The organism is Stenotrophomonas terrae, from assembly GCF_039674165.1.
Taxonomy (GTDB): Bacteria; Pseudomonadota; Gammaproteobacteria; order Xanthomonadales; family Xanthomonadaceae; genus Stenotrophomonas; species Stenotrophomonas terrae_A.
The window spans coordinates 1-57,671 of the sequence record NZ_JBDJMY010000013.1 but is presented as its reverse complement, the minus strand read 5'-3'; the positions used below and the strand labels follow the sequence as shown (position 1 = coordinate 57,671).

The following is a 57,671-nucleotide window of genomic DNA, read 5'->3' as shown; positions in this document are numbered from 1 at the left end:
CAACTCTCACTCCCCCGCTTTGTTAGTCCGCATGGAAATCCACGAAAGTCTCAGATCCTGTCATTACTGACAGAAAGTAACTCGAAGCAGCTTTCCGCGGCTGCAAAATCTGGAAAGATTGCCTATAGAGAGACTTTATTGGGAGGCTGCACGAATCCAAACCCATGCGCTTACGGTGGAATCGACAACATAACCCGATGCGGGGGAGGAGATGGCTCTCCACCATGCGCTGATGCCATCTTCGACAAAGAAAAGATTCCTACCATCGGCAGTCTCGGCAAGGTTATAGAGTCGCGACTCGCTGTCGCACCAGAGAACTCCCCACTTCAAGAATCGCTGCAAGCTCAGAAGCGAGCCATCGAGAACGCGCTTTATGCCCTCAAGTCCATATAGCAACCATAAGATTGGTCGCGCCGAAAGATCGTTTCGAGATGCTTTCACGAGACTCAAACTAAACGAAACCAGGATCTTGCCGAAGGGAAGTCACGTTACGCAGAACAACGTCGCCCGAGAGGCCGGCTGTGATCCTTCTGCGCTTAGGAAATCAAGATTCCCGAACCTGGTAGAAGAGATACAGTACTGGGTTGCTGAGAACAGCAAAGAAGTGCCACCATCAAAACTGCACACTAGTCGTGTTCAACGCACCCGCAATCGTGACCTGCGGGACCGGATTAAGGCGCTTGAATTGCAACGCGACAAAGCGCTTGGCCTCCTAGCGGAGGCCGATGCTCTCATTTTAGCGCTTACTAATGAAAACTCTCGCTTACGTGCACTCACTCCGTCCAACGTCACTCATATCGGATGCGGTCGATGAATATATTGTAATAAAGCACCGATTACTGCTCAGGTCATGCGGTTAATGTAGCGACATCGTCCGCATCCGGGGGCATCGCGTCCATCAGGATCCCCAACGTTCCTGCCAGCCAAGTCGTCGATCGTACAGGTCCGTAACTTGGTTATGGCTGGAGCGTCTGCGCTCCGGCTTTTTACCCAATATTACTCAACTCTACGATCAGGAAGACCACATCCACCTGCCGATGATCATACTCGTAGGTGGCAATCAACCCAGCCACCTCATGATCCTTATAGTCTAACGGGGTGTGCCTTCGATAGGAAAGACACGCTGGCACTTCGGTTGTGATCATCCCATCGATATAGCTAAGCAATGCACCGAGCGGCTTGTAGGCGTAGATAATGTGAAAGTAGATTCCGCATTGCCCATAAGCGATAAGTTTGTGAAAGTGAGCCTTGATATTCTCCTTGTCAACAGACTTGCAAACCAATGCCTCTAGAACCGCTACTTCCTGACCTGAAGCCCGTATTACAAGATCTCGCTCTCCAAGATTCCCCTTCTCCGTAGATCCACCGAGAGATTGATCCGCAACGTCCCAACGGATGAAAGCGAGCCGCGCATTTAGAATCTCTCTTAGCGCCGTGTTCAGATCGTTCTCGTACTTCGCGCTTTTTCTCGGATCTTGACGCGAGTTCAAATCCCCCACACATTTCGCATGCCCACGATCGCGAAGAATCGCCCCCATGTGCTGAAGCCCTGCGACGGATCTCGAAACAATCCGAACCAGAAAGCCTCTAAGCCCACCGCCAGATGGTTCGAACAGCTGAGCTATCTCCGTCGGCTGAAGCTCACGCATCTTCTGTAAAGAAGATTGTATCGAGGACAATGCGTCTATTTTAGTCGCCACCACCACAGGAGCGTTGAGTGTAATCCCGTCCGACAATGAAGCCCGAAGCTCAACAAGGTCACTTACACGCCCGAACTCGCCAATGGCAGCGTCAAGAACAGTCCGTGCCTCTTCATTTCGTCCCAGCTTCGACATCGCCAGCGCCGCAACATGCTCAAGCCCAAGCGCCTTTTTCTTGGCTCGAATCGGCGCCAAACTTTCCAATGCTTCCTCGGACCTATCTAATGCAACGAGAAGCACCCCACGGTTGGTGAGAAGGCTGCTACTCACCTCGCTTCCATGCTTCTGAATAAATTCATTCATTCCAACCAGCAGCTTCTCCCCTTCCAATCTCATTTCCGTGCCCAAGGGATGAGGGCCGGTGTCAAGCAGCAAACGCAAAGCCGCAGCATAGGCGTTCTCTCTGTAGGCGATGGCGCTCCCGTGCCGAGCAGCAAGCCGATCAAACACCAACTTGGCCTTGGTCAAATCGCCCCCAGATCGAACCAATTGTGATGTCGCACGCCAAAATAGCAGTGAATCCTCTGCTTGCCTGGCGAACTTTGGGTCGAGACTTTCAGGGAGACTCAGTTTATCGAGCTTGGGCCAGTCCCTCTCCTTGAAAAGCAATCGAAGCCGCAGGTCGAAAATATTGCGTTTTACTTCGATCGGCGCTTTCAAAGACAGTGATTCAATAGCATTCAGGTGTTGACGAGCCACGTCCCTCTCATCGGCATCCAGCAACAAGCTGATTCGCCGCTCCATTTCCGACCATGTCCACACTGAAGCAGCAGTGGTCGGCCCCATGCTTCGCAACTTTGTTCGGACAGGCCCTCTCTTCTTGTTTGGAAGCATCACGCAGATTTCAGCGAGAAAGGCAGGATCATCGGATTCTGCAATGGCCCGCAGCATAGCTTGCTGTTGACGAGGTCTTAGTGCTCGCCATGCCTGGGTAAGGTCCTGTGCTGGTGACGTCTGCTCCTTACGGAAGATCCTATCTGGCGCGTACCTATCGGTAAGCGCCGGCACACAACCCTTCTCACCGTGTTGAATGACACTAGTGGAGATCAGTTCCAGCAGCGCATCAACAACTACTTTAGGCACCGATGAACTGGGCCAGCCACTGATAGCACGTGCAAGAAGCTGCACGTGAGTTCTAAGTGTCTTAGCCAATGAGTACTGCACAGCATGGTCATGTTTTGAATACGCCCTATGCGCAATGCCCCTTGCGTCAACGGGTCGCAAGAGCGATTCGCCGGAAGACGAGCTCGACAGGCCAATTTCCACGAGGCTTGCACAGAACGTCGCTGGTAACCAAGACGCATCCGTACGATCCAACTTCAGGTCACGGCAAATGCGTACATAGAGACTGACCACGGGCGACAGATCAAGATGACTGGAAACTGGGAGGATACGCGCCGCATCAAGCAAGACCTTGAAGCATGCCTTTGATGGGTTCCAGTCACCCCTAGCCTGGCCCATGAGATGCTGCAGAACCAGCGACTGATCATTTTCAGCTCCACTTGCCATCATGCCAAGCAGTTCTCTTCCAATGAGTTCTATTCGCTCAGAATCTTCCTGCGAGACCTGACTGCAAGCGGAGTAGCACCAAGTGATTAGTGACGCCAACTCTAGAAGATCGGCCCGTCCGGACTGAAACTGATGAGCTAATATGGATAGCGAATCACGGATTGCGAAGGACTTCATTTGGGTGTCACTGACCGCCCTGTACTCCGCCAGCCTTCCCCCGAAATTAGGGTATTGCATTATGACCCTCACGGCCCAGGCGGCCGTGCGCTCAGACAGAAGCATGTCAACTAGGAGCACTGGAGCGTTGTGCACCTTGAAAATCAGGTGTTGCATGGCTATTGGATGGTCAGCCACTAGATCCATTACAGCCTTGATACTCGCCTCGATGCGGGTCCCGCCGGAGGTATGCTCAATCTCGGAACATAGCAGACCGAAAGCAAAACCTATCGAACTTGACTGCAGCAGTTGATCCATCACCAGTCTCTGGACATCCTGCCTATTTAGGTAATCAAAGCGATTGAACACGGAGCATTCATTGCTCGCCGCCTCCTTCTGGGAACCCGACCTAATCTCGGCAATCTCGCCCTCTCTGTTCGCCGCGGAGACCTGTGCAACCACGGTCTCCCAGTCGCGCCAGATTTGCTGCCTATTGAGAACACGAATGGCTGCCTCGTGGCAGAATCTTCTTTCAAGCGCGCTCCAGCGGTAGTCCCACTGCGCCGGACAGTGAAGCAATTCGCACCAAGCCTGCCACTGCAAGAATGTTCTATCAATCAAGCCGTCAAAAGACGATTGAGAACTGCAGACGTGTTTCCCATCGGTTGAGGCTGCATACTCAACCGACTCGTCATCCGCAGTTAAATCAACGACGTCAGCCAGTTCTGCCCGGCAAAGTTCGGTCCACAACCGCCTTGCTAGCCACGACGCATCTCTGACCGGTAGCTCCTCATCAAGCCGGTTCTCCACCCACCTCTTAACCTCAAGCGCAGGAGCACTCAGGTCACCGGGATTTCCCCTCTCTACGAGATCAATTCTGGCGAGCCCATCGAGAAAACGCTCCGTTCTCGAATTCAGCGGAGGCGCTTTAGCCCCATTCTCTGGCTCATCACTAGAGCGAGCCCATCGGCCACCGTCAAATACCAGCCACCCCATCTGACGCAGCTCTGCAGACGTGGGACATTTGTCATTGATTCGTCCCGGGCAAGCATCCCAGGCCATGAGTATTTCATCGGAAGCGCCACCGAACTCCAAACGATACCGGCGGCACAGCGCGATCAGGGCCTCCTCGTCATAGGTCGGACTTTTGTACCTTGCCTTGCCACCGTCATGTTTAGGCAACCATCGTTCGAACTCACGCCTGATCTGATAGCGATCCTGAAGCGGTGACCAAGAGGTTGTCCACGGAGAAGTCATCTTAAATTCCAACACGCCCCTGGCTCCTTGCCTTTTGGTTACATAGTAGCTTTGTTGGGCGAGTTGCAGCTTGCCTGGCATAGGCAAATGAGATTGGACGCCGCATGATCAGCGAACACGATTCGCAGGAAGATCGGAAAGCTGGCTCCGCCGAGCAACATGGGCACTAGGTACAGCTCGACCTCGGAAAGCACCTAATTTCCGACAGCCTTGACGCGAGCACATGCTTACATTGCAGCAACGGGAGCAAGACAGCCCCCAAGATGAAGGGTGAGAGTCGCCCGGATCCAGCTGCCAGACCCATTAGATTCAGCGCTGCAGTGCCTGGTTTCGGATAAGAACGGACATGCCAAAGCCTGCGAGGCTCCTACAAAAGCTGCGCGATGCAGAGGCGTATAGAGTTCTTACCGACACGCTACCCACGGCGAAGTAAAGAGCGCCTTCCGCTAAGCCGTTTGAGGGTATCCGTGCTTTCGCGCTATCCTTGTGCGAGGTTTCCTTCTCAACTCTGTCATGAACAAGCTTGCGGACAAGCGGATTCGATTTGCATTGAAATCGCATCTGGCCAGATCAGCACCTGTGGCAATCCTTGATGAGGTTCGGGTCCATAACGGTAACGCGATTGCTGACGTTGTGACCGTAGATGAAGTTGCAGCGCATTGCTACGAGATCAAGGGCGAAGGCGACGAGATTCGGCGAATCGTGCGTCAAGGTTCATTCTATGACCTTGCCTTCATCAGAACGACTCTGGTCACTACTCACAACCATCTTTCGACCGCAACCTCACTCGCTCCAGAACACTGGGGTATTCTCTTAGCGTCGGAGGGCAAGACCGATGTGGTATTTCGTCGAATTCGCGCAGCAAAGCGTAGCCCACATTTCAACAAGGAAGTCGCCCTACTAACTCTATGGAGAAGCGAACTTATTAGCCTATGCAATCCTTCTGATGATCAGCTAAAGAAAATGAGCCGAGAGAAACTGGCCGCTAAAATTGCGATAGAGCGGCCTCTGAAAGAGATCACCTATCACATAGGTAATTTATTAGTAAAGCGTCAGACAAACAAGCGATGGGCTCTAACCATGTAAGTCATGTGTGCACAAATTGTTGGCTTCAGAATCGAAGAAGGCATCACAAGTTTACCTTGCCCCTGCGCCTTCTCCACCAAAAAATCTTCGCCAAACGAGTATCCAGGCTTCCGGAAGAATGGCTCCAAGATCAACTTAGCCGCCATGCTATTGTATTGCCGGTTTCCAAGCTTATGCGTTTTCAGCGCCCCACCTCGATCTATGTAGTGAACATCATCGTATGAATAGCATAGCTTTGGCGCAGTGATGTTGCGAAGGAACTCTTTCGGAACATCTAATTCGCTGTAGTCGGGACTTACAATTGTGTAGTCACCAAATCCAACCAGATTATTCGGCAGCGAACTAATCAGATTAAACGTCTGGATTTCGACTCGCTCGACCGTTTGGGTTGTTTCGGTGGGCACGAGCTGGACAATCATGGCTGTGATCGATGAGCCCGTAATGATGACTTGGCTGAAAATCGACGTTTGCGTCACTGACCCAATGAATTTCAACAGTGCAGAGGCAAGATCGTTCGGCGACTTGCTCACGCAAACTCGCATATCCAGAACCAGGATGAAATCCTCAAATCCCGCCGACTTCGCACTGGCCACTAAAACAGTAAGGTCGCTTTTGCAGGCTGAGTACGATTGGAAGTCATCTTCGACGAGTCGAATCGCTAGCGTCTTTGATGTCAGAAGACCGCTAGCCTGTGCTGCAAGTATCGACGAAATGTATGTCGGGGAGCGATCAAGCCCTGCCACTGGTATGAAATTTTGACCTTGGAACGCAAGCGCAACCGCATTGAATACACCAATTCCTTGGCTGGCTAGGCTGTCGGGAATGTCGTACATATCGAGGAAAAATTGCGGAATGCGACTCTCCAATCTCCTCATTTTCCTGGACGAGTCTGCAATTAGCTTGTCCAAACCTGCGAGGTCTCGCTCCTTCTTATGCGGCAAGTCGAAGAAAGGAACAATTCGCGGATAGATGTCGGCCGGCAGCTCTTTAAGGGCGCCATACTCATTCGCCTTCATCTTCAAGAAGGGCGTGTACCTACGCATCACTCAAGACCTCCCTAATATTAATCTCATGAACCAGGTTTCCGAAAAGATCATGCCGCCTCTGTTCGTTCCGGATGCGGCCGGCGACAATCTGGGGCGCGACTCCGATCTTTCGGGCGAAAGCCGTCACATCGTCTTTTCTCAGTGACCTTCGAGCCTCTGCGGTTCTCCATTCATTTCTGGGAATCAGCGCGTCCCTGGCGAATCGATTCGCCTCGATCTCAATTTCGCTTTCATGATCTTCTGCCTCATCTAGATCATCAACGATAGGGACATTGAGTTGATTGGCATGAAGCGCGATATGTCCCAATTCGTGCATGAGGGTGAAGTAATAGTAATCGAGCCGCGAATAGCGAAGCGACATTCCTATCATCATGTGCCCTGTATCCAACTTCATCACGCATCCGTCCACCTTTGAACCGGGCGCTGCTGCATGGTGTATTAAAATAATTCCCTGCGCGAGGAGCTGGCGTTCTAGGCTTCGAATTCCATCTACAGATTTGCTTGTGAGTGGAATGCTCTGAATGAACTCAGTGTCTACCCCACAAAATGGCTTAGGTAGTCCACTGATCACAGCCCAATGAGCGATGGTCAACAATTTCGACAGCCAAGCTGAAACAGCTTCCGAAGTTGCACTACTGTGAGCTCTTAGAAGTGTGGTGCCGCTTTGGCTTTTAGCATAGATCTGATTCGTGAGGGCCAACAGGTCCCGCGAGCGCCCCCAATCCTTGTACTTAGGACTCGCCCTCAGAGTTCTCTGAGCTTCAAGATAGGCATCCAGATAGCTTTTAGCTCTCACTGATCGGTTTGGGCTAAGAGGGAAGTCATCAAAGTCCATTAGCGACTCCATGTGCCGGAGCTAGCGGTGGGGGAGCCAATGGCGGCATCTCAAAATAGGGAAGGTCGTCCTTATCGCGATCAGGGAACGCCAACATCCCCAAGGATTCATAGAACGGCACCGCCCTGGGAAGCGCGTGCAAGCAGTATCCAAGCCGTAGGCCTAGCTGACGCACGCCATAGTCTTTTGCAAGATCGACTAGGATAGTACCAACGCCCCTGAACCTCCTCGTGGACATTGGATTATGGCGATTCCAAGGTGCGGTGGCGATGTACTCAATGTAGAAAATATTCTGACCGTCAATGGCACTTTCTTTCGGGAAGTAGATCAGGCACGCGCCCTGTGGAGCGTCATCCGCTATCAGGAAAAACCACCGGTATTCATCTGACATATAATGAACAGATTTAGCAAGCCAGTGCCAGTGGGCGTCATCCATCTGGACTTCTTCCATTATTTGGGTAATGTCGACACCAGCTTCGCGCTGGGCGGCAAGGTACTCTAGGAGCTGGACGTTAAATCCCCCCCAAAGGTCGTCACAAGCATTCGCCAACTGGATGTTCCAACCACAGTGGATGCTGTATGTAGAAAGCACTCCATCGAAACGTAAAAACTGACCTTGCACCAACGGCGGTCCGTTAACTAGCGGCCCTGGTGCTGCAGCAACCATGGCCTTGATGTCTGCGATTGTAACCATCCGCGCCCCCCCCTTCCCTGTCGCCATTACAATAGCGAAACTGTGATGTTCGTCGAATCGCAACGAGGTTGCAAGTGAGATCGATAGAGGGCAATGCAGGTATGTCAGTTTGGATATGTTCAATCACGTATTTGTTCCTAGATACCGAATGGGCAGACGAGGAAGGACGCGAGCTTGTGAGCATCGCGCTAATCAGCGAGGACGGGACGAGCACGTTTTACGCCGAGCGCGATCCTCTACCTTCAGCGCCCACGCAGTTCGTGGCGACAACGGTCTATCCACTGCTGCAGCGAGGCTCTTACGCTTTGACTGACGATGCCCTTTCGGGAGCGCTTCTCGCCTTCCTGAAAGATCAAAGCTCGCCCCATGTCATAGCGGACTATCCGAACGATCTGCAGTTGTTCCGGCAGATACTATCTTGGGGTTACGACGAGGCAGCAAGCCAACTCGAACCACAGCCAACCTTCCCGTGCACTCTGATGAGCAGAGATGCCATTACGACTGGCCATCTTGAGAGGTGGTTTTCGAAGCATCCGGAACTAAAATTGTGTCGCCATCACGCACTGGTCGATGCAAATGCTCTTCGAATGGCATGGAAGGTCGCGACGGGTCGCCTGAATGACGACTTTGGTGATCTTATGTAGGTAAGCAGGCTATCGATTGACGGCCCTATATCATTAACAGTTACGTGGACAATCATAATCCACAGCAACCCATGGATTTAAACTACTCATCTGCTGAGTGCGTTAGAAAGCGGCAGGGTATCCCATACGACTCTGCCGTCATACCAATCAGCAGCTCTCCCATCGACAGCGCATCACTTGATAGATGTGGTTCTGGCAGCTTTCCAAGCAACTGAAATTAACTCGGAGACCTCAGTCATCGAGTATCCAAGAGCCGATGCTACGCGGCAAAACTCTAGTAGATCTAAACGTCGCGAACCGGCCTCTATCATCGAGACCCTCTGCTGAGGCCAACCCAGATGGGCCGCTAGTTTGGTCTGACTAATGCTCATCGACTCGCGACGGGCACGAAGAGTTCCAACCAAGTGGAGATAGGCATTCTGATAGATCGTCTTCGTAGCCATGCCATTGCCCCATTGAGCGGCTAAAGCCTAGGCGGGGGGAGGCACTTACACGAAAATCATGTAGACTAGCTGCTTGCTGCACCATTTCTGGAAGAGCTTGCCGGGCATCGAGTGATCTATGGCCATGACAAATCGACCCTCATTCCATACTGGCCCGAACTTGGCCGCATAGCCGTATCTCTGGGCCCGCTATACACATGTGCTTGGTATGCGCTTGAGCGATCAACTTGGCTGAATGCTCCGGTGTGTTCGGATCCCGCAGTCGCTCGACGCCTCATAGCACTTCTAGGAGACATCGGCGTCATTGCGACCAGAACCTCCCCATCAGGTGCCGTTCGACGCTCACTCTACGATCCACTCAGTTGGACCTATCGCAACGACTGGCCGATGTGCGGCGACCTAGCGACTGCGCTATCAGACATCTTGGAAAATTGGAGCTGCACTCTCGATAGTCGAGCAAAGCGCTGGCTTTGGCTACAGCTCGCTGACGGAGAAGTGTTGGGATACCTAAACAACCTGCTGCGCCGGCACTGCATAGATCCTCGCCTTGCCGAGCACATCCTGGACAGCCAAGGGTACGAATGGGGGCGCCTCAGTTTGGGTAGAAAGCGTTATGTGCTCTGGTCTTCTTCTCGCGGAGCTGCAAGCGAACTACTGCGAACCGACGGAAACGAAGCCACCTCCGTCGCCACAATGGTGCGAGAAATGCACTCGAAGGCGAAATGGCTTGTAGCAAGGGAATCCTCAGGCAGGCTTCACCGAACTGACTTCTGTTTTCTTCCAGGATCGCAGTGGCGACTGCCAATCACTACTGACGCAGCGTTGGAGAAAATCCTGAAGATTGGATCCAGCTATTGGTTAGATTTCCCTTCCAGTTCTCTGTAATGGAAAACTGGCAAAGGCTTCTCGCACATATCTCTTGGAGTACAGAGAAGCAGCCCCCTAGAAGAGCTCCGAATACTATTCATCTAATACCACCAATCAATCCTCAAGCATTAATCTCAACCAACAGGAGGAAAAATGACGGTTACGCGAGTAATGCGACATTTAGCAAGAAAGCAGCTTGACCATCGGTTCGCAGCCCTAAGATCCATACCTAAATCTATACTTCTTGCCCCAAAAAAGGGCTGGATTCGTGCCATCCGCGAGGCACTTGGCATGCCGCGCCGCGCATTCGCAAAGAGGCTTGGCGTGAGCGTACAGCGAGTGGCACGAATCGAACTAGGAGAAGAAAATGGCACTATCAGCATGACTTCGCTTTCGAACGCAGCTGAGGCACTTGATTGTGAACTTTTAGTAATTCTCTTGCCACGCCGCTCACTGGAAGAGGAAGTCAGTTATCGTCGCGCGCAACTTGTTGCATCATGGCTACAAAGCAGGGTGATAGGTACCTTTAATCTGTCCGGGCTGACTGTGGCACAGGAGAGTCTGCCTTTATTAGCGATACACGAGATTAACAAGCTATTTCCGGACGAACGCCTATGGGAAGAGCACCCGTAGGCTACATATGATCGGCTATAGATACAGAACCCTAAGGATTTGCCAGCGCTCTGAAACTTATGACCGAGTTAACGTCCAGCCGCGAACTATCTAGCAATCGACCAGAGAATACCCCCGCGACTGCATCAATGCGTGCCTAGTAAAGATCTCACGATGAGACTTTAAATAGAGAGATTGTCGGGCGGGATAGCAGTCTGCGCCCGGCATACGCACTCGACCTCATCCGATGAGAAATATTCCCGATCCTTCTGACTACCACCAAAAAAGCTTGGCAAACAGTAGATAGATCATCTCAATACTTGCTGCTTGCCCCCCTCTACTCCCTGACCTGATATTTTGTCCATGGTCTCTAGAGGTCTGCCATGGACATCGCCTCGCAGCCAGTGAAGCTCTGATGTAAGGCATGTTCGCGCTGTCCATGACCGCGAACGTAACGTGTACAGGTGCGGCTGGGCCGGTGACAGCAGCGGGCGCTGCCGCTGTTCGGCGGAAAGCATCCGCCGTTATCGCGCGCGCATTTCCGGGCCGCTGCTGGACCGCATCGATCTGCATCTGCAGGTGCCGCGACTGGCGCCGAGTGAACTACGTGGCGATGCCAGCGCCGGCGAGAGCAGCACGCAGGTACGCGAACGGGTGATGCAGGCACGTGCACGTCAACTGCAACGTGCCGGCAAGGCCAATGCGTATCTGACGCAGGCGGAAACCCTGCGCGATTGCCGCCTGTCCACTGCCGATGAAGACCTGCTCGAGCAGGCGATGGAACGCCTGCAGCTCTCGGCGCGGTCGATGCATCGCATCCTGCGGGTAGCGCGGACGATTGCCGATCTTGCCGCCGAAACCGCGATCCAACGGGCGCATCTGACCGAAGCGATAGGCTACCGCCAACTGGATCGCAATGACGCCAGGGAGTCGTGATTGTTCTTGCCCATGGAAGCAGCGACAACGCCTGCCACGCACAGGCCTGCGCCACACGGACCACTGCGCTCCACGCTGGAAAGCCATCGCAGCACCCACACGCCACTCCGCGCCGTTTCGCCCACCGCCTGCCCGCCATCCGCCATAAACGCAAAGGCCCGCAGCGGAATGACTGCGGGCCCTGGTTTTTACTGCGTAGCCTGCCTACGTGCGAGCTACGCGCTTGCGTTTACCACTGCAGCTTGGCACCCACCGAGGCCTGCACCCCGCTCTCGACACGACTGTCACCGCCATTGGCCCAGAGCTTGCCCAGTTCGGCGAAGATCGCGCTGCGCGGATTGAGCTGCAGGCTGGCACCGAGCGCCATCTCGGTCGACGTATAGCCGCCCTTGGCCTTGATCGCGGTGACGCCGGCCGGCGCGGCAAAGCTGGCGACATCATCGCTGCCACTGGCCTTGTAGACGTTGATGCGTGCATAGGGCTGCATCACGCCCGCCGTGGTGGCGAAGCTGCCCTTCAAGCGTGCGCCAAGGCGCAGTGTCAGGTCATCGTCGGCCTCGTTGCTCACCGTCGCCAGGCTCAGCCTGGTGTCGTCCAGATCAAGCTTGCGGTAGATCAACTGCGCCTGCGGTTCGATCTGCCAGTTGCTGGTCAACGCAAAGGACTGGCCCACTTCCAGCGAGGCCAGCACGCCATTGCCCTTGCTGCGGGCCTGCGTCGCCTGTTCGGCCATACGCAGGTCGCTGCGATGGTCAGCGCCTTGCAGCACCGCGTCGAGATAGCGGCCGGCACTGTCCTGCCAGCTGCCATACACGCCCAGGTAGCGGCTGGACAGGTCGTTGTAGCCTACGTACTTGCCCTGCACGCCACCGGCAAAACCGTGCACGCGCATGTCGCCTTCCAGCTGGCCGACGTAGATGCCGGCGTTGAGCGCATCGTTGGCATACAGATCAATACCCGCCTGGAAGCCGCTCAGATCACCGCTGCTTTCCGGGCTGACCGTGCCTTGCTGGCGGATCTTCGGGTCAGTGCGCAGCAAGCGCCCCCAGACCCGGCGATTGGCGCCCGCATCGGCGCTGACCGTCGTCGCTGCAGCGGCGTCATCGCCCATGCGCTTGCGCAGATCACCGAGCATGCTGATGTCGGCCTGCCGCAACTGTGCGGGCAAGGCCGACAGCAGCGGCACTTCCGAACGGTAGGTTGTTGTTGGCGTGCCCGGGTCGACCTGGGTCGTGGTCGAATGCAGCGAGGCTCCCTGCGCGGTCTGGGTGAGGCGGTACTCGAAGGCACCGGCATCGATATGGCCGCCGGCCAGGCTGAAACTGCCCGCCTGCAGGCTGGCGCCGTTTTCCGTGCCGATGATCTGGATGCCGTTGCCCGTGGTCTGGGCGCCGAGACCGCCTGCATTGGTGATGTAGACGGTGGTGTTGCCGCTGGCCACCGCCGCGCTGCCGCTGAGCAGCAGCCTGTCGGTGCTGCTGCCATCGGCGCCCAGCACGCTGGACAGGCCCAGGTTGCCATTGTTGCCGACGTAGGCACCGGTGATTTTTAGTACGGTCCCCGGCGCGGTGCCGTTGTTGCTGTTGAGCTTTACGGTACCGCTGTTGCTCAGGCTGGACAGGGTCTGGCTGTAGCCGGCCAGATCCAGCACCGCACCACGTGCCACCGCATGTGCCGAGGTGGCGCTGAAGCTGTTGCTGGCACCTGCCTGCAACGTGCCCTGGGCGATCTCGGTCGCACCGGTATAGGTGTTGCCGGTACTGCTCAAGGTCAAGGTTCCGGCGCCCTGCTTGCTCAGGAAGCCTGCACCGCTGATGGCACCGGCGTAGGTCGCGTTGTTGCCACCGGTATCGATGATGGGATCGTTCTGCCCGGTCATGTGCAGGGCGTTGGCAATGGTCATGCCATTGGCCGTCAATGCGATCGTGGTGCCATCGTCCATGAACAATGTGCCGCTGCCCAGGCCCTGCGCATTGCCGAGATTGATGCGGCCTTGCTTGAGCTGCACGTCCCCGCTCAAGGTACTCGCGCCCTCAAGTGCCAGCGTGCCCTCACCGCTTTTGATCAGGTCACCCATGCCGTCCAGCCGGCCTGCAAAGCTTGAGACCACACCCGTAGCGGTAGTGACGGTCAAATCCCCCGTACCCAGGGTGACAACGCCTGCTCCGCTCAGGCTGCTGGCCTGCAAGGCGTGGCCGTTCAGATCCAACGTGGCACCTGACTGCACCTGGTAGCCACCGCCCTGCACCAGAGCGCCCGCCGAACCCGCCTGCAAGGTGCCGGCTGCCACCTGCGTCAAACCGGTATAGGTGTTGGTGCCGGTAAGCGTTGCGATACCGCCGCCTTGTTTGACGAGGCCGCCGCTACCGCTCACCACCCCATCGAACACGCCATCCTGGGCGCCGCCGAAGGCAAGCGTATTGGTGCCCAGCTCGACCTTGCCGCTACCCACCAACGTACCGAAGCTCTGCGCACCGTTGCCGGCAGACAGATCAAAGGTGGCGCCACTGGCCAGATTGACCACGCCATTGGCCGCCAGGCTTGCACCCGCACCCAGCGCAAGCGTGCCTGCGTTGACATGGGTGCCGCCGGTGTATGAGGACACGCCGTTCAATGTCAGCGTGCTGTTGCCATTCTTGCTCAAGCTGCCAGTGCCGGAGATGTTTCCATCCAGCGTCAGCGCGTCGTTGCCTGCTACGACGAGCTCGGCGTTGAGCACCACCTGGTTTGCCAACGTGACCGATTTGTTTGTGTCCAGTGTGGCCGCGCCGGCAACCGTCAACGCGCCCGATCCGAATGCAGCGTTGTTGCCCACTATCGTGCGGCCAGCTTCGAGTACCGTTCCGCCGGCGTAGGTGTTGGCGGCGTTGAGCGTCATGCTGGATGCCCCAGCCTTGATCAGGCCGCCGTTGCCACTGATCGTGCCGTCCAGGCTCAAGGCGTTGGAGCCGGCAATCGTCAAGCCACCATTGAGGACCAGGTTGTTGGCAAGACTTACTGCTGTATTGGCATCCAGCGCGGTGCCGTCGGCAGCGGTCAGTGCGCCCGTACCGAGCGCAGCGTTGTTGCCCACCACGATCGTGCCACCATTGAGCGCGGTGCCCCCGCTGTAACCGTTGGCAGCATTGAGCACCAGCGTGCCGGTGTCGTATTTGCCGAGCAGGCCGCCACCGTTGAGCGCTACGCCAACGGTGGCGGTGGAATTTGCATCGACCCGGACCGTGGCATTGCCCATCGCACTGTTGACCAGGTTCAACGTCCCCGCCGTGCCGTTCACCAGGCTGTAGCCATCGGTGACGAACTGCAGGCCGGTGATGGTTTGCGCGCCGTTGACGGTCACGGTGCCCGCCGTGCCCTGGAACACCGCGAAGCTGTTGGTCCAGGCCTGATTGGTCGTGCCGTTGACGTCGGTCCAGTTGGTGGTGCCGGTGCCCCAGGTGCCGCTGCGGCCATCCACCGAACCGTTGGCGACGAGTTGGTTGCCGTCCCAGAACTGCACGGTGACGCCCGGGGCTGTGACCAACAGATTGATCTGGTTGGCCAGTGCGGTTTGCAGGGTCAGGTCGCCCGGCGTGACGCTGCCGGGCACATTGCCGATCAACATGCCGTTGTCGGTCAGGCCACCGGTGTAGTTGATCAACCGGTACACGCCGCTGCCGAAACCGCCGATGTCGCTGACGTTGAGGGTGCCGTCGAGGGTCAGGTTGCCACCAACGTTGACCAGCGCGTTGCCGCCACCGGAAACCGGTGTGCCGAGGCCGACATCGAAGTTGGAGTTGGCGTTGAACACCAGCGAGTTCACCGACAGGGTACTGCCAGTGGCGCCGGCCAGATGACCACCGTCCGCCACGGTCACGGCCCCGCCGAGCGAGCCGCCGCCGGTGAGTGTGCTACCGCTGTTGACCAGCACACTGGCGCTGTCCAGCGAGCCACTGACGTTCAAGGTGCCGGCGTTGACCGTGGTGTTACCGGTCAGGCTGTTGAGGCCGCTCAGGGTCAGCGTACCGGTGCCGAGTTTGCGCAGTTCGCCGGAGCCGGTGAGCACACCGGCGAAAATGCTGCTGGCGTTGTTGCCGCCGATGCTCAGGGTGTTACCGCCGCCGATCAGTGCGGTGCCGCTGCCGGTCAGACCGGCGAGACTGCCGGAACCGCCGAGATTGAGGGTCGCCGCAGCGCCGAGATTGACCCCGGCGTTGCTGCCCAGTGCCGAGTTGCCCAGCGTGGTCAGGCTGCCGGACTGCACGTCGAACGTGCCGCTGAAGGTGTTGTTGCCGGACAGCGTCAGGTCGGCCAGACCGTTCTTGGTCAGGGTGCCCGCCCCGCCAATCACGCCGCCGAGGGTCAGGTTGTTGTTGCCGGCCACGCTCAGGTTGGCATTGACGTTGACGTTGTTGGCCAGCACCAGCGGCGCCGTGGTGTCGAGGGTCGAAGCGCCCGCCACGGTCACTGCGCCGGAGCCCAGGCCCGCCGAGGTGCCGAGGGTCACGGTGCCAGCGTTCAGCGTGGTGCCGCCGCTGTAGGTGTTGATGCCGTTGAGGGTCAGGATCGACCCGCCACTCTTGCTCAGTCCACCCGTGCCGCTGACCGAGCCCGCGAGGGTCAGGTCGCTGTTGCCGGCATTGGTCAGGTTGGCGTTGAGCACCACGTTGTTGCCAACGCTTTGTGCGCCTTGGCTGTCCAGCACCGAGGCACCGTTGACGGTGAGATTGCCCAGACCGAGGGCGCTGTTGTTGCCGGCGGTCAGGGTGCCTGCATTGAGGGTGATGCCGCCGAGGAAGTTGTTGCTGCCGCCCAGGGTCAGATTGGCCGCGCCACTCTTGCTCAGGCTGCCGCCGCCATTGACCCTGCCACCGAGGCTCAACGCATTGCTACCGACGATGTCGAGGTTGCCCGCCAGGTCGATTGCATTACCGACGGTCAACGCGGTGCTGGTATCCAGCGTGGTGCCGCCGCTGGCGGTGAGTGTTGCCGCGCCTAGCGCCGTGTCCGACACCAGCATCAGTGCGCCGGCATTCAACTTCACAGGGCCGAAGAACGTATTGTTGCCGCCCAGCGTCAGGCTGGCCGCGCCGTTCTTGATCAGACCGCCGGCGCCGCCAATCACGCCGTTGAGGGTCAGCGCATTGCTGCCGCGCACGGTGAGGTTACCGTTGAGCGTGGTCGCGTTGGCCAGGGTCACGGCGGTGTTGCTGTCCAGCTCGGTGCCGGCATTGGCGATCAACGCGCCAGTGCCCAGTGCGGTATTGCTGCCGACCACCAGGGTGCCGCCGTCCAGTTGCGTGCCACCGGTGTAGCTGTTGGCGCCATTGAGCACCAGGGTGCCTGCGTCGAGTTTGTTGAGAATGCCGCTGCCGTCGATGTTCACACCGACCACGGCGGTCACGAGCGGATCGACCCGCATCGCCGTGGTGCCACCGCTACCGTTGACGGCGGTCAGCAGACCCGACGTACCGTCCACCACGTTGTAGCCATCGGTGAGGAACTGCATGCCGGTGAACAGTTGCGTGCCATCTACCGTCACCGTACCGGCCAAGCCCTGGAACACCGCAAAGTCATCGGCCCAGGTCTGGTTTACCGTGCCGCTGGAATTGCTCCAGTTGGTGCCGCCGGCACTCCACGTGCCCGTACCGCCATCCACGTTGCCGTTGGAGATTGTCTGGCTGCCGTCCCAGAAACGCATGTTGGTGCTCGGCGCCGACACCACCAGGTTGATCTGATTGCCCAGGGTCTGCACGAGGATGTCGCCGAGGCCATAACCGACCGGCACACCCGCCACAGTCAGGCCGTTGTCGGTCAGCGCGCCGATGTAGTTGAACAGGCGATAGACACCGACACCAAAGCCGCCGGCATCGGTGACGTTGAGATTGCCGTCGAGGGTCAGGTTGCCGCCGATGTTCATCAGCGAGGAAGTCGATGGCGTGGCGAGGCTCGCGTCGAGATTGCTGTTGGCGGTGAGAATCAGTGACGAGGTGGACAAGGTATTGCCCGAGGACAACCCCAGATGACCGCCGCTGTTGACGGTGATGAAACCAAGCGCCGAACCGGTACCCGTGAGGGTCGCACCGTTGTTGACATTGAGCTGGGAGCTGGCCAGGGAACCTGTGAGGTTCAGCGTGCCGCCGTTGACGTTGGTGTTGCCGGTGATGCCGTTGATGCCGGTGAGGTTCAGTGTCCCGGTACCGACTTTGGTCAGCGCACCGCTACCACCAAAGTCACCGTCGAAGGTGCTGGTGTTGCTCACGCCGCCCAACGTCAGGATGTTGCCACCGGCAATCTGCACGCTGCCGCTGCCGCTCAGCCCGCTGAGGCTGGCGCTGCTGTTGAGATAGAGATTGGCACCGGCGCTGATGTTGGCGCCGGAGGTGTTGCCGAGCGCCCCGCTGCTGACGGTGGTAAGGCTGCCGGAGGTGATGTTCAGCGCACCGGTGAAGGTGTTGTTGCCGCTGAGCGTCAGGTCGCCAAAGCCGTCCTTGGTCAGGCTGCCGGCACCATCGATCACGCCGCTGAGGTTCAGGGTGTTGCTGCCGGCCAGGGTCAGGCCGGCGTTGAGGGTGATGTTGTTGCCCACGCTCATGCCGGTGCTGGTATCCAGCGTAGACGCACTTCCAACGATCAATGCGCCGCTGCCCAGACCATTGGCATTGCCAAGGGTCAGCGTACCTGCATTGAGCCGGGTACCGCCGCCAAAGGTGTTGTTGCCATTGAGAGACAGATTGGCCGCGCCTTTCTTGATCAAATAGCCAGTGCCGCTGGTGACGCCGCCGAGGATGAGGTTCTGCGTGCCGCCAACGGTCAAACCGTCATTCAACACAACAGCGTTGCCCAGGTTGACCAGCGGCGAATTGCTGTCCAGCGTCGCGACACCATTGACAGTCAGCGCGCCGGAACCCAGCGCCGAGCTGTTGCCGACAGTGATCGTACCGGCGTTCAGCGCAGTGCCGCCGGCGTAACCGTTGGCCGCGTTGAGACTCAGATTGGCTAAACCGTTTTTCTCCAGGCTGCCGGCGCCGCTGACTACCCCGCCCAGGGTCAGATTGGCGGTGCCACCGACGGTCACCGCGCCACCGACGGTCACCGCGTTGCCAAGGCTGACGGCAGTGCTGGTATCCAGTGTCGTACCGGCCGCGGCGTTGAGGGCGCCCGTGCCGAGCGCCGTGTTGCTGCCGACGATCAGGCGGCCGGCGGTGAGCGCGGTAACGCCGCTGTTGGTGTTGTTGCCCGTCAGGGTCAGGCTGGCCGTGCCGGACTTGGTGATCGCGCCAGTGCCGGAGAGCACGCCAGCCAGCGTCAGCGCGTTGCTGCCGAGCACATTGAGGGTGCCGGCCATGCCGATGTTGTTGGCCAGGGTGACGTTGGTGGTGCTGTCCAGGCTGGTGCCGGCAGCGGTGTTGAGCGCGCCGCTCCCCAGCGAATCCTTGTTGGTCACCAGCAAGGTACCCGCATTCAGTGACGTGGTGCCGGTGTAGCCGCTGTTGGCGCCACTGAGGGTCAGGCCGCCGCTGCCGGACTTGCTCAGGCTGCCGCTGCCGAAAATGCTCCCGCTCAAGGTGGTTGAATTGGCACCTTGCACCGTAACGCCACCGCTGCCGAGCAAGAGCTGGTTGCTGATCTTCAAACCGGCGCTGCTGGCCTCGAGGCTGCCACCGTTGGCGGTGATCGTCCCGCTGCCGAAGGTGGCGTTGTCGTCGAACCTGGCGACGCCGCCATTGAGGGTGGTGAAGCCGCTGACCAATGGCCCCTGCAAGGTCCAGGTGCCACTGTTGATCATCAGGTTGTTGAAGTTGACGTAGGTGGAACTGGACGCCGTGCCGGTTCCCCCAGTACCGCCGCCTGCGCCGATCGTGTTCTGCAGGACCAGGCTGTTGTTACCGCCGAGACCGCCATCGACCTTGCCGGTGGCGGCAAAGCTCAGGTTGACGTCGGCCGGCCCGCCGAGCTCGCCACCCATTCCGCCGCCGTCGCTGATGCTCGATCCAGTCACCGCGGTGAAGGTATTTTCGCTGCCGGCGCCCAGCGACACGCTGCCGTTGATGGAGCCGATGTTGGTGAAGCTGTTGCCCGACGCCGAGGCCTCGAACGCGACTCGGCCGGTAATCGTCCCTGCATTGGTCATGTTGACCTGCGAGCCACCCCAGACGCCGACCACGGCCGTGTCGGCATTCATCACGCTAAGGCCCAACAGCGGTTTTGAGGTGATGGTGCCGTCATTGGTGATGATGGTGGTGCCGGTCACGCCGTTGTTCACGCCAAGCGCCAAGCCATTGATGCTGCCCAGGCTGGGCCCAAACATCATGCCGGTCCCCCCCAGGGTGCCACCGACGTTGTTTGACACACTGACCGCACCGCTCGGCCCCGCGCCGATGAAGGCACCACCGCTCAACGAGAAGACAGGTCCCTGCAATCCCGGATCAACCGTGCCGAAGTTGTTGAAGATGATGTTGGGCCCGGTCAGCTCCACCACCTTGCCACCGAGCGCGGCGTTCATTTCCGCCCCGGCAGTCACGTTGACCGTCAGATTGTCCGCTGCGCTGGCAAAGTTGTTGGGAACCGATGACGGCACACCCGAGCAAGTCACGATTGAGTCGGTGGTGGAACAACCAGCCCATGCCGCAGGGCTGATACCCGCCAGGCAGAACAACGCGGTAGCTGCTGACAGCCGCCGTATCCGCCCGAGCCTGTTGTCCAGATCTACCGCCAGCGCGTCGGCGGAAAGGGCCAGCTTTCTTTTCTTTGCCGAGCTCTTGCCGGTCCGGGCAATCTCCGGTGCCGCCACAAAGGTGCCCAACGCAGGATTCCAGATGGATCGATAGATATGGTTCACGACAAGCCCCTGTGGCGGTGATTGAAACTCGACTGATGTTTAACTAAAAATTTACATTTATTGCCCGAGCTGATCCGTCAGCAGGCCGCCACGGAATCTCCCGCGTTGGATAGCGGCAGCACCCAGCAAAAAATTTAGAGAAATCGCGCTTCCCGGCCCGCTGGGAGCTCGGGGCACGTCCTCGAGAGCCGCCGATGATGTGCTCTGAACGTAAGAGCGCTGCGGTCGTAAGAAATGCGGAGCAGCTGGCGGTGAACAGCACCGTAAAACCAGAGTCCGTGGCTGGCTGATGCGGCAACGGCCGCTGCATGAAACGGGTGCACCTAGCCGGGCAGGTTTCGGCAAGCTCTGGCCTCGCCAGGCAATCACCGTCCCGCTTCGCCGTAGCGTCAGCCTGAGGACCGAGATCCGTGGCGAACGTCGCGCGAGCCAAGTGCAGCTGCGGGCAGACAACCCTCGTCCCGCCGGCTTTTGTGGGAGCGGCATAAGCCGCGAAGCCCAAGACAGCAGAACAATGGCACGGCAGGATTACCGCTGCTGCCATTCGGCCAGCTTCGCGGCTTACACCGCTCCCACAACCATCCAGACCGGCTTTTGTAGGAGCGGCATGAGCCGCGAAGCTGGCGGCGGTGAACTGTGGTGATACATGCCGCGCGGCGGCTGCCAGTTCACCGGCTTCGCGGCTGACGCCGCTCCTACAAATCCCAAGCGATGCGCGCCTTTGCCCCCTTCCCTTTGCCATCGGCAAGGCGCTGCATGGTGGCTCCAACGCGGGGCACACCCGCCCTGCCTGCACAGCGCCGCAGAAAGGCCAACCGGCTGCAAATTCAGGACAAATCCCAAAAATCCGTTCACCATCGCCTGCAGCCCCCGCAGAGACCGGCCATGGAACGTATTGAACGCCCCTACTTCCCGATCATCTATGTGCGCGGCTATGCAATGACCCGCGATGAGATCGTGGAAACCACCTCTACCCCGTTCATGGGCCTGGAGGCCGGCTCCACCAAGATGCGTCAGGCGCAGGACGGCAGCATCGTCAAGTTCGTGTTCGAGTCGCCGCTGGTGCGGCTGATGAAGGATTACGACTACCGCGATGTCTACGAATTCGGTGCCGAGCGCCGCGACCGCATCTCGCCGCGCTGCATCGTCATCCACCGCTACTACGATCCGGCCGACCCGGCCTTTGGGGATGGCAGGACGCCATCGATCATTGATGCCGCCACCGCCCTGGGCAAGCGCATCGAGCAGCTGCGCGACAGCATCTGCGGCAACAACGCGGCCATGCGCAAGGATTTCCGGGTTTATCTGGTGGCGCACTCGATGGGGGGGCTGATCTGCCGCTGCCTGCTGCAGAACCCGGATGTAGCCAGCGCGGAGGTGCGGGCGATGGTCGACAAGGCCTTTACCTATGCCACGCCGCACAATGGCATCGAGGTGGGCGGCATCAACCTGCCCAATCTGCTGTCGATCAACGACCTGAACAATTTCAACCGGACCAATATGGGCAAGTACCTGAAGGTGCCCAAGGACAAGGTCAACACGTTGGGTACGTCCGGGTTTCCGCCGGAGCGGCTGTTCTGCCTGATCGGCACCAACAGCCGCGACTATGCCGCCGCGCATGGGCTGTCCTCGTTCGCGGTGGGCGCGCTGAGCGATGGCCTGGTGCGCATCGCCAATGCCTATGTGGAAGGCTCACCGCGTGCCTTCGTCAACCGCAGTCACAGCGGCTATTTCGGCATCGTCAATTCCGAAGAGGGTTACCAGAACCTGGTGCGCTTTCTGTTTGGTGATACCTGCGCCACCGCGCAACTGGACATCAGCGCGCTGCCCTTTCCGCCGGAGATCGAGGCCGCCCGCAAGCGCGGCAAGAAGATCGAGTCCTCGTATTACATCGAGGCCACAGTGGCACCGCGTGGCGCCTATACCTATGAACTCACCGCGCGCACGCAGGCCAACCAATGCGCCATCCGCCGCGAATACGGCGACATCTTCGATGCACAGGGCAACCTGCTGAAGGACAAGCGCTCGACCGTACTGTTTTCGGTATTCCTGGACAGCAGCAAGATACTGGCCGGCAGCGAGATTGCGTTCTCCATCGATCTGGCGGTGAGCAATGCCGGTTATCAAGTCGATGGCGCGCTGTTCCTGAAGAACCACATTCCCGGTGAGTACCTGTTCCGCAACACCTTGGTGGTGTTCGCCAAACCCGACGACGCCGGTGGTTGGCGGCTGCGCTATGTGTGGAGCGATGACCAATGGGCAGGCGGGCCGAAGAACGAAGCCGAGCTGGCGGGCGCACGCAGCAAGGCCATCGGCATCAACCAGCAGGCGCCGAATGTGTTCGGTATTCCGCTGCAGTCGGCCAAGGGCTTCAGCGCCGAACTGAAACTGTCACTTTCCGCCTGGCGCTGAACCGGCCACACAGGCGGAGTTCGTCCCCGCAGCGCTGACCCGCACATCAACCCGCGCGTTGGCACGGCGCGGGGCGGCAGCTGCTTTGCAACAGCGACGCACCCGCACAGCTCAATCAATCACGCAGCTCATGCTCATCCTGACCGCGCTATGCGGCGGAAACACCGGTATCGGCACGCCGGCTTCCGACTGCAACTGCGCCACCGTGAACGGCGCTGCGCACTGCGCGCCGCGTCTGGGTGACAACAATATTGGCCGGCGCACGTGCATGCAGATTGCGGACCTCGTGGATGACGCGTGTCAGCGCGCCCGCATCCCCATCAGTAGCTGCCCACCACGTTCAGGAACCAGCCGCGGTGGTCGTAGTCGAAATCGGTGAGCTTGTCGCTGAAGTCGGTGAAGTTGTAGCCCACACCAACGCGGAAGTTCTTGCCGATATCGCGATCGATACCCACCAGCGCACCTTGCCTGCGGCCGCCGTCCTTGACAGTCAAACTGCGATACTCGGCCAAGCCATGCCAATCGGTGGTGATGCCGTAACGCACCTGGCCCGCCAGCAAGGTTGCCGCCGAATCGGCCCAGGCGCCGGTCATGCGGCCCATCCGCACCTCACCCTCGCGACGCGCAGCCTTGAGTGCGAACTCCCAGTTGCTGCGCGGCCGGTATACGCCTTCGAACGACAACACCTGGCTGCGCTGGTCGTAATACGCGCTGCTGGTGTCCTGGGCCAGGGTGGAAACGTCGTACAGATAGGTATAGCGGCCCAACAGGCCCCAACGCGTGCTGTTGAACGGACGGTAGGCAAAGCCGACATTGCCTTCGATGAAGCGCGCGCCGGCCAGCGGATCGAGTTCGTCGTCGGTATCGGAGTAGTTGAAACGCGCCGCGATACGCAGACTGTCGTTGAACTTGTGGGTCAGGTTGTTGGTGGTCACCCACTGCTCGCGACGCTCGGCACCGCTGTCCTGGCGCCATTCAACCTTGCTGCTCCATTGCGTATCGGCCGAAGTGCGACTACCGCTCACGCTCACCGCGCGACGGTTGATGTTGCCGGTGCCACGGTCAAGCTCCGCGTCCTGCAGCTGGAAGCCCAGGTTCCAACCCACGCCCGGATAGAAATCCATGCCGAAGGTATGCGCCAGGCCGGTCTCGTTGCGCGCCTTCAGGTATTGGCTCTCATTGAACACATTGACCTGGTTGGACAGGCGCCAACGTTGGCCCAGCGTCCAGCCATCGCGCTGCAGCGGATTGAACAGCGAGTCGTAATCACTGCTGGTGGCATTGGTGAAGGTGTAGTTGCCATAGAGGGAATGATCCGGCGCCAGCCGGTATTCGGCGTTGAGCTGCGCGGCATCGCCGCGATCGCCCTTGGTGACTTCCGCACCGATGCTGGACAGATTGCCGAACTGATAATTGCCACCCACGGTGACCGCATCGTTGTCGCGGTACTTGCCACCGTCGTCGTCCAGCGTCGCCTGCGCGGTGCCGTACATGTCAAAACTCGTGCCGAAGCGGTGCTTGTACTGCAACGCGCCCAGCGTGCCGATGCCCTGACCGCTGAGGCTGCTTTCATCAACACGGCGCAGCTCGGCGCTGAGCGTATTGTCCTGGTTGATGCGCCACTCGCCGGTCAGCTGGCTTTGTTCCAGGTACTCGGCACCCCGCTCGGCGCGACTGTAGCGGCCGTAGATATCGAAATCCGGCGTCAGCTGGCCACGGAACTCGGCACCATGCTCACGAACTTCCTCGCCGGTGTCGTAGCGGGCGATGGAGTAACCCGAATCCACCCGCCGCATCCATGCCCCGGCCGACCAATCCAGCGCGGTCCAGCCCAGTTCCTTGAAGTTGGCGCGTGCTTCGACCGAAGTTGCATCGCCCTCGCGGCGCGCCCCCAGGCCGGAGTTGAGCTGATCGAAACTGAGGCCGCCGTTCTCCGAGTAGAACACCGGTGCGCTGGTGCTCTCGGTACGCGCCTGCTCCACCTTCAGGTAGGTGCCTCGGCCGGCCTGCAGGGTGAGATCGGCCGCTGCCAGGGTGTAGTCGTCGCCGGCGCGGTTCTCGTCCACATAGGTGACGCCGACGCCAACGTGGTCACCAAACCAGTGCTTGCCGCGCACACCGGCCGTGATTTCGTCGGGATTGAAGCCGGTGGGCAGGTATTCGTAATCGACCAGCAGCACCTGGGTATAGCCATCGAGCGGGGTGTCACGCGACAGCCGTGGCAGGCCATCACGGGTAACGATGGACAGCGCATCGGACAGGATCAAACGGCCCTGGAAATCGTCGATCTGGTAGTCAGCGCCCGCCTGCAGGTCGATGCGCTTTTCAACCCTGCCGGTGGTGGCATCACGGATTTCGATGGCCACCTTTTCCGACCCCGGCAGGATGTCGTTGTGGCGCAGGTAATACAGACTGCCGCCGGTGCCGAGGAACTCGCTGTGGCCGGGTGCGGTCTGCGCCTCGGAGCCGAATGCACGCAGCGTGCTGCTGGCATCGCCCCACGCATTGGTCGCACGGCTGCGCCAGTTCAGCGCACCACCGTACAGCGAGCGCGAATACTGCCCGTACTCGGTGCCGGTAATGCCGGTGCTGAAATTGCCCCACAGCGCCTGGCTCTTGTCCCAATCCACGCGCACATACAGCCGGCCCTGCGTATCCACATCACGGTAGGTGGTGGAGTCGTCGCCATACACCGGGTAGTACTGGTCCGGATCCAGGCGCCGGAATACATCCTGCGGGTCCGCGTTCCAGAAACCCTTGAACAGCTCGTTGACTTCATGCTCCTGGGTATCGGCCTGGGCGGTGACCAGGTATTTGCCCTTGACCTTGCCCTTCAGATAGAACGCAAGGCGGCCGTCGACCACCAGATTCCTGTCGTAGCGGTCGTCATTGCCCAGCGGTTCCAGCGAGCCGGAAACATTGCCACCGGACAAGGTGAAATCGGCCAGCGCCACGGCAAACATGTAGCGGCCGGTGACATCCACGTCCAGCTGGTCATGGATGGCCTGCCCCTGCGTGCCCGCAGCAATATCGATGTCGAACCTGTGCTCGCCCACCGGCACCAGGTATTCGGCAACCAGCCTGCTTTCCATGTCCACCGGCTGCATCTGGCCGTTGATTTTGACGCTGGCGCTTTCGGGCAGGTTGCGGCCCTGGATGCGGATGCGCGAGCCGTAGATGGCGATGTTCTGCTGGCGCAGACTGTCGCGGCCAAAGCTCTGGTCTACCAGGCTCTGCAACTGCGCATCATCGGTATTGAAAGCAGTGCCCTTGCCCTTCTCGACCGCATTGCGCAGCAGCTGCGCGCCACGCTCGGCTTCTTCGGGGCGCACCAACTGCAGGCGGCTGGGATAGGTTTCGTCAAACGCGCCATCGGCGCCGTAGGCACGCGCGATGTAGACCAGCTCGTCCCCCACCTTCGGCCTGTAGCCGGACGGCAGGCGGCCATCCCATTCCAGCGTGGTCGAGGCGGCCACCGGCAATGGAATCACCGCTACCGGATCCACCAGATCGGTATCACTGGCGCGGTACACCAGCACCTCGGCGCGCTGCATGAATGCCGAATAGTTGTTGTAGGCGTAGAACTGCACTGGCCGGGTGATGCGGCTGCCATCGAACGGCAGCAGCGACGGCGCCGACAGACTGAACGACGGCTGCCCCAGGTTGGGGTCTTCCGTTGCCCAGATCACGCCACCATTGGGCAGCTGCAACGACCACTTGCCGATCGCCACCGCCTGCCCCGGCTGCAGGGCGCGGTTCCATTCCTGCTCGCGCTTTTCCGCAGCTACCGACACCTGGCGGTCCGCTGCCAGTTGCGTGGATGCGAGCGGCGCGCGCTCGGCATCCTTGCTGCCACGGCTGATCAGTTTGAACAGCATGCCGTCCTCACTGCTACAGCCGCTGGAATCGCAGGAAGCTGCCCCGGTCTTATCGCTATCGCTGGCTGCCGATGGCGACTTCGCATCCTGCGCGGACACGGACGAAGCCATGCCTGCCAGCACGCACAGCAGGGTGTAATCCAGTAGTTTCATCTTCATGGCGTGGCCTCCGCACTTGCTTGCCCGGATGAGGCGTCGGGCTCGCCAGGGAGGATCTCGACCTTGATGCGGCCGCGCTGCGCGGCCGGCATCTGCGCGCTCAGCGCATCGAACACCGCTTTGGCACGACGCATCCCCAGGGCGTCGTTATAGGCGGCCGAACCCCGCCGGTCGGCATGGCCAACCACCTTGATGGTTGGCACATCCATTTCCAGCAGATAGCTGGCGATATGCGCCAGCAGCGCGTCGTACTCCGGCTTGATGCTGGCCTTGTCGGTATCGAAGAACGCCGTGCCCAGCAACGGCCACGCCCCCAGCTCCAGCACGCTGCGGCTGGCCTCACCGCTATCGGTACGCAGGCTTACCCGGGTACGCGCGGACACATCCGCCGGCAGCGCCGCCACCAAAGCCTTGCGCAAGGCCACGGCCCGGTCGAATGCCAGCAACTCGCTTTCGCCCTGTGCGCCGATCACCACCTCGCCACCGCCATGGCTGCGCACCTGCGCCGCCATGCTTTCCACAACCGGCAGGTACTCGCTGCGCAGCTGGGCACTGCCCGCTGCAAACATCACCGCCCCCAGCTCCATCAGCACCGGCTGGGTGCGCTCACCCTGCAACAGTGCGGGCGGCAGCTTGACGCCGAAATCGAAGCGCACCGGCAGGCCCGGGGTCACCCTGCGCAGCAGCGGATTGCGGGTAGTGAAGACGCTGCCCGGTGGCAACGTGGCCGGGTCTACCTTCAGGATGAAGTTGCGGCCACGATCATCGCGCCCGGCATCGACACCGATCAGGTTGTAGCGACCGTACTGGTCGGTTTCAACCAGCAGGCCTTCCACCGACGCGATCCGCACCCCCGGCACACCGCGCTCGTCCACACCTTCGTTGCGGATGGTGTAGTCAACGCGGTAACCCTGCTCGGCCGGGCTGACCGTGCGCTGCACGCTTGGCGTGGCGGCGCTCAGGCCCCGCGCAGCATCGCCGCTTTCAGCGCTGAGCGTGGTGTTGCCGGCGGCATCCATGCGCAGCGTGGCGCCCTGCGCGGTGGTCAGGACGAAATCATTGCTGAAGTCCAGCGAACGCAGCCGCTGGCTGACCACCACCTGGCGCGCCTGTGCCGGATCGGCATCGGACTGGCGGCCACCAATGCGACCAAGCGCGATTCCATGCAGCAGCGGCGCACTGGCATCGGCTTGCGGCTGCGGACCGTCGCCGCGATCAACCGTGGTCGAGCCGGCAATATAGGCACCCGCTGCAAAGCCGCCCTGCACGCGGATGTCACTCATCTGCGCGCTGTCCTGCCAGCCGTCGCTGTCGCGGTCATCAAACACCGTGCCCAGCAGCGTGGTTTCATCGGTCATCGGGTCGGACACCATCTGCACGGTGGCCGTGGCCACATTGGAAATGCGGCGCCCGTTGTCATGCACTTCGGCCGAGTTGACGTGCAGCCCACCGCGCACACCGGCACCTACCCGCAACAGGTAGCTGATGGTCGCGCGCCCGCCCTTGTCGATATCTATCTGGTCGACACGGATTGGATAGCTGCCGGCCAAGCGACCGGCGCCATCGCGGTCGGCCACCTGCAGCGACCCCACCACCAGGGTGAAGCCCGGCGGCGGCGTGTCGACCAGGCTTGCGTCGACTACTTCCAACTCACCGACGTTTTCCATGGTCACGGTGTAACGCACCAGGTCGCCGACCTTTACATCGCGCGGGCTGACCTGCTTGCTGAGCCGCACCTGGGTGTTGCCTTCGATGGTGATGGTGGCTGTTGCGGTGTCACAGACCGGGATGGGCAGCGACACGTCGCAGACCCGGTAGACAAAACTGTCCTCGCCCACGAAGCCGGGGTTCGGCGTGTACAGGCAGCTGCCGGCACTGCAGCTGACAACACCGTGGCCAGGCGGCGTCAGCACGGTTACCGATGCCGGATCCAATGGCAGTCCGCTGGTGGTGTCATTGCCGATCACAGCAATGTTGACCGGGGTGTCCAACGGCGTCCTGGCGTTGTCATCCACCGCATCGATGCGGTTGGGCGGAATGGTGATGGTGACGGTGGCCGATTTGCAGGCCGGGGTTGGGCTGGCGGTATTACAGATCTGGTAGACGAAGGTATCCACGCCCGAGAAATTGTTATTGGGTGTGTAGACGACCGTGCCATCCGGATTCAGGCTGAACGTGCCAAGGGACGGGTTGCTCAGGATCGTCACCGACAGCGGATTCAAGCGCGCGCCGACGACGGTATCGTTGGCCTGCACGTCCACCGTCACCGACGTGTTCTGCGCGGTGGTGCGCGCGTCATCCACCGGGTTCAAGCTGTTGACCAGCGGCGTGGTTACCGTGTCGGTCGCGGTGACCGGGGTGCCACCGCCAGGCGGCGTGGCAGTGACCGTGGCGGTATTGATCACGCTGCCACTCACATAGTCCGTCACCGTGGTTGCATGACTGTTGTCGGTGCACGCCAGCGTCTGCGCAGCCCCAACCAGCAGCGTGATTGCCGGGCAGTTGAGTGCGGCCAGCATCGGATCGGCCAATGTGACGTTGCTCAGATCCACGTTGCCGGTATTGGTCACGGTGAAGCTGTAGCTGATGCTTGCCTGGTCCGCCGACAACGTGCCGGTCTTGCTCAACGTCAGCGCGGGCGCGGCCTGCAGCGCCACCGTTGCGGTGTCGTTGGCACTGACCGCAGGGCCGGTCGGCGGCGTACCGCTGGCAGTGGCGGTGTTGTCGACCTTGCCTGCGGCATTGTCGAGCGAGCCCACGGTGTAGACGTTGCCGGTGCAGACCAACGCCTGCGAAGCGCCGACGGCCAGCGTGATCGACGGGCAGCTCAGCGCAGGCAGCTTCGGGTCGGTGACCGTTACCGCGCTCAGATCCACGTTGCCGGTATTGGTCACGCTGAAGCTGTAGCTGATGGTGTTCTTGTCGGTCGACAGCGTGCCGGTCTTGGTCAGCGTCAACGCAGGTGCGGCCTGCAGTGCCACCGTTGCAATGTCGGTAGCGCTGACCGCAGGTCCGTTCGGCGGCGTGCCGCTGGCAGTGGCGGTGTTGTCGACCTTGCCTGCCGCATTGTCGAGCGAGCCCACGGTGTAGACGTTGCCGGTGCAGACCAGCGTCTGCGAAGTGCCAACAGCCAGCGTGATCGGCGGGCAGCTCAGCGCAGGCAGCTTCGGGTCGGTGACGGTTACCGCACTCAGATCCACATTGCCGGTATTGGTCACGCTGAAGCTGTAGCTGATGGTGTTCTTGTCGGTCGACAGCGTGCCGGCCTTGCTCAGCGTCAGCGTGGGCGCGGCCTGCAGTGCAACCGTTGCAGTGTCGGTAGCGCTGACCGCAGGTCCGTTCGGCGGCGTGCCGCTGGCAGTAGCGGTGTTGTCGACCTTGCCTGCGGCATTGTCGAGCGAGCCCACGGTGTAGACGTTGCCGGTGCAGACCAGCGTCTGCGAAGCGCCAACGGCCAGCGTGATCGGCGGGCAGCTCAGCGCCGGCAACTTCGGGTCGGTGACCGTTACCGCGCTCAGATCCACATTGCCGGTATTGGTCACGCTGAAGCTGTAGCTGATGGTGTTCTTGTCGGTCGACAGCGTGCCGGCCTTGCTCAGCGTCAACGCGGGCGCGGCCTGCAGTGCAACCGTTGCATCGTCGCTGTCGCTGACTGCTGGGCCGTTCGGCGGCGTGCCGCTGGCAGTGGCGGTGTTGTCGACCTTGCCCGCCGCGTTGTCCAGCGAGCGCAGGCTGTAGACGTTGCCGGTGCAGACCAGCGTCTGAGAGGCGCCAACGGCCAGCGCGATCGGCGGGCAGCTCAGCGTCGGCAATTTCGGATCGGTGACGGTTACCGCGCTCAGATCCACGTTGCCGGTGTTTTCGACCACGAAGCTGTAGCTGACCGTCTTCTTGTCGGCCGACAGCGTGCCGCTCTTGCTCAATTTCAACGCGGGCGCGGTGATGATGGTCTGCACCGAACTGCTGGCGCCGTTGGGATCATCGGTTCCTTCCGGCGGCGTAGCCTTTGCGGTATTGGTCACCCCGGGTGCCGCGGCAGCGATGCTGGCGGTGCCGCGAATGATGACGCTGCAACTGCTGCCCATCGGCCCCGAGAACACGCCACTGAGCGTATTGCCCGCAATATTTGCCGCGCACCCGCTTGCCGCGATTGCCGGCGCAGCGCTGGCGGCAACGCTGACAACGCTCAACGCGCTGAAGTTGGCGGGCACCACGTCGCTGAACACCGCGCCGGTGAGCGCGCTTGGCCCGCCATTGCCCACCGCGATCTGAAATTCGACCGTAGCGCCGATGCCTACCGTCAGCGGCCCTGCGATGAAGTTCGCAGTGCCCGCTTCACGCTCGGTCTTGACGATGGTCAGATCGGAAGTGCGGGTGACCGGGTCCTCGTCGGTTGAAGCGCACACGCCAGTGGCTGCGGTGAACACGGCCGGCGCGACGCACTGCGTGCCTGGATTGGTGACGCCGCTTGGCGGCGTGACGGTGGCGGTATTGCGCGCATTCTGCGCAGTTGCCGTTGCGGACATACCGAACATCGCCGCCACAACCAGCACGCTCAGGCATACACCCCGGCGCAAGCCGATGAAATTCGTTTTTGCAGACACACGCAGCTCCATTGAGCCTTATAGGCCCAGTGCAAAAGCGCCCCCCCTACGCTGGAGCGACGAACCTTTTGAACGCGAACGGACCCGGCACTTAAGTAGCTGCCCGGCGCGGACTATCGGTGCGTGCGAGTGTTCAAGCGGAAACTTTCCCCCTGGCACTGCGTCCCCTAGTCCCGCGCGGGCTTTAACTTCTCAATCACAGATGAACAAAATGTTCAAGAAGTAAAAGTAGCGAGCCATCACAGTTCGGCGCGGATGCTAGCCAAAAATTTCGTTTCACTGATGAAGGATCTTTCACGACGCTGAAAGGCCTCGCGCGCCATTGGCAGCGCCGCTATTCAGCACGCCGATGGATGAAAAGCATTGGGAGACAAGGCGTTTGTGCCGCCGTGATGCGCAGATGAAAAGCGCGCGCAGCGAACATCAGAAGGCATCCCGATAACCGCCTACCCACTACACCTACCAGGCGCTCCGCCAATGACCTACCAGCAGGCCGCTGGCTAAGCCGGGCAATATGCGGCCGACGGCAGGACATAGCGGTTGTTGTGCAGGAATGAGCACTGCACATCGATGCGTGAGGGTTTTCCCTACGCTCACATCGCCCTCAGACAACACAAACACGTATTCAGAAAACCCTGCCGCAGGAACGCTACATGCGTCGCCCGAAGGCGACGCATGCCCGCGCTCATCATGCTGTCGCGGCAGACCTGCGACCACAGGCCACGCTCAGGCCATTGCCGGCAATTGATCCAGCTCTTCGCGGATGCAGTCGATGAAGACACTGTCGTTCAAATAGGCGACATTCAAACGCGTCCACGGTGAGACCTGCTCCGTATCGACATTGAAGAACGCGCCCGGCGCCAGCACCACGCCGCGTGAGAGCAGCCGCGAGGTCAGCAAACGGGTGTCATCGATGCCTTCGAAACGCGCCCACAGATACAGACTCTGCTCCGGCGCGGCGTAGACGGTGGCATCAAGCCGCTGCAGAACCTCCAGCCCTTCGGCGGTGGCGGCACGCACGCGATCCTGCAAACGCCCAACGTGGCGCAGGAAATTTCCTTCGCGAAGAATCGCCTCCAACACGCGCTCACCGTACTCGCTGCTGCCGATATGCAGCAGCATCTTCAGATCGGCCAGCTCTTCGATATGTGCGTTCTCGCCGGCAATGAAGCCACTGCGCAACGCCGCGGAAACCGATTTGGAGAAGCTACCCACGTACAGCGTGTTCTTGAACTGCGACAACGAAGACAGGCGGAACGCAGAGTTGGGCTTGAAGTCCGCCATCGCGTCGTTCTCGACGATCAATACATTGTGCGCTGCGGCCAACTCCAGCAGGCGCTTGCCAACCTCCGGGGAGACATCCGTGCCGGTAGGGTTGTGTGCCGTGGTCTGCATGAAGAACACGCGTGCCTTGCTGGTCTGCAGCGCGGTTTCAAACTCCGCCAGGTCCGGCCCGTCGACGCGGCGGGTGATTGCAATCGATTTTGCACCCTGCAGCTGCAGCTTGCCGAACAGCGGGTAATAGCCGGGCTGCTCCACCAGCACCGTGTCACCGGGCGCGACGTAGCGCCGGATGATCAGGTCCAATGCATGGTTGGCGCCAAAAGTGGTCACCAGCTGGCGCGGGCCCAGCTCCATGCCGTGCATGGCCATGCGCCGGATCAACTGCTGGCGCAGCGGCAGGTAGCCATAGCGATTGCCGTAGCGGAACAGGCTGCCGGTGCCACTGCGTGCAACCTGGCGATGGAAGCGGTCAAGCCGCATGTACGTCAACCAATCAACCGGCGGAAAGCCCTCGGCAAGATGCGAGCGCCCAGGTTCACGGATGGCCTGCTGGCGCATCAACCACAGCGTATCGATCACTCGGCTGTAGCCAACCGGCTCTTCATCGATATCGCGTTCGGGTGGCGCCTCCACACCGCGCACAAAAAATCCCTTGCCGTGCTGCGCCTCCACCAACGCACGCTCGCCAAGCAGATCAAATGCCGAGATCACCGTGTTCTTCGAGTAGCCGTTCAATCGCGCGTACTCGCGCAACGATGGCAACTTGTCACCCGGCTTCAGGACACCAGCCAATATCTGGCGGCCAATATCCATGGCCACCTTTTCCGACAAAGAAATTCTACGTGGTTCAGAGCGCATAAAAATCCATACGAAATTTATTGGGCGCTAACTGTATCTACGCGTCCGCGCACGCTGTAAAGAGCATAAATAGACATTACGAGATGAATTGGCGGATCCACATTCGGCCATGCGCTGTCCGTAAAAACTGTACCTGCCGCACGTGTTTGGCGGAGCACATTCTGCCTTGCACTTTGCGCAATTCTGCTCGACACAAGAGCAATCGAAAGGATGCATGTGAACGCAACTTCTGCACATCCCGTGCATGCAACGTCAGCAGCGCTTGCATCGACTGCAACGCTTGCATCTTCATGCGCGCCCGCGACGCAGGCGACAACAATCGCAGCGAGGAATTCATCGCCGGCAGGCCCGGCACTGCGCGCAAGTCAGGATGCGCCAGCGAATCAGCGCGCATTCCTTGAAGATCTGTTGATCAATGGCATCGAGCAGCGAATACCGGTGCCGATGGCTGTGCAGTGGACTGCCGGTGTCCGCCGCATTGCAGCGCTTGCACGCCACGCCGGGGGCTTCACCACCTTCCGTGCAAGCCCACTGATCCGCTCACGCATGCAGTTCACCGGCATCGACGATGTCTACAGCGCGCGGCTGCAGGTGCTGCGTTTACGCAATGAGCTTATCGGCCTGGCCAATACGATGAACCCGATGCTGGCGGCGCTGGGCGGTGGCTGCAAGGACATCACCGTCCGTGCACGCCAGTGCCGCTCGCAGGGTGCGCGTCTCGAAGTCGAGCTGATCGTCGAGGTACCCGACAGTTCCGATGGCCGCGCCCTCGACATGATGATCGCGAGAATGGCGCCGCTGATCGAACAGCTGACCCAAGGCACACGCAACAGGACATCGACAAGCGGCATTGCCGACGACCGCCAGCTGCTGTGCGCGCAGGTGGCATTGGATGCGCATTGCTTCGCACTGGCCCCGCAACAGGCCGATGCGCTGGCCGCGCGCATTGTCGACCTGCACCGCCACATCTGCACCACGCCTGGCCGCATGGCCATGCACAACGACGGTATCGTGCGTGTGGTCAATTCAATGTTGACCAGCACGCCGACGGTTACGGGCCACAGCAGTATTTGGACGGCACAGCATGACAACGATGCACCCTTGTGCATCTGGTACCGCGATCATCGGGGTCGCCTATGCGGCAGGATCGCCCTGCCCTTGGTTACCGCCTTGGCCGAACACGGCAGCGGCATGCCCGCTGCAACCATCGGCGTACCCGGCATTCTCCAGGCCAATCACGCCATTGCCGCCATCGGCCTGGCGCACAGCCTGGCCAGCCTGCATGCCGATGCAGGTACGGCCACGCAGCCGCAGGCTGGCCTGCACGCGCACGACCTGGCGGTGATGGCCGGCGCTCGCGACGATGAAATCGCCACGCTTGCGCGCTCCCTGCACAACGCGGAGCAGATCCGCTGCGACTACGCCATCGACCTGCTCGATAGGTTGCGCACGCAATGATGGACGGGGCCGGCGAAGGCAAAGACCATGTGCGCATCATCGAAGTTGGCGCAGGCAGCGGCTTGCAGCATGTAAAAGTGCTGCCCATGGCGGTGCGGATCAATCTGATCGAACTGCTGGAGTCTGCCGGCATCGCGGAAATGGAAATCGGCGCGTTCAGCGCATCACGCCAGCCTGCGCAGATGGCCGATACCGCAGCGCTCTGCGCGCAGCTGGGGGCAACACCCATCGGCCGCATCCGCGCGGTGAGGGTGGCCGACATCAAGGCATTCGAGTTGGCAGTCGCTGCCGGTTGCCGCGACATCACCATCAGCTCGGCCGCTTCCAACGCCTGGTGTCGCGCCAACCTCAACTGCAGCGTCACCGAGAGCCTGCGCCGTGCCGACCAGATCACCGAGCGGGCCTTGGCGCTTGGCATCCAGGTGCGCGCCTCGCTCTCCACCGTCATCCACTGCCCGCTCAGCGGCGCGGTGGCACCGGCAGAAGTCGCACGTATGGCAGCGGCGTTCTACACCATGGGCTGCCGTGAGCTCAGCCTGTGCGACACCACCGGCTCCGGCACGCCCGCGTCGGTAGGCAAGCTGCTGCGCGCATGTGCGGCGGAGGTGCCGCTGCATTGGCTGGGCGCACAGTTCCGTGACACCTACGGGTTCGGCATCGCCAACATGATCCAGGCACTGGAACATGGCGTGCGCGCCTTTGATGGTGCCATTTCAGGGCTGGGTGGCGACGGCCATGCACCCTGCGCGGCGGGCAACCTGGCTACCGAGGACCTCGTCCATGCGTTCAGCGAGCTGGGAATTGGCTGTCATGTCGATCTGGACGGGCTGCTGCTGGCAGCCGACTACATCAATTGCGTGCTTGAACGCAGGACCGAATCGCGCGTAGGCCGCACCCTGCGCGCCAGCCGAAGCCACGCCAGGCAGCACACCGCGGTTTGCGGAACAGGCTGAGCCGCAATCGCGGCGGCGTAACCGGCGCTGCACGCGCGGCGGGCCGGCGCCAACCGCAAGGGCGGGCTGATCGCAGACAAGCAAAAGCCCCGGCAATGCGGGGCTTTGGCGACCCGCGCAACAAGCGGGTTGAATCTGGCGCGCCCGGAGGGATTCGAACCCCCGACCAATGGCTTCGGAAGCCACTACTCTATCCGGCTGAGCTACGGGCGCATTGTGTACCGCACGGCTGAGCCGGGCGGACGCGCATTCTAACGGCAAAAGCGCTCGCAGGTCTGCCCCCATCGGCAGATCGCTGCGGGCGGGCGGAAAAATCCGGTCAGCTGGTAACCTTTACGCATGAGCCGTCTCCCACATACACCGTCCACCGCAGGCACCACCTCGCGGTTCGGGCACTACTGGAAATTGATGCGCGCCGACCGCCCGATCGGCACCTTGCTGCTGCTGTGGCCCACCTGGTGGGCGCTGTGGCTGGCCGCTGACGGCCTGCCGCCGCTATGGATACTGTTTGTGTTCAGTGCCGGCGTCTGGCTGACCCGCTCGGCCGGTTGCGTGATCAATGACTACGCCGACCGTTGGCTGGATCCGCACGTCAAACGCACCAAGGAACGCCCACTGGCCACCGGTGCGATCTCCGGCCGAGCCGCGCTGGCGCTGTTCGCCGGGCTGATGCTGGTCGCGTTCGCGCTGGTGTTGACCCTGAACGGCCTGACCATCGGCCTGAGTTTCATCGGCGTATTCCTGGCCGCCAGCTATCCCTATCTGAAGCGCTATACCCACCTGCCCCAGGTCTATCTGGGCATGGCCTTTGGCTGGGGCATCCCGATGGCGTTTGCCGCCATCCAGGGCGAGATTCCGCCGCTGGGCTGGGTGCTGTATGCCGCCAATATTCTCTGGTCCACCGCCTACGACACCTGGTATGCAATGGTCGACCGCGACGACGACCTGAAGGTGGGCTCGCATTCCACCGCCATCCTGTTCGGCGACCTGGACCTGGTCATCCAGGGCATCCTGTACGCGCTGTTCTTCGCCGCGATGGCCCTGGTCGGACAGCGCGCAGGCCTGGGCTGGGCCTACTGGGCGAGCATTGGTGTGGCGATGGCCTTGGTGGTCTATGAGTTCTGGATCTGCCGCGAGCGCGAGCGCGAGCCCTGCTTCAAGGCCTTCCTGCACAACAACTGGGTGGGCGCGGTGTTGTTTGCCGGCATCGTCGCCAGCCAGTACCTGGATTGAAAAAAACGGCCCGCAATGCGGGCCGTTTTGTTGTTGCTGTGCCGTTGTCCCGTTGCAGGAGCGGCGTAAGCCGCGAAGCCCACAATGTCGGAAGCACAGCCCTCCCTGGATCTGACGGACTATCTGCTTCGCGGCTTACGCCGCTCCTACAAGCAGCCTCAGACCGCGCCGATGGTTTTGCCCAGCGAACGCAGGCGGAACGCCGCAATTATCTGCAGCACGCCGTAGATCAATGCCAACACGCCGATCCACAGCGAGGTCACCGCCAGGCCGGCAATCGGGTTGAGTGCGAACATCACGCCCAGGGCAACCGCCAGCAAGCCGCTGAGTATCAGCATCCACTCGCCGCTGATCTGCTTGCGCACGCGGATGGCGAATACGATGCGGTAGATGCCGCCCACCACCAGCCAAGCGGCCAGGAACAGCAGCAGCACACTGGCCGTGGCCAGCGGGTTGATCACCGCCAATACGCCGAAAGCGATCGATACCAGCGCGTAGAACACCGCCCAGCCGCGCGATACCGGCGCCGAGCCCTTGAAGGCCGAGATCAGCACCACCACGCCCTCGACAACCGCCATGATGCCCAGCCACCAGGCCAGTACGGCAGCGGTACGTACCGGTGCCATCACCGCCAGTACGCCGAAAACAACCGCCAACAGGCCGAACAGCAGCAGCACCCACCAGTTGCGTGTCACCGTGCCAAACAACGAACCAGCAGGAAATTCAGGGGAAGTACCCATGTCTGTCTCCTCATGATTGAACAGGTGTAAAGGCCTCTTGGACCCAGTCTAGGCCCATCGCTGTACCAATCACCATGTAGAGATGACATGGCCGATTTCAAGCCTGCTGCCAGGCGAGCGATATCACCCCCGCGCTGGCGGCATTCACGGCACCCGCGCGCAGACCCAGGCATCTACCCGCTGCACGCCGGCGCGGTGCAGGGTGAGCGCGGCGGCGTGCAGGGTCGCGCCGGTTGTCATCACGTCATCCAGCAGGACCACATGTGCCGGCAACTGCCCCACCGCAGTGAAGGCGCCATGCAGATTGCGACGGCGCTGCACCGCATCCAGCTCCGATTGCGGCTGGGTTGAACGCCGCCGCTGCAAGCCCCGGTACAGCGGCAGCTGCAGCGCGCGCGCCACCGGCTTGGCCAGCTCCCAGGCCTGGTCATAACCGCGCTGGCGCAGCCGCGACAGGTGCAGCGGCACCGGCACGATCGCCTGCGGCCGCTCCGCGCCGGCCACGGCATCGACCAGCAGCGCCGACAGCAAACGCCCGGCGCTCAGATCATGGTGAAACTTGAAGCGCAGCAGCAGGCTGTCAACCGGCGCGCTGTAAACAAACGCCGCCCGCACCGCCTGCAGGGGCGAGGACGAGCGCTGGCAAGGGCCACACAGGGACGCGGCATCGGCACCGGGCAGCGGCAAGGCACAGCGCCGGCAAGCAGCCCACAGCCACGGCAGGCCGGCACTGCAGGCCAGGCACAGGTCCCGCCCCGGCAGCCCCGGCTCGGCACATACCAGGCAACGCGGTGGGAACAGCAGCGCCGACAAGCGGCCCCCAACCCTGTAAACCCAATCTTTCACTTGATGGTTGACAGCAATGTCCATGCTGACCAGACTGCGCCGCTTCCATCGCCCCATCTGTCAGGTAACACCGATGTCCACTGTCCTCCGCCACGACTGGAAGCGCGAAGAGCTGCTGTCCCTGCTCGAACTGCCCTTCCCCGAGCTGCTGCACCGCGCAGCCAGCGTGCACCGCCAGCATTTCGACCCGGCGCAGGTACAGGTCTCCACCCTGCTCTCGGTCAAGACCGGCGGCTGCCCGGAAGACTGCGCCTACTGCCCGCAGGCTCAGCGCTATGACACCGGCGTGGACGCACAGAAGCTGATGGACACCGACAGCGTGGTGGCCCGCGCCCGCGCCGCCAAGCAGGCCGGCGCCTCGCGCTTCTGCATGGGGGCGGCCTGGCGCTCGCCCAAGGACCGCGACATCCCCAAGGTCGCGGCGATGATCCGCGAGGTGAAGTCGCTGGGCCTGGAGACCTGCGCCACCCTGGGCATGCTCGAAGGCCACCAGGCGCAGGCCCTGAAGGACGCCGGGCTGGACTACTACAACCACAATCTGGACACCGCGCCGGATTACTACGACTCCATCATCCATACCCGCCAGTACCAGGACCGGCTGGATACGCTGGAGCACGTGCGCAACGCCGGCATGAAGACCTGCTGCGGCGGCATCGTCGGCATGGGCGAAACCCGCGAGCACCGCGCCGGCCTGCTGCAGGCGCTGGCCAACCTGCCGGCGCACCCGGACTCGGTACCGATCAACCGCCTGGTGCAGGTCGCCGGTACCCCGCTGCATGGCAGTGCCGAGCTGGACCCGTTCGAGTTCGTGCGCATGATCGCGGTGGCCCGCATCGTCATGCCGCGCTCGATGGTGCGGCTGTCGGCCGGCCGCGAGAGCATGAGCGACGAGCTGCAGGCGCTGTGCTTCCTGGCCGGCGCCAACTCCATTTTCTATGGCGAGAAGCTGCTGACCACCGGCAACCCCGATACCGAGCGCGACCAGGCCCTGTTTGCCCGCCTGGGCATCCGCCCGATGCAGGTCAGCGTGGATGCCGAGGACCATGACCACCCCGGCACGGTGCACCTGGATATCGCCCCGGCCTGCGCCCACAGCGCATGACCCGGCGGGCGCTCCCTGGCGGGGGCGCCGCTTGGGCATTCTTACAGGCAACCGAGTACGCTAGCTGCCCGTTTGACCATGAACACTGCCATGGCCCGTCCTGACATCCACGAGCGCATCAACGCCCAGCGCAAGCTGCGGCTTGCCCAAGGCCGCATCCGCACCCGGCGCAGCATCAGCCGCCGTGATGGGGTGCGCCTGGAGCTGGACGGCCGCTGGTTGACCGGCTTCTGCAGCAACGACTACCTCGGCCTGTCGCAACAGTTCGAGGTGATCGCCGCACTGCAGGACGCCGTCGGCCGCGAAGGCGCCGGCAGCACCGCCTCGCATCTGGTCTGTGGCCACCACAGCCTGCACGAGCAACTGGAACGCGAGATGGCCGACTGGCTCGGCTACCCGCGCGCCTTGCTGTTCGACAGCGGCTTCATGGCCAACCTGGCCGTGCAGCAGGCGCTGCTCAGCGAGGAAACCGACATCTGCGTGCAGGACCGGCTCAACCACGCCAGCCTGCTCGATGCCAGCCGTCTGGCCGGCTGCCGCCTGCGCCGCTATCCGCACCTGGACAGCGAAGGCGCCATGCGCCAGCTCAAGAACACCGCCGACGGCGCCGCCATGCTGGCCACCGACGGTGTCTTCAGCATGGATGGCGACATCGCCCCGCTGCGCTCACTGGCACTGGTGGCACGCATGCAGGAGGCGCTGTTCTATGTGGACGACGCGCACGGCATTGGCGTGGTCGGCGAGCACGGCCGCGGCTGCGTGGCCGATGCCGGCCTTGGCGTGAACGAAGTTCCGCTGCAGCTGCTGACGCTGAGCAAGGCGCTGGGTGGCCACGGCGCGGTGGTGGTGGGCGACGAAGCGCTGATCCAGCACCTGGCCGAAACCGCACGCCCCTACATCTACACCACCGCACTGCCACCGGCACAGGCGGCTGCCTCGCTGGCGGCGGTGAAGCTGGCGCGGCGCGACCATTGGCGCCGCGAAAAGCTCACCGAACTGATCGCCGGCTTCCGCGAAGGCGCCCGCCGCAACGGGCTGGAGCTGATGGCCTCGGAAACCCCGACCCAGCCGCTGCTATGCGGCGACGAAGCCACGGTGATGGCCTTGTCGGCGACGCTGGAGCAGTCCGGCTTCCTGGTCAGTGCGATCCGTCCGCCGACCGTGCCCGAAGGCAAGGCGCGCCTGCGCGTGACCTTGTCGGCGCTGCATACGCTGGAGCAGGTCAAGGCGCTGGTGGAAGCCATCGCCAAAGCCCGCGATGTGGTGCTGTACCAGAAGTCGCTGAATTCCGTTGCCTGAGAACCGGTTGTAACGCCATGCATATCCACGTCACCGGCAGCGGACCGGCCCTGGTCCTGATCCACGGTTGGGCATTGCATGGCGGTATCTTCGCGCCGCTGGTCGAACGACTGGCGCCGCAGTTCGAACTGCACATCGTCGACCTGCCCGGCCACGGCCACAGCCGCGACGACACCACCCCCTTGCGCCTGCCCTACCTGGTCAACGCCATCGCCAGCGCCACCCCGGCAGCGGTGTGGTGCGGCTGGTCGCTGGGCGGGCTGGTCGCCCTGCATGGCGCCGCCACGCTGCCGCAGGTGCGCGGCCTGGCGATGCTGGCGGCGACGCCACGGTTCGTCCGCGATGCCGATTGGCCCGACGCGGTGGAGCCGGTGGTGTTCGAGCAGTTCGGGCGTGATCTGGAGCAGGACTATCGCGGCACGCTGGAGCGCTTCCTCGCGCTGGACGTGATGGGCTCCCAACACGCCCGCAGCGAACTGCGCACCCTGCGCGATGCGCTGGTCGAGCGCGGTGAGCCGGCACCACGCGCCCTGCACGAAGGCCTGGCCTTGCTGGAGCGCAGCGACCTGCGCGGCAGCCTGCCCAGCCTGCACAAACCCGGCCTGTGGATAGGCGGCCAGCGCGACCGGCTGGTGCCACCCAAGGCCATGCACCAGGCTGCGGCATTGGCTCCGCCGGGCCTGCATGCCGCACATACCATCGACGGTGGCGGCCACGCCCCCTTCCTTGGCCATGCCGACCACGTCGCCGGGCTGCTGCAACAGTTTGTTGCTGGCTGCGCGTGAGCGGTTACGCAGCCATTGCTGCAGCCTGGCCGATCATGTTCCAGCCACGCTGAAAGCACCGCCGTTCCCAACCCGAATTCCGAATTACTGCCATGTCTTCTTTGTTTGACCCCAAACACGTCCGCCGCGCCTTCTCGCGCGCCGCCAGCAGCTACCGCGCCGCCGCCGTGCTGCAGCAGGAAGTAGCCAAGCGGCTGCTGGAATCGCTGGACTACCTGGAAGACCGGCAACCGCAGGTGGTGCTGGACGTGGGCAGCGGCCCGGCCCATGCCACTGCGGCAATGAAGAAGCGCTGGCCCAAGGCGCAGGTGATCGCGCTGGACCTGGCCCTGCCGATGCTGGCCGAAGCCAGGAAGCAGGCTGGCTGGTGGCGCCCGTTCTCGCGCATCTGCGCCGATGCCCGCGCCCTGCCGCTGGCCGACAACAGCGTGGACGTGATCTACAGCAACCTATGCCTGCAATGGGTGGAAGACCTGCCGGCGGTATTTGCCGGCTTCCGCCGCGTGCTCAAGCCCAATGGCTTGCTGGTCTGTTCCACTTTCGCCCACGACACGCTGGTGGAACTGCGCCAGGCATTCGCCCAGGCCGACGACACCTCGCATGTAAGCCACTTCGTGCAGATCGCCCAGTTCGGCGACGCCTTGATGATGGCCGGCTTCCGCGATCCGGTGCTGGACCGCGATATGTTCACCCTGACCTATGACGACCTGCCAACGCTGATGCGCGAGCTCAAGGCGATTGGCGCCACCAACGCCATGCACAACCGTCGCCACACCCTGACCGGCCGCAGCCGTTTTGCTGCCGCACGCGATGCCTACGAGCCACTGCGCCGCGCCGACGGCAAGCTGCCGAGTAGCTGGGAAGTTGTGTACGCGCATGCCTGGGCACCGGCACCGGGCGCGCCGATCCGTGAGCAGGGGCATGACGTGGCGAGCGTGCCGTTGTCGGCGATTCCGATTCGGCGCAAGACGCAGGAATAGGGATTAGGGACAGGAGCAGGCGCTGCTCCGTAGTGCCGAGCCATGCTCGGCAGGGCTTTACCAGCGAAAAGCTGCCCACACCCCAACCCCTCTCCCGCAAGCGGGAGAGGGGCTAAAACGGTAGTGCCGAGCCATGCTCGGCAGGGGCTTTACCAGCGAAAACTGCCCTCACCCCAACCCCCGCTCCGCGCCCCGGCCCTTGCGCTGGCGCAAGGGCGTTCGAGTAGTGCCGAGCCATGCTCGGCAGGGGCCTTGCAGACAATCCAGCGGACAGTGCGCCAGCTTCGCGGCTTACGCCGCTCCCACAAACAAAGGAGCGGATGCCCAGCCGCTCAAGCCCCTTTTACAAACAGGTCGCGGTGGAAGAAATACACTTCCTGCAGCAGAAACCGCCAGCTGGTGTGAAAGCTGCGGAACCGCGTACTCGGCGTTGACGATGCCAATGCATCAATCCCCAACTCCTTCGATAAACGCAGCGCGCGCGCCATGTGCAGCGGGTCGCTGACCACGATCACCTTGTGCATGTCGTGCCTGGCCATCACCTGCTTGGCTTCGACCAGATTCTGCCGGGTGGTGCGCGAACGCGTTTCGATCAGGATGTCCTTGCCCGGAATCTTCTGCTTCAACGCATAGCGACGCGCCACCTGCGACTCGGAAAACCGCGCGCCTGCACCGCCGAAACCACCGGTGAAAATCAGCTTGGGCGCATAGCCCTGCTGGTACAGATCCAGACCATGGCGGATGCGTTCTTCAAACACTGGCGAAGGCTTGGCGTCATACGCCGCAGCACCGAGCACGATGATGGCGTCCGCCGGCGCGGCCTGGTCACGGTCACCTACCCAGATGATCCATGCCGCCACACCCAACAGCCACAACAACAGCAATGCACACAAGCGCCACACCCAGCCCAGCAGCCCAGTGCGCCCAGCAGCTGCCTTCATGCCTGCCCCCATGGCAAGGCATCCAGATCGACATTGCCGCCGGACAGCACCAGGCCGACCGTGCGCCCCGCAAAGCGCTGCGGCTGCGCCAGCACTGCCGCCAGGGTGATTGCCGACGACGGCTCCACGGTCTGCTTCATCACCTGCCAGATCAGGCGCATCGCCGCCACGGTATCGGCGTCCTCGACACTGATCACCTGCGCCGCATCACGCAGCAACGCGAAATTCGGGGCGCCCAGCGCGCCACGCAGGCCATCGCAGAGGGTGTCCGGCACAAAATCGATCAGCCGTTCGCCGGCTGCCAGCGAGCGCGCGGTATCGGCAGCACCGGCCGGTTCGGCCAGCACCAGCTCGCAATGCGGCAACAACTGCTGCATCGCCAACAGGCTGCCGGCTGCCAGACCGCCGCCGCCCACCGGCACCACCAGCACGTCCAGCTGCACCGCGGCCTGCCGGATCAGCTCCAGCGTCGCCGTGCCTTGGCCAGCGATTACCCGCGCATCGGTATAGGGATGGACCAGCGTGGCACCGGTTTCACGTTGCACGCGCAGGCATTCGGCCTCGCGCGCGGCCTGGGTGGGCGCGCAACGCCACAGCGTGGCCTGGTTGCGTTCGATATTGGCCAGCTTGGCGGCCACCGCGCCTTCCGGCACAACAACATGACAGGGAATACCCCGCGAGCGCGCGGCCAATGCCAGCGCAGCCCCGTGATTGCCGGAGGAATGCGTCACCACGCCATGCCGCGCGTGTTCCACATCCAGTGCCCATACCGCATTGCAGGCGCCGCGGAACTTGAATGCGCCGCTGCGCTGCAGGTGTTCGGCCTTGAAGTGCAGACTGGCGCCGGCCACTGCATCCAGCGCGCGCGAGCGCAGCACCGGCGTGACGGTCGCATGGGGGGCAATCCGCGCTGCTGCTGCCAGTACCTCGGCAAATCCGGGCAAAGGGAGTTCATTCATGGTGAAAGGTTAGCCCAGCCCCCGGCCCCGCGACCATCTCATCTGCGCACACGTTGTATGTTCAGCCTCGTAGATGCGAATTAAGGGCCGATTCAACGCCGTGGCCCGAAGCTGGATGCCATTCCCATTGGGGGGGACACTCATGATCAAGCGCCTGATTATTTCCACCGGCCTGCTGCTGGGCCTGTCCGGCTGTGCCACCTATGACTATGTCGGCGGCGGTTCGGGCGGCTATTACCACGGCTCCCCCTCGGTGCAGTACAGCTATCCCTATGGCTACCCGAACAGCGGCTATGGCTACGATGGCTATGGCTATGGCAGCGGTTATTACGGCTACGGCAGCTATGGCTACCCGGTCTATCGGCCCAACTACAACCGCCCGCGCCCGCCGTATCACGGCAATGGCCAGCGCCCACCGGGCCATGGCAACGGCAACCGCCCGCACCCCGGCGGCGATGGTGATCACAACCATGGCGGCAACCGCCCGCGTCCACCGGGCAACGGCAATGGCGGCAACGAAGGGCGTCCACCGCGGCCGCCACCGGTGAATGGCGGTGGCAACAAGTCGCCGTGGCGCAACCTGGACAACCTGCGCCGCCCGCAGCCGCGTGCCAACACCCAGCCGATGCAGCGGGCCCAACCCATGCAGCCGGCCATGCAGCGGCCCCAGGCGGCAGCGGAGCGTCCGGCTATTCAGGCAAGGCCTGCACCGGCCCGACAGCCGTCACAAACCCGGCAGCCGACCGGCATCCGGATCCGGGAGCGATAAAAAGGTTGCATTTGGTGAAAATGCAGGCATCCTTGGCTCCACGGGTGACCGGCAGCGTCGCATAGTGACCTAAACCGGCCTCACCCAGACAGTTCAATGTCGATGTCCGTCAGGAAATCTGGATCCCCCCTGTTCCGGCCCTGTCGGACATCGGCGCCTAAAAAGACAAAGCCCCGGCCTAGGCCGGGGCTTTGTCTTTTAACGCTTTCCCGCCAAGGCGGGCCTTGCTGGATTGCAAGGCCGGTAGTCCCCCGACTACCGGCCCCCTGCTACCCCAACGTACGCTTCGGTCGGCCCCTGTTCCAATTCCGACCTTATTGCGCCTATGTCGCATGCCACGTTGGGTGCAATGTATTAACTGCAGGTTGCGTGCCAACTTTAGGGTGGATGCATACCTGATTGCCCTTGGCAGTAAAATCGCCAGACACGCCGTCGAACCGTGGGCTTACCCCGTCGACCGACTTCACACTTTCCTTACCGATCTCACGCCCATGAGCGATTCCTTCTACCGTTACGACGTCATCGTCATTGGCGGCGGCCACGCTGGTACCGAAGCGGCCCTGGCCGCAGCGCGCGGTGGTGCCCGCACCCTGCTGCTGACCCACAACGTCGAAACCGTCGGTGCGATGAGCTGCAACCCGGCCATCGGCGGCATCGGCAAGGGCCACCTGGTCAAGGAGATAGATGCCCTCGGCGGGGCCATGGCGCACGCCGCCGACCGCGCCGGCATCCAATGGCGCACGCTCAACGCCTCCAAGGGCCCGGCCGTGCGCGCCACCCGCTGCCAGGCCGACCGCAACCTTTACCGCATGGCGATCCGCGGCATCGTCGAGGCGCAGCCCAACCTGACTGTCTTCCAGGCAGCCGTGGACGACCTGATCATTGAAGGCGACGCCGTACGTGGCGCCATCACGCAGACCGGGCTGAGCTTCCACGCTCCCGCAGTGGTGCTGACCGCCGGCACCTTCCTGGCCGGCAAGATCCACATCGGCGAAACCCAATACACCGCCGGCCGCATGGGCGACCCGCCGGCAACCAGGCTGGCCGCACGCCTGCGCGAGCGCCCGTTCGTCATCGACCGCTTGAAGACCGGCACGCCGCCACGCATCGACGGCCGCTCGCTGGATTACAGCGTGATGGACGAGCAGCCCGGCGACGATCCGCTGCCGGTCATGTCCTATCTGGGCGATGTCAGCGAGCACCCGCAGCAGGTGAGCTGCTGGATCACCCACACCAGCGAGCGCACCCACGACATCATCCGTGGCGCCCTGCACCGCTCGCCGCTGTACAGCGGCCAGATCGAAGGCATCGGCCCGCGTTACTGCCCGTCGATCGAAGACAAGGTGGTGCGTTTTGCCGAGAAGAACAGCCACCAGATCTTCGTCGAGCCGGAAGGCCTGGACGTGGTGGAGATCTACCCCAATGGCATTTCCACCTCGCTGCCGTTCGACGTGCAGCTGGACCTTGTGCGCAGCATCCGTGGTTTCGAGCAGGCGCATATCACCCGCCCTGGCTATGCCATCGAGTACGACTTCTTCGACCCGCGCGGCTTGAAGAACACGCTGGAGACCCGCCAGGTCAACGGCCTGTTCTTCGCCGGCCAGATCAACGGCACCACCGGTTATGAAGAAGCCGGCGCGCAGGGTTTGCTGGCCGGCATCAATGCCGCGCTGTTCGTGCAGGGCAAGGACGGTTGGTGCCCGCGCCGCGACGAGGCCTACATCGGTGTGCTGGTCGACGACCTGATCACCCACGGCACCACCGAGCCCTACCGCATGTTCACCAGCCGCGCCGAATACCGGCTGCAGCTGCGCGAAGACAATGCCGACACCCGCCTGACTCCGACCGGCCGCGAACTCGGCCTGGTCGACGACCGTCGCTGGTCCGCGTTTGAAACCAAGCAGGCCGCCGTCGCCAGCGAAAGCGCACGCCTGCGCGGCATCTGGGCAACCCCGGGCAATGCGCTGGGCCGCGAAGTAGCCGACGCCACCGGCGTTGCGGTCAGCCGCGAAACCAATGTGCTGGATCTGATCAAGCGCCCGGAACTGGACTACACCAAGTTGATGCAGGTGCCCTCACTCGGCCCCGGCGTTGAAGATGCACGCGTCGCCGAGCAGGTGGAAATCAGCGTCAAGTACGCCGGTTACCTGGACCGTCAGCGCGACGAGATCGAGCGCCAGCAGCGGCACGAGAACACGGCGATTGTCGAAGGCTTCGACTTTGGTTCGGTGCGTGGTTTGTCAGCCGAAGCATTGCAGAAGCTGGAGCGTGTGCGCCCGCAGACGATTGGTCAGGCACAGCGCATTCCGGGCATGACGCCGGCAGCGATCTCGCTGCTGCTGGTGCATCTGGAGCGGGCGCGTCGCGGCAAGGTGGCTTGAGTTTTTAGTTTTTAGTTTGGTTTTTGGCTTTTGGTTGCTGGTTGCTGGTTGCTGGTTGCTGAAGCTTAAAGCTACCCCTCCCCAACCCTCCCCTCCGCCTTCGGCGCAAGGGAGGGGGCTGTTCATGCGCCCCTTCAGTTCGCTGCAATGCCGCTCTTGCCCCCTCCCTTGCGCGAAGCGCAGGGGAGGGTTGGGGAGGGGTGCCTTTCGCGAACATCCCAACCTCAACCGCGCTACGCCGACCCCACATCAATGCAGCCGCATCGAAGATGATTTTCAGACAATTGCCATAGGCGCATGCGTACCTGCGGTCATGGCTGTACATAGTCCCCGCGCTATCATGCACAGCAACGCTTCTTGCCGAATCTGAGCCGCACCATGCCCGCACTACGCCCCTTCCTCGACAAAACCCCCACCCTCGGTGAGCGCGTCTATATCGACGAGGCCTGCACCATCATCGGTGATGTGCAGATTGGCGATGATGCGTCGGTGTGGCCGGGTACGGTGATCCGTGGCGATGTGAACCATGTGCGCATCGGCGCGCGTACCAATGTGCAGGACGGCACCATCATCCATGTCAGCCACGACAGCCCCTACAACAAGGGCGGCTACCCGACGCTGATCGGCGAAGGCGTCACCGTCGGCCATGGCTGCATCATCCACGCCTGCAGCATCGGTGATTACTGCCTGATCGGCATGGGTGCCTGCATCCTTGATGGCGCGGTGATCGAAGCCAACGCCTTCATTGCCGCCGGCGCGGTGGTGGGGCCGGGCAAGGTGGTGCGCAGTGGCGAGCTATGGGCCGGCAATCCGGCCCGCTTGATGCGCCAGCTCAGCGAAAAAGACATCGAAGGCCTGCGTTATTCGGCCGATCACTACGTGCGGGTCAAGGACCAGTACCGCGGCATGCACGGCTGAGCCGGCAACCATTGTCGACGCCCAGCCCGTCAGTGCACACTGCCGGCCTGGGCGTGGGGACGCCTTCGAGGGTTTGACATGAAGTCGATGCGAATCGTGGCGCAGCGCCTGTTGGCGGCTGTTGCACTGCTGTGTGTGGTTTCCTTTGCCGCCTCCGCCCAGGAAGAACCGGGCATGAGCGCGGAGCAGTTCGAGCAATCGCTGCAGTTCCGCAGCGGGCAGATCGAGGTGCCCGAAGCGCGGGCCCATTTCAATCTGGATGGCGATTTCCGCTTCCTGGACAAGGCCGATGCGCGGCGGGTGCTGGAAGACATGTGGGGCAACCCGCCCGATGACAGCGTGTTGGGTTTGATCGTGCCGCGCAGCCCGGGCCTGACCGAGCCGGAAAGCTGGGCGGTGGTGGTCACCTGGTCCGACGATGGCTACGTGTCCGACGAAGATGCAAGCAAGATCGACTATGACGATCTGCTCACGACCATGCAGACCGACACCCGCGAGAGCAACCCGGAACGCGAGAAAGCCGGCTACGGCACGCTCGATCTGGTGGGCTGGGCGGTGCCGCCGCGCTATGAGGCCGGCAGCAAGAAACTCTATTGGGCGCGCGAGCTGGCCTTCAACAACCAGCCCGACCACACCCTCAACTACGACATCCGCGTGCTGGGACGGCATGGTTACCTGAGCTTGAATGCGGTTTCAGGCATGTCCGAACTGGCGCTGGTGCGCGAGGGCATGGACAAGCTGCTGCCGATGGCCGAGTTCGACCAGGGCGCACGTTACGCCGACCACAACCCCAGCACCGACAAGGTGGCCGCCTATGGTGTGGCGTCGCTGATTGGCGGCGGCCTGGCTGCAAAAGCCGGCCTGTTTGCCAAGCTCGGCCTGCTGCTGGCCAAGTTCTGGAAACTGCTGTTGATCGGCCTGCTGTTCCTCGGCGGTGCCATCAAGAAGCTGTTCGTACGTGGCGACGACAACCGCACCGTTCGCTGAAATCTGTCTCAGCCGGCCCGCCGATCACCGCGGCGGGCTGGGTTTTCGCGCTGCCGCCAGCTACAGTCAGCACTCTGATAAGGACGTAGCAGAGACACGAATGCCACAGGCATCCGTCCGGGCCGGACTCCGGGCTTCCATCCGCCGCAAGCAGCGCCAGCACCTCGTGCTGGATTCATTGCAATGAGCGCAGCGCGGCCGATGCTGGACACCTATCGCGAAGTCATCACCCCCGAAGGCGTGCCCTTGCAGCTGCCTGCCGCCGGTCCGGTGCCGCGTGCCCTGGCCTGGCTGATCGACCTGTGCGTGCGCTTCGGCGTGCTCGCGGTGATGAGCCCGCTGCTGGTGGCGCTGGGCGATTTCGGCCAGGGCCTCTACCTGGGGCTGATGTTCCTGATGTTCTGGGCCTACCCGATCGTGCTGGAAGTGTGGTTCGGCCGCACGCTGGGCAAGAAAGTCATGGGCCTGCGCGTGGTGGCACGCGATGGCGCCCCACTGGGCTGGATGCCGGCCATCGTGCGCAACCTGCTGCGTACCGTCGATGCGCTGCCCTTTGGCTATGCGCTGGGCCTGGTGACCTGCCTGTTTGATGCCCACGGCCGCCGCCTGGGCGATCTGGTCGCCGGTTCGCTGGTCATCCATACCGCGCCGCGTCCGGCCGCCGCACCGGCGCGCATCGAAACCGTGCTGGCACCGCCGCTGCCGCTGCAGCCCGGCGAACAGGCAGCGCTGGTCGCCTTCGCCGAACGTGCGCCGGCCTTGTCGCCAGGGCGCCAACGCGAACTGGCCGACATCGTCAGCGGGCTCAGCCAGGAGCGCGGCCAGACCGGTGTGCTGCGCCTGTATGCGATGGCCAACTGGCTGCTGGGGCGGCGATGAGACAGGAGCAGTTCGTCACCCGCTACCAGCACGAATGGCAGCAGTTCGAGGACTGGCTGCAACGCCGTGGTGAGCATTCGCGCAAGCAGCGCCACACGCCGCAACCCGACCTGCTGGGCGATGAAACCATCCCGCAGCGCTATCGCCGCCTCTGCCAGCAGCTGGCATTGGCGCGCCGCCGCGGCTACAGCCCGCAGCTGGTGGAACGGTTGCAGCAGCTGATGCAGCGCGGCCACAACCTGCTGTACCGCACGCCGGCACCACGCTGGCAGCGCGCGGTTGAATTCCTGTTCGCCGACTTCCCCAGCACCGTGCGCAGCCAGGCCGGGGCGATGTGGGTGGCCTGCGCATTGTTCGTCATTCCGCTGCTGGGCATTTTCGTCCTGCTGCAATACAAGCCCGACCTGATCCACATGCTGATGGATCCACGCCAGCTCGCACAGATGGAAAAGATGTACGACCCGGCCGCCGACCACCTGGGCCGCGACAGCGGCACCGACTGGGCGATGTTCGGCCACTACATCATGAACAACATCAGCATCGGCCTGCGCACCTTCGCCAGTGGTCTGCTGGCTGGCATCGGCACCATCCTGGTGCTGCTGTTCAACGGCGTCACCATCGGCGCGGTCGCCGGCCATCTACAGCAGATTGGCTCGGGCGACCCGTTCTGGCGCTTCGTGGTGGGCCATGCACCGTTCGAACTGACCGCCATCGTCATTGCCGGTGGCGCCGGCCTGCAGCTCGGCCTGCGACTGCTGGCACCGGGCCGCAAGCGGCGCATCGATGCATTGATCGAAGGCGGCGTGATTGGCGCGCGGCTGTGCCTGGGCGTGGCCTTCATGCTGCTGGTGGCCGCCTTCATCGAAGCGTTCTGGTCGTCCATCGCCTGGGTGCCGATGTGGGGCAAGCTGAGCGTGTCGGCAGTGCTGTGGACGGTGGTGCTGCTGTGGCTGTGGCGCGGCGGACGCGGGGGTGGTCATGCGGATTGACCAACTCGATGTGGTCCTGCGTGCGCGTTCGCAGTGGGAAGCCATGGAACTGGGCACCGCGCTGGTGCGCCGGCATGCGGCGGCCATCTGGAAGCCATGGCTGCTGCTGACCTTGCCGGTATTCGCCCTGCTCAACCTGCTCGGCTGGTGGCTGGACAGCTTCTGGCTGTCCAGCCTGATCCTGTGGTGGCTCAAGCCCGCGTTCGAGCGCATCCCGCTGTACGTGATATCGCGCGGCGCCTTTGGTGCCGAACCCAGCACCGCGCAGACCCTGCGCGCGCAGTGGAACTGGGGCTGGCGCGGCGTGGGCGCCTATCTGGGCTGGCGACGGCTCAGCCCGGCGCGTTCGCTGCTGATGCCGGTCGACCTGCTGGAAGGTGGCGATGCCGCGCAGCGGCGCGCGCGCCGGCATGCGCTTGGCGGTGCCAGTTACGGGCATGCCACGCTGCTCACCTGGGTATGTTGGCATTTCGAGACGATGCTGCAGCTTGCCGGTGTCGCCCTGGTCTTCATGTTCGTGCCGGTGGAACTGCTGTCCGAATCGCTGCGCGCCACCTGGGAACTGATCGGCGAAGACACCCCGGCCTGGGCGTGGATAGGTTTCAACCTGCTGGCGTGGCTGGCCATGACCCTGATCGGCCCGTTCTACAGCGGCGCCGGGTTTGGCCTGTACCTCAACCGTCGTACCCAGCTGGAAGCCTGGGATGTGGAAATCGCCTTCCGCCGGCTGCGCGAGCGTCTGGCCGGGTTGGCGCCGATGCTGGTACTGCTGCTGGCCGTGTTTGCGTTGCCGTCGTTGCAGGCGCGCGCGCAGGACAGCACCGAGCCCCCCCGCATCAACAGCCACGGCAACCACAAGGATGTCGCGCCCGAAGATGCAGCAACATCTGCTGCAACCACCCCGCAACAATTGTTCGGCCCCGCGCCTGTCGACACCAGCGGCTTCCGCCAGGCCGCCGCGCGCGCCTATGAAGACCCGCAGCTGGGTGCCAAGCGCAACGTCAGCCGCTGGGTGAAGAAGGCATCGGACAAGATCACCGAGACCAAGGAAGAAAGCGACAAGCCCGATCCCGGCCCGATCCTCGGCGCCATCGCCAAGGCCGTGGCGCTGATCGGCGAAAGCATCCTGTGGATCCTGCTGGGCGTGCTGCTGGTGGTGCTCGCGCTGACCGCCCGCTGGTGGCTGCCGTGGCTGCGCGGCAGTGGCCGCAGCCGCCGCGTTGTACAGGCGCCCGCCATCCAGGAAGCCCTGCAGCTGCCCGAAGTGCTGCCGCCGGACATCCTCGGCAGCGCGCGCCGGCTGTGGCACGAAGGCAAGCCGCGCCACGCCCTGGCCCTGCTGTACCGGGCCTCGGTAGAAGTGCTGATCCAGCGCGGCAACGTGGTGCTGCCGCCCGGCGCCACCGAAGCGCAGTGCCTGCGCGCAGCGCGCAAGATGCCGCAGGAAGCGGACCGCAACCTGTTCGCACGCATGGTCCGCACCTGGCAGTACGCCGCCTACGCCGGCCGCTTGCCCAGCGAGGATGAGTTCAATGCGCTGATTGGCGAACTGCATCGGCAGTACGGGTGGCCGGCATGAGTGCGCCCGTACGCAATACCGTGATCGGCGTGGTGCTGTTGATGCTGGTCGGCTTGATCGCCATGTGGTTCCTGCGCAGCTTCGAGAAAGGCAGCGAGGAAATCACCCTGCCCGCGTATGGCGAACCGACCTACAACGCACTGTATGCCCTGCGCGAAACCCTGATCCGCGACGGCAGCAAGGCCGAGAGCCGGCGCCAGCTCGATCTGCCTGCCATGCAGCTGCAGCCCGGCGACACCGTGCTGTTGCTGGACGACCCGCGCCAGCTCACCCCGGCGCAGGTGGAAGGCCTGCTGGACTGGGTGCAGTTTGGCGGCCACCTGCTGCTGCGCGCCCCCGACGCGGATGAAGACCTGGACGGCAATGAGCAGGGCCTGCTCGAACGCCTGGGCGTGGTGACATCCGATGCGGCGGCACGCTGCCAGATCTGGCAGGTGGAAGGCCAGCCGTCGCACGATGAATTCTGCAGCGGCAGTCGCTTCACGCTTACCGGCAAAGCTCGCGCCGAACGCCGCTGGGCCGATGCTGGCGGCGATGACACGCTGGCCTATGCCCGCCTGCGTTACGGCCTGGGCCGGGTGGACGTGCTGGGCAGCATGGACTTCCTGCTGAACGGCAACGGCGAGCACGAGCCCGGCCTGCGCGACATCGCCCACCGCGATCTCACCCGCCTGCTGCTGGCCCCCAATTACGGCAAGGGCACCACCCATCTGATCTACGCGATGGAGATGCCGTCGCTGTGGAAGACGCTGTTCCAACGCGGCTGGCCGGTATGGGTGCCGTTGCTGCTGGCCCTGCTGGCCTGGCTGTGGATGCGCTGCCAGCGATTCGGTGCGCTGCTGCCCTCGCCGCGCGAAGACCGCCGCTCGCTGCTGGAACACGTACGCGCCAGCGGCGAGCACCTGCACCGCTATGGCAAATCGCCCCTGCTGTATGACGCGGTACGCCAGGCGTTCCTGGCCCGCCTGCGCCGGCGCGCGCCGGTGGCGGCCGCCTTGACCGGCGATGCCCAGGCCCAGGCCATTGCCGACCACCTGCAATGGCCCATCAGCCGCGTGCAGACCGCGCTGCAGATTCCCCCCTCGCAGGACGATGTCGCCCTGCGCGAACGCATCCGCTTGCTCATCCAGATGAGAAACCAGCTATGACCGACACGTTCACTCCACCTGCCCTCCCCGGCGATGCACCCGCACCTGCGCCTGCACCCAGTCCGAGCAGCGCCGCCCTGATCGAACGTGTTGAACGCATCCGCAGTGCGGTCGGCCACGCGTTCATCGGCCAGGCCGACGTGCTCGACCAGATCCTGATCGCGCTGTTGGCCGGCGGCCACGTGCTGATCGAAGGCGTGCCGGGCCTCGGCAAGACCCTGCTGGTACGCGCCCTGGCGCAGGCACTGGAGCTGGACTACGCACGCGTGCAGTTCACCCCGGACCTGATGCCCAGCGATGTCAGCGGCCATGCCGTCTACGACCCCAAGACCGAGAGCTTCAAGATCCGCCGTGGCCCGGTGTTCACCAACCTGCTGCTGGCCGACGAAATCAACCGCGCCCCGGCCAAGACCCAGTCCGCGTTGCTGGAAGTGATGCAGGAAGGCCAGGTCACCATCGAAGGCAAGGGTTTCCAGCTGACCCCGCCATTCCTGACCATGGCCACGCAGAACCCGGTGGAGCAGGAAGGCACTTACCCGCTGCCGGAAGCGCAGCTGGACCGCTTCCTGCTGAAGGTATTGATCGACTACCCGCAGCTGGAAGACGAAAAGCAGATGGTGCAGGCCATCACCACCGGCCGCACCGCCAGCGACTTCAATCTCAGCCAGGTGCCGCGCGTACTCAGCGGCGCCGACGTGGTGGAACTGCAGAAGGCCGTGGCGGCGATCACCGTGGACCCGCAGGTGATTGATTACGCCGTGCGCATTGTCGCCGCCACCCGCAAATGGCCGGGCATCGCCCTGGGTGCAGGGCCGCGCGGCAGCATCGCACTGGTACGCGCGGCACGCGCCCAGGCCGTGCTGTCCGGCCGCGACTTCGTCACCCCGGACGACGTGCGAGAGATCGCCAAGCCGGCCCTGCGTCACCGCATCGCATTGGCGCCGGAACTGCAGATCGAAGGCCAATCCGCCGACGACGCCCTCACCGCCCTGCTCGCCAAGGTGGAGGCGCCGCGCAAGTGAGCAACGCGGCAACAAGCGCCAGCATGCCAAACGAAGCCCTTGCCTCAGCCCCCTCCCTTGCGCGCATAGCGCGGATGGGAGGGCTGGAGAGAGGTGCTTCTGCTCCTGCCCCCTCCCTTGCGTGCGCAGCACGGAGGGGAGGGTTGGGGAGGGGTGCTTTTGTTCTTGCTGCAGTTGCTTCACCCCCAACACACCCGAAAACCAGGGCCACCCAGTGAGACCCGCCCCCCTACTGATCACCCTGCTGATGCTGTGGAGCCTGCTGGGCGTGCCAGTCGCCCTGCACTACCTGCCCATACAGACATGGACCCTCACCGGGGCGGCGATCGCCCTGCTCGCGCTGGTCGACATCCTGCTGCTCTGGCGCAAGCCAAGCCCGCAGGTACGACGCGAACTGCCCGACTCGCTCGCTTTGGGCGTCGAGCGCGAAACCTGGCTGCAACTGGATTCCTACGGCAAACAGCGCGTCGATGTTTTCGACCTGTTGCCTGACGGCTGGAACAGCGACGGCCTGCCGCGTCGCCTGAAACTTGGCAAGGCAAGCGAAACCCGTTTCAGTTACCGCTTCACCCCGGCCAACCGCGGCACCTTCGCGTTTGACGGCGTGCAGCTGCGCCTGCATTCGCCGCTGCGGCTGTGGTGGCAGCAGCGCACTGTCGGCACGCCGCAAACCGTGCGCGTCTATCCCAATTTCGCCCCACTGACCCGCTTCGCCCTGCTCAGTGCGGAGATGGCCTCGCGGCTGGTGGGCGCACACCTCAAGCGCCGCCGTGGTGAAGGCACCGACTTTCACCAGATGCGCGAATACCGCGTGGGCGACAGTCTGCGTCAGATCGACTGGAAGGCCACCTCGCGTGCGCGCAAGTTGATCTCGCGTGAGTACCAGGACGAAAAGAACCAGCAGCTGGTGATGATGATCGACACCGGCCGGCGGATGATGGCCGACGAAGGCGGTCTGTCGCACTTCGACCACGTGCTCAATGCCGCGCTGGTGGTGTCGTATCTGGCACTGCGCCAGGGGGATGGCGTCGGCCTGTTCGCCAGCGGCGGTGACAGCCGCTGGGTAGCGCCAAAACGCGGCATGGGCGCGATCGACAGCCTGCTGCGGGCCAGCTACGACCTGCAACCCAAACCGGTTGCCACCGACTACCTGGCCGCCGCCACCGAGCTGTCGTTGCGTCAATCACGGCGCAGCCTGGTGATGCTGGTCACCAATGTTCGCGATGAAGATATCGAGGACCTGCTGGCCGCCGTGCGCCTGCTGCAGAAGCGGCATCTCGTCTGCGTGGCCAGCCTGCGCGAGCGCGAGCTGGATCAGGCACTGACGCGCGAAGTGGAGACCCTGCCGGATGCCATCCAGGCCGGCGCCATCGCCGGCTACCTGCAACAACGCAGCGACGCGCATGAAGCACTGCGCAGCCATCGGGTAATGGTGCTGGACGTAACCGCCGAAGAGCTGCCAGCGGCCCTGGTTGAACGCTATCTGGCGGTAAAGCGCGACGGCCTGCTGTAAGCGCGCAAACGGCAGCCGCCGCAACCCGGTAGTGCCGAGCCATGCGCGGCAAACGCTCCACCTGTAGTGCCGAGCCATGCTCGGCAGAGGCTTCACCGGTAACGCCCCAGCCGAGCATGGCTCGGCTCTACAAGGCATCCAGCATCGCCTGCTTCGCGGCTCACGCCGCTCCTACAAAAGCCCCACCTGTAGTGCCGAGCCATGCTCGGCAGAAGCTTCACCGGTAACGCCCCAGCCGAGCATGGCTCGGCTCTACAAGGCATTTTCAGCATCGCCTGCTTCGCGGCTCACGCCGCTCCTACAAAAGCCCACCATGTAGTGGCGGGGGCGCCACCGCCGAGGAGGGGCCCCGACAAAACCCCCCCCGGCCCGCGGGGGCCGCGACGCGG

At 62.5% G+C, this 57,671-nt stretch carries 35 protein-coding genes, 1 tRNA gene and 1 pseudogene (1 of these 37 running past the window's edge); 23 read left to right on the top strand and 14 right to left on the bottom strand.

What is annotated here, in order from left to right:
• Positions 1–393, top strand: partial view of a hypothetical protein gene (locus tag ABE493_RS08220; protein WP_346498454.1) — the 3' end only. The gene continues 1,671 nt to the left of window position 1, outside the view; the window shows 393 of its 2,064 coding nt (coding positions 1,672–2,064); the start codon falls outside the window, past its left edge; the stop codon is at positions 391–393.
• 593 nt (positions 394–986) lie between these two features.
• On the opposite strand, the gene ABE493_RS08215 is transcribed toward ABE493_RS08220, so the two are convergent.
• A complete protein-coding gene (locus tag ABE493_RS08215; RefSeq protein WP_346498453.1) occupies positions 987–4,622 on the bottom strand; it encodes a hypothetical protein in 3,636 nt (1,211 codons plus the stop codon).
• A gap of 513 nt (positions 4,623–5,135) precedes the next feature.
• On the opposite strand from ABE493_RS08215, the gene ABE493_RS08210 reads away from it, so the two are divergent.
• On the top strand, positions 5,136–5,708 hold the full coding sequence (locus ABE493_RS08210) for a sce7726 family protein (protein WP_346498452.1): 573 nt from the start codon (positions 5,136–5,138) through the stop codon (positions 5,706–5,708).
• On the opposite strand, the gene ABE493_RS08205 is transcribed toward ABE493_RS08210, so the two are convergent.
• From ABE493_RS08205 to ABE493_RS08195, 3 genes are read right to left on the bottom strand one after another with little or no spacing between them, the layout of a single operon-like run.
• Entirely contained in the window at positions 5,675–6,724 is a 1,050-nt protein-coding gene (locus ABE493_RS08205) for a beta family protein (RefSeq protein WP_346498489.1), read from the bottom strand. The genes ABE493_RS08210 and ABE493_RS08205 overlap by 34 nt on opposite strands.
• A 19-nt stretch (positions 6,725–6,743) precedes the next feature.
• Positions 6,744–7,589: an ImmA/IrrE family metallo-endopeptidase gene (locus ABE493_RS08200; protein WP_346498451.1), complete on the bottom strand. Its 846-nt coding sequence runs from the start codon at positions 7,587–7,589 to the stop codon at positions 6,744–6,746.
• A complete protein-coding gene (locus tag ABE493_RS08195; protein WP_346498450.1) occupies positions 7,579–8,406 on the bottom strand; it encodes a GNAT family N-acetyltransferase in 828 nt (275 codons plus the stop codon). Before ABE493_RS08195 ends, ABE493_RS08200 begins: the two co-directional genes overlap by 11 nt.
• A 53-nt stretch (positions 8,407–8,459) precedes the next feature.
• Between ABE493_RS08195 and ABE493_RS08190 the strand changes: the two genes are divergently transcribed.
• Complete coding sequence (locus ABE493_RS08190; protein WP_346498449.1) at positions 8,460–8,927, top strand: hypothetical protein; 468 nt, start codon at positions 8,460–8,462, stop codon at positions 8,925–8,927.
• A 173-nt stretch (positions 8,928–9,100) separates the two neighbouring features.
• On the opposite strand, the gene ABE493_RS08185 is transcribed toward ABE493_RS08190, so the two are convergent.
• Complete coding sequence (locus tag ABE493_RS08185; protein WP_346498448.1) at positions 9,101–9,370, bottom strand: helix-turn-helix domain-containing protein; 270 nt, start codon at positions 9,368–9,370, stop codon at positions 9,101–9,103.
• Between the two features lie 1,020 nt (positions 9,371–10,390).
• Between ABE493_RS08185 and ABE493_RS08180 the strand changes: the two genes are divergently transcribed.
• Positions 10,391–10,870: a helix-turn-helix domain-containing protein gene (locus ABE493_RS08180; protein ID WP_346498447.1), complete on the top strand. Its 480-nt coding sequence runs from the start codon at positions 10,391–10,393 to the stop codon at positions 10,868–10,870.
• Positions 10,871–11,314: 444 nt separating this feature from the next.
• Positions 11,315–11,785: pseudogene (locus tag ABE493_RS08175) on the top strand (ATP-binding protein); the annotation flags it as partial.
• Between the two features lie 229 nt (positions 11,786–12,014).
• Here ABE493_RS08175 and ABE493_RS08170 read toward each other — a convergent pair.
• Positions 12,015–20,606: an autotransporter-associated beta strand repeat-containing protein gene (locus tag ABE493_RS08170; RefSeq protein WP_346498446.1), complete on the bottom strand. Its 8,592-nt coding sequence runs from the start codon at positions 20,604–20,606 to the stop codon at positions 12,015–12,017.
• 885 nt (positions 20,607–21,491) lie between these two features.
• On the opposite strand from ABE493_RS08170, the gene ABE493_RS08165 reads away from it, so the two are divergent.
• Positions 21,492–23,018 carry an esterase/lipase family protein gene (locus tag ABE493_RS08165; protein WP_346498445.1) on the top strand — a complete coding sequence of 509 codons (1,527 nt, stop codon included), beginning with the start codon at positions 21,492–21,494 and terminating at the stop codon, positions 23,016–23,018.
• A gap of 320 nt (positions 23,019–23,338) precedes the next feature.
• Here the strand turns inward: ABE493_RS08165 and ABE493_RS08160 are convergent, their stop codons facing one another.
• The 3 genes from ABE493_RS08160 to ABE493_RS08150 form a co-directional block, all read right to left on the bottom strand.
• Positions 23,339–27,055 (bottom strand): hypothetical protein, encoded by a 3,717-nt coding sequence (locus ABE493_RS08160; protein WP_346498444.1) that lies wholly within the window; start codon positions 27,053–27,055, stop codon positions 23,339–23,341.
• Positions 27,052–31,659 (bottom strand): DUF7507 domain-containing protein, encoded by a 4,608-nt coding sequence (locus ABE493_RS08155; protein ID WP_346498443.1) that lies wholly within the window; start codon positions 31,657–31,659, stop codon positions 27,052–27,054. Before ABE493_RS08155 ends, ABE493_RS08160 begins: the two co-directional genes overlap by 4 nt.
• A 726-nt stretch (positions 31,660–32,385) precedes the next feature.
• Positions 32,386–33,801, bottom strand: coding sequence for a PLP-dependent aminotransferase family protein (locus ABE493_RS08150; RefSeq protein ID WP_346498442.1), 1,416 nt, complete (start codon positions 33,799–33,801; stop codon positions 32,386–32,388).
• Between the two features lie 408 nt (positions 33,802–34,209).
• Between ABE493_RS08150 and ABE493_RS08145 the strand changes: the two genes are divergently transcribed.
• Positions 34,210–35,259: a hypothetical protein gene (locus tag ABE493_RS08145; RefSeq protein ID WP_346498441.1), complete on the top strand. Its 1,050-nt coding sequence runs from the start codon at positions 34,210–34,212 to the stop codon at positions 35,257–35,259.
• Complete coding sequence (locus ABE493_RS08140) at positions 35,256–36,212, top strand: hydroxymethylglutaryl-CoA lyase (RefSeq protein WP_346498440.1); 957 nt, start codon at positions 35,256–35,258, stop codon at positions 36,210–36,212. The genes ABE493_RS08145 and ABE493_RS08140 overlap by 4 nt, the downstream gene beginning before the upstream one ends.
• A gap of 136 nt (positions 36,213–36,348) precedes the next feature.
• Here ABE493_RS08140 and ABE493_RS08135 read toward each other — a convergent pair.
• A tRNA-Arg gene (locus ABE493_RS08135) sits at positions 36,349–36,425 on the bottom strand.
• A 126-nt stretch (positions 36,426–36,551) separates the two neighbouring features.
• Between ABE493_RS08135 and ubiA the strand changes: the two genes are divergently transcribed.
• On the top strand, positions 36,552–37,445 hold the full coding sequence (gene ubiA, locus ABE493_RS08130; RefSeq protein WP_346498439.1) for a 4-hydroxybenzoate octaprenyltransferase: 894 nt from the start codon (positions 36,552–36,554) through the stop codon (positions 37,443–37,445).
• A gap of 158 nt (positions 37,446–37,603) precedes the next feature.
• On the opposite strand, the gene ABE493_RS08125 is transcribed toward ubiA, so the two are convergent.
• Together ABE493_RS08125 and ABE493_RS08120 are read right to left on the bottom strand one after the other, a co-directional pair.
• Positions 37,604–38,185, bottom strand: coding sequence for an HdeD family acid-resistance protein (locus tag ABE493_RS08125; protein ID WP_346498438.1), 582 nt, complete (start codon positions 38,183–38,185; stop codon positions 37,604–37,606).
• Positions 38,186–38,329: 144 nt separating this feature from the next.
• On the bottom strand, positions 38,330–39,055 hold the full coding sequence (locus ABE493_RS08120) for a ComF family protein (RefSeq protein WP_346498437.1): 726 nt from the start codon (positions 39,053–39,055) through the stop codon (positions 38,330–38,332).
• A 49-nt stretch (positions 39,056–39,104) separates the two neighbouring features.
• Here ABE493_RS08120 and bioB point away from each other — a divergent pair, with 49 nt between their 5' ends.
• The 4 genes from bioB (at position 39,105) to bioC (ending at position 43,197) form a co-directional block, all read left to right on the top strand.
• Positions 39,105–40,133, top strand: coding sequence for a biotin synthase BioB (gene bioB, locus ABE493_RS08115; RefSeq protein ID WP_346498436.1), 1,029 nt, complete (start codon positions 39,105–39,107; stop codon positions 40,131–40,133).
• A gap of 90 nt (positions 40,134–40,223) precedes the next feature.
• Positions 40,224–41,432, top strand: a complete 1,209-nt coding sequence (gene bioF, locus ABE493_RS08110) for an 8-amino-7-oxononanoate synthase (protein WP_346498435.1) — start codon at positions 40,224–40,226, stop codon at positions 41,430–41,432.
• A gap of 17 nt (positions 41,433–41,449) precedes the next feature.
• A complete protein-coding gene (gene bioH, locus ABE493_RS08105; protein ID WP_346498434.1) occupies positions 41,450–42,217 on the top strand; it encodes a pimeloyl-ACP methyl ester esterase BioH in 768 nt (255 codons plus the stop codon).
• 92 nt (positions 42,218–42,309) lie between these two features.
• Positions 42,310–43,197 (top strand): malonyl-ACP O-methyltransferase BioC, encoded by an 888-nt coding sequence (gene bioC / locus ABE493_RS08100; protein ID WP_346498433.1) that lies wholly within the window; start codon positions 42,310–42,312, stop codon positions 43,195–43,197.
• Positions 43,198–43,529: 332 nt separating this feature from the next.
• Here bioC and ABE493_RS08095 read toward each other — a convergent pair whose 3' ends face one another.
• Together ABE493_RS08095 and ABE493_RS08090 are read right to left on the bottom strand one after the other, a co-directional pair.
• On the bottom strand, positions 43,530–44,150 hold the full coding sequence (locus tag ABE493_RS08095) for a YdcF family protein (protein WP_430980733.1): 621 nt from the start codon (positions 44,148–44,150) through the stop codon (positions 43,530–43,532).
• Positions 44,135–45,097, bottom strand: coding sequence for a pyridoxal-phosphate dependent enzyme (locus ABE493_RS08090; protein ID WP_346498430.1), 963 nt, complete (start codon positions 45,095–45,097; stop codon positions 44,135–44,137). The genes ABE493_RS08095 and ABE493_RS08090 overlap by 16 nt, the downstream gene beginning before the upstream one ends.
• Before the next feature lie 142 nt (positions 45,098–45,239).
• Here ABE493_RS08090 and ABE493_RS08085 point away from each other — a divergent pair, with 142 nt between their 5' ends.
• The 10 genes from ABE493_RS08085 (at position 45,240) to ABE493_RS08040 (ending at position 57,282) form a co-directional block, all read left to right on the top strand.
• On the top strand, positions 45,240–45,866 hold the full coding sequence (locus tag ABE493_RS08085; protein ID WP_346498429.1) for a hypothetical protein: 627 nt from the start codon (positions 45,240–45,242) through the stop codon (positions 45,864–45,866).
• 491 nt (positions 45,867–46,357) lie between these two features.
• On the top strand, positions 46,358–48,247 hold the full coding sequence (mnmG, locus tag ABE493_RS08080) for a tRNA uridine-5-carboxymethylaminomethyl(34) synthesis enzyme MnmG (RefSeq protein ID WP_346498428.1): 1,890 nt from the start codon (positions 46,358–46,360) through the stop codon (positions 48,245–48,247).
• Between the two features lie 378 nt (positions 48,248–48,625).
• Positions 48,626–49,165 carry a gamma carbonic anhydrase family protein gene (locus tag ABE493_RS08075; RefSeq protein WP_346498427.1) on the top strand — a complete coding sequence of 180 codons (540 nt, stop codon included), beginning with the start codon at positions 48,626–48,628 and terminating at the stop codon, positions 49,163–49,165.
• Positions 49,166–49,243: 78 nt separating this feature from the next.
• Positions 49,244–50,152, top strand: coding sequence for a DUF2167 domain-containing protein (locus tag ABE493_RS08070; protein WP_346498426.1), 909 nt, complete (start codon positions 49,244–49,246; stop codon positions 50,150–50,152).
• Between the two features lie 183 nt (positions 50,153–50,335).
• Complete coding sequence (locus ABE493_RS08065; RefSeq protein WP_346498425.1) at positions 50,336–51,031, top strand: RDD family protein; 696 nt, start codon at positions 50,336–50,338, stop codon at positions 51,029–51,031.
• Positions 51,028–52,020, top strand: a complete 993-nt coding sequence (locus ABE493_RS08060) for a stage II sporulation protein M (protein ID WP_346498424.1) — start codon at positions 51,028–51,030, stop codon at positions 52,018–52,020. Before ABE493_RS08065 ends, ABE493_RS08060 begins: the two co-directional genes overlap by 4 nt.
• Positions 52,010–53,599 (top strand): DUF4129 domain-containing protein, encoded by a 1,590-nt coding sequence (locus tag ABE493_RS08055; RefSeq protein ID WP_346498423.1) that lies wholly within the window; start codon positions 52,010–52,012, stop codon positions 53,597–53,599. Before ABE493_RS08060 ends, ABE493_RS08055 begins: the two co-directional genes overlap by 11 nt.
• Positions 53,596–54,747, top strand: a complete 1,152-nt coding sequence (locus tag ABE493_RS08050; protein ID WP_346498422.1) for a DUF4350 domain-containing protein — start codon at positions 53,596–53,598, stop codon at positions 54,745–54,747. Before ABE493_RS08055 ends, ABE493_RS08050 begins: the two co-directional genes overlap by 4 nt.
• Positions 54,744–55,769 (top strand): AAA family ATPase, encoded by a 1,026-nt coding sequence (locus ABE493_RS08045; RefSeq protein ID WP_346498421.1) that lies wholly within the window; start codon positions 54,744–54,746, stop codon positions 55,767–55,769. The genes ABE493_RS08050 and ABE493_RS08045 overlap by 4 nt, the downstream gene beginning before the upstream one ends.
• Before the next feature lie 214 nt (positions 55,770–55,983).
• Entirely contained in the window at positions 55,984–57,282 is a 1,299-nt protein-coding gene (locus tag ABE493_RS08040) for a DUF58 domain-containing protein (RefSeq protein WP_346498420.1), read from the top strand.
• The last annotated feature ends 389 nt before the right edge of the window (positions 57,283–57,671 follow it).

What these genes read in the sequence shown, in the direction of transcription:
- ABE493_RS08165 (WP_346498445.1), top strand. Translation starts at nt 21,492, where the DNA reads ATGGAACGTATTGAACGCCCCTACTTCCCGATCATCTATGTGCGCGGC.
- ABE493_RS08050 (WP_346498422.1), top strand. Translation starts at nt 53,596, where the DNA reads ATGAGTGCGCCCGTACGCAATACCGTGATCGGCGTGGTGCTGTTGATG.
- ABE493_RS08075 (WP_346498427.1), top strand. Translation starts at nt 48,626, where the DNA reads ATGCCCGCACTACGCCCCTTCCTCGACAAAACCCCCACCCTCGGTGAG.
- ABE493_RS08085 (WP_346498429.1), top strand. Translation starts at nt 45,240, where the DNA reads ATGATCAAGCGCCTGATTATTTCCACCGGCCTGCTGCTGGGCCTGTCC.
- ABE493_RS08095 (WP_430980733.1), bottom strand. Translation starts at nt 44,150, where the DNA reads ATGGGGGCAGGCATGAAGGCAGCTGCTGGGCGCACTGGGCTGCTGGGC.
- bioF (WP_346498435.1), top strand. Translation starts at nt 40,224, where the DNA reads ATGGCCCGTCCTGACATCCACGAGCGCATCAACGCCCAGCGCAAGCTG.
- mnmG (WP_346498428.1), top strand. Translation starts at nt 46,358, where the DNA reads ATGAGCGATTCCTTCTACCGTTACGACGTCATCGTCATTGGCGGCGGC.
- ABE493_RS08205 (WP_346498489.1), bottom strand. Translation starts at nt 6,724, where the DNA reads ATGAAGGCGAATGAGTATGGCGCCCTTAAAGAGCTGCCGGCCGACATC.
- ABE493_RS08125 (WP_346498438.1), bottom strand. Translation starts at nt 38,185, where the DNA reads ATGGGTACTTCCCCTGAATTTCCTGCTGGTTCGTTGTTTGGCACGGTG.
- ABE493_RS08140 (WP_346498440.1), top strand. Translation starts at nt 35,256, where the DNA reads ATGATGGACGGGGCCGGCGAAGGCAAAGACCATGTGCGCATCATCGAA.
- ABE493_RS08070 (WP_346498426.1), top strand. Translation starts at nt 49,244, where the DNA reads ATGAAGTCGATGCGAATCGTGGCGCAGCGCCTGTTGGCGGCTGTTGCA.
- ABE493_RS08150 (WP_346498442.1), bottom strand. Translation starts at nt 33,801, where the DNA reads ATGCGCTCTGAACCACGTAGAATTTCTTTGTCGGAAAAGGTGGCCATG.
- ubiA (WP_346498439.1), top strand. Translation starts at nt 36,552, where the DNA reads ATGAGCCGTCTCCCACATACACCGTCCACCGCAGGCACCACCTCGCGG.
- ABE493_RS08180 (WP_346498447.1), top strand. Translation starts at nt 10,391, where the DNA reads ATGACGGTTACGCGAGTAATGCGACATTTAGCAAGAAAGCAGCTTGAC.
- bioC (WP_346498433.1), top strand. Translation starts at nt 42,310, where the DNA reads ATGTCTTCTTTGTTTGACCCCAAACACGTCCGCCGCGCCTTCTCGCGC.
- ABE493_RS08185 (WP_346498448.1), bottom strand. Translation starts at nt 9,370, where the DNA reads ATGGCTACGAAGACGATCTATCAGAATGCCTATCTCCACTTGGTTGGA.
- ABE493_RS08065 (WP_346498425.1), top strand. Translation starts at nt 50,336, where the DNA reads ATGAGCGCAGCGCGGCCGATGCTGGACACCTATCGCGAAGTCATCACC.
- ABE493_RS08160 (WP_346498444.1), bottom strand. Translation starts at nt 27,055, where the DNA reads ATGAAGATGAAACTACTGGATTACACCCTGCTGTGCGTGCTGGCAGGC.
- ABE493_RS08045 (WP_346498421.1), top strand. Translation starts at nt 54,744, where the DNA reads ATGACCGACACGTTCACTCCACCTGCCCTCCCCGGCGATGCACCCGCA.
- ABE493_RS08055 (WP_346498423.1), top strand. Translation starts at nt 52,010, where the DNA reads ATGCGGATTGACCAACTCGATGTGGTCCTGCGTGCGCGTTCGCAGTGG.
- ABE493_RS08200 (WP_346498451.1), bottom strand. Translation starts at nt 7,589, where the DNA reads ATGGACTTTGATGACTTCCCTCTTAGCCCAAACCGATCAGTGAGAGCT.
- ABE493_RS08090 (WP_346498430.1), bottom strand. Translation starts at nt 45,097, where the DNA reads ATGAATGAACTCCCTTTGCCCGGATTTGCCGAGGTACTGGCAGCAGCA.
- ABE493_RS08215 (WP_346498453.1), bottom strand. Translation starts at nt 4,622, where the DNA reads ATGACTTCTCCGTGGACAACCTCTTGGTCACCGCTTCAGGATCGCTAT.
- bioH (WP_346498434.1), top strand. Translation starts at nt 41,450, where the DNA reads ATGCATATCCACGTCACCGGCAGCGGACCGGCCCTGGTCCTGATCCAC.
- ABE493_RS08060 (WP_346498424.1), top strand. Translation starts at nt 51,028, where the DNA reads ATGAGACAGGAGCAGTTCGTCACCCGCTACCAGCACGAATGGCAGCAG.
- ABE493_RS08120 (WP_346498437.1), bottom strand. Translation starts at nt 39,055, where the DNA reads ATGGACATTGCTGTCAACCATCAAGTGAAAGATTGGGTTTACAGGGTT.
- ABE493_RS08210 (WP_346498452.1), top strand. Translation starts at nt 5,136, where the DNA reads ATGAACAAGCTTGCGGACAAGCGGATTCGATTTGCATTGAAATCGCAT.
- bioB (WP_346498436.1), top strand. Translation starts at nt 39,105, where the DNA reads ATGTCCACTGTCCTCCGCCACGACTGGAAGCGCGAAGAGCTGCTGTCC.